This window comes from Halosimplex carlsbadense 2-9-1 (assembly GCF_000337455.1).
Lineage (GTDB): Archaea > Halobacteriota > Halobacteria > Halobacteriales > Haloarculaceae > Halosimplex > Halosimplex carlsbadense.
Map to the genome: position 1 here is coordinate 57,672 of NZ_AOIU01000011.1, position 54,920 is coordinate 112,591.

Annotated in this window: 57 protein-coding genes and 2 pseudogenes (2 of these 59 cut by a window edge); 27 read left to right on the forward strand and 32 right to left on the reverse strand. The window is 70.9% G+C overall.

The features are described 5' to 3' along the window. The 3 genes in view from C475_RS05005 to C475_RS05015 are tightly spaced (at most 43 nt apart) and all read left to right on the forward strand, a layout consistent with a single transcriptional unit that may run on beyond the window. Nucleotides 1–412, forward strand: partial view of an Hvo_1808 family surface protein gene (locus C475_RS05005; RefSeq protein ID WP_152436333.1) — the end only. Its footprint begins 1,274 nt before the window's first position; only the last 412 of its 1,686 coding nucleotides appear in the window; the start codon falls outside the window, past its left edge; its stop codon occupies nt 410–412. 43 nt (nt 413–455) lie between these two features. Further along, on the forward strand, nt 456–680 hold the full coding sequence (locus C475_RS05010) for an antitoxin VapB family protein (RefSeq protein WP_006882692.1): 225 nt from the start codon (nt 456–458) through the stop codon (nt 678–680). Beyond that, complete coding sequence (locus tag C475_RS05015; protein WP_006882693.1) at nt 677–1,060, forward strand: PIN domain-containing protein; 384 nt, start codon at nt 677–679, stop codon at nt 1,058–1,060. The genes C475_RS05010 and C475_RS05015 overlap by 4 nt, the downstream gene beginning before the upstream one ends. Nucleotides 1,061–1,076: 16 nt before the next feature. Here the strand turns inward: C475_RS05015 and C475_RS05020 are convergent, their stop codons facing one another. The 6 genes and pseudogenes from C475_RS05020 to deoC all read right to left on the reverse strand — a co-directional run bounded on the left by C475_RS05020 (nt 1,077) and on the right by deoC (nt 6,956). Beyond that, nucleotides 1,077–1,946: a universal stress protein gene (locus tag C475_RS05020; protein WP_006882694.1), complete on the reverse strand. Its 870-nt coding sequence runs from the start codon at nt 1,944–1,946 to the stop codon at nt 1,077–1,079. A gap of 4 nt (nt 1,947–1,950) precedes the next feature. Next, nucleotides 1,951–2,721 (reverse strand): annotated as a pseudogene (locus C475_RS25415) (SLC13 family permease); the annotation flags it as partial. Nucleotides 2,722–2,830: 109 nt separating this feature from the next. Beyond that, nucleotides 2,831–3,922: pseudogene (locus C475_RS25420) on the reverse strand (SLC13 family permease); the annotation flags it as partial. Nucleotides 3,923–4,070: 148 nt separating this feature from the next. Continuing rightward, nucleotides 4,071–4,862: an alpha/beta hydrolase gene (locus C475_RS05030; RefSeq protein ID WP_006882697.1), complete on the reverse strand. Its 792-nt coding sequence runs from the start codon at nt 4,860–4,862 to the stop codon at nt 4,071–4,073. 47 nt (nt 4,863–4,909) lie between these two features. After that, a complete protein-coding gene (locus tag C475_RS05035; protein WP_006882698.1) occupies nt 4,910–6,166 on the reverse strand; it encodes a tRNA (N(6)-L-threonylcarbamoyladenosine(37)-C(2))-methylthiotransferase in 1,257 nt (418 codons plus the stop codon). A gap of 106 nt (nt 6,167–6,272) precedes the next feature. After that, complete coding sequence (gene deoC, locus C475_RS05040) at nt 6,273–6,956, reverse strand: deoxyribose-phosphate aldolase (RefSeq protein WP_006882699.1); 684 nt, start codon at nt 6,954–6,956, stop codon at nt 6,273–6,275. Nucleotides 6,957–7,097: 141 nt separating this feature from the next. Between deoC and C475_RS05045 the strand changes: the two genes are divergently transcribed. The 4 genes from C475_RS05045 to C475_RS05060 all read left to right on the forward strand — a co-directional run bounded on the left by C475_RS05045 (nt 7,098) and on the right by C475_RS05060 (nt 11,188). Next, complete coding sequence (locus C475_RS05045; RefSeq protein ID WP_006882700.1) at nt 7,098–7,940, forward strand: DUF63 family protein; 843 nt, start codon at nt 7,098–7,100, stop codon at nt 7,938–7,940. Nucleotides 7,941–8,244: 304 nt separating this feature from the next. Next, entirely contained in the window at nt 8,245–8,970 is a 726-nt protein-coding gene (locus C475_RS05050) for a nucleoside phosphorylase (protein ID WP_006882701.1), read from the forward strand. Nucleotides 8,971–9,043: 73 nt separating this feature from the next. After that, on the forward strand, nt 9,044–10,564 hold the full coding sequence (locus C475_RS05055) for an HPP family protein (RefSeq protein WP_006882702.1): 1,521 nt from the start codon (nt 9,044–9,046) through the stop codon (nt 10,562–10,564). 51 nt (nt 10,565–10,615) lie between these two features. Then, the gene (locus C475_RS05060) at nt 10,616–11,188 is read left to right on the forward strand and encodes a hypothetical protein (RefSeq protein ID WP_006882703.1); all 573 of its coding nucleotides are present in this window, start codon (nt 10,616–10,618) and stop codon (nt 11,186–11,188) included. Between the two features lie 3 nt (nt 11,189–11,191). Here the strand turns inward: C475_RS05060 and C475_RS05065 are convergent, their stop codons facing one another. Continuing rightward, nucleotides 11,192–12,394, reverse strand: a complete 1,203-nt coding sequence (locus tag C475_RS05065) for an NAD-binding protein (RefSeq protein WP_006882704.1) — start codon at nt 12,392–12,394, stop codon at nt 11,192–11,194. A gap of 122 nt (nt 12,395–12,516) precedes the next feature. Here C475_RS05065 and C475_RS05070 point away from each other — a divergent pair, with 122 nt between their 5' ends. The 3 genes from C475_RS05070 (at nt 12,517) to C475_RS05080 (ending at nt 15,971) form a co-directional block, all read left to right on the forward strand. Beyond that, on the forward strand, nt 12,517–13,764 hold the full coding sequence (locus C475_RS05070) for a potassium channel family protein (RefSeq protein ID WP_006882705.1): 1,248 nt from the start codon (nt 12,517–12,519) through the stop codon (nt 13,762–13,764). Beyond that, nucleotides 13,761–15,626, forward strand: a complete 1,866-nt coding sequence (locus C475_RS05075) for a TrkA-C domain-containing protein (protein WP_006882706.1) — start codon at nt 13,761–13,763, stop codon at nt 15,624–15,626. The genes C475_RS05070 and C475_RS05075 overlap by 4 nt, the downstream gene beginning before the upstream one ends. Before the next feature lie 69 nt (nt 15,627–15,695). Beyond that, entirely contained in the window at nt 15,696–15,971 is a 276-nt protein-coding gene (locus C475_RS05080; RefSeq protein ID WP_006882707.1) for a ubiquitin-like small modifier protein 1, read from the forward strand. 62 nt (nt 15,972–16,033) lie between these two features. Here the strand turns inward: C475_RS05080 and C475_RS05085 are convergent, their stop codons facing one another. Next, on the reverse strand, nt 16,034–16,729 hold the full coding sequence (locus C475_RS05085; RefSeq protein WP_006882708.1) for a hypothetical protein: 696 nt from the start codon (nt 16,727–16,729) through the stop codon (nt 16,034–16,036). Between the two features lie 103 nt (nt 16,730–16,832). Beyond that, the gene (gene alaS, locus C475_RS05090) at nt 16,833–19,607 is read right to left on the reverse strand and encodes an alanine--tRNA ligase (RefSeq protein WP_006882709.1); all 2,775 of its coding nucleotides are present in this window, start codon (nt 19,605–19,607) and stop codon (nt 16,833–16,835) included. Nucleotides 19,608–19,745: 138 nt separating this feature from the next. Between alaS and C475_RS05095 the strand changes: the two genes are divergently transcribed. Further along, nucleotides 19,746–20,267, forward strand: coding sequence for a hypothetical protein (locus tag C475_RS05095; protein WP_006882710.1), 522 nt, complete (start codon nt 19,746–19,748; stop codon nt 20,265–20,267). A 31-nt stretch (nt 20,268–20,298) separates the two neighbouring features. On the opposite strand, the gene C475_RS05100 is transcribed toward C475_RS05095, so the two are convergent. Further along, a complete protein-coding gene (locus tag C475_RS05100) occupies nt 20,299–21,462 on the reverse strand; it encodes a DUF4382 domain-containing protein (RefSeq protein WP_006882711.1) in 1,164 nt (387 codons plus the stop codon). 293 nt (nt 21,463–21,755) lie between these two features. Between C475_RS05100 and C475_RS05105 the strand changes: the two genes are divergently transcribed. Continuing rightward, entirely contained in the window at nt 21,756–22,256 is a 501-nt protein-coding gene (locus tag C475_RS05105) for a phosphate-starvation-inducible PsiE family protein (RefSeq protein ID WP_006882712.1), read from the forward strand. A 55-nt stretch (nt 22,257–22,311) separates the two neighbouring features. After that, a complete protein-coding gene (rnz, locus tag C475_RS05110) occupies nt 22,312–23,262 on the forward strand; it encodes a ribonuclease Z (RefSeq protein WP_006882713.1) in 951 nt (316 codons plus the stop codon). Nucleotides 23,263–23,744: 482 nt separating this feature from the next. Here the strand turns inward: rnz and C475_RS05115 are convergent, their stop codons facing one another. From C475_RS05115 to C475_RS05130, 4 genes are all read right to left on the reverse strand, one after another. Beyond that, complete coding sequence (locus C475_RS05115; protein WP_006882714.1) at nt 23,745–24,893, reverse strand: DUF373 family protein; 1,149 nt, start codon at nt 24,891–24,893, stop codon at nt 23,745–23,747. A gap of 165 nt (nt 24,894–25,058) precedes the next feature. Beyond that, complete coding sequence (gene sppA, locus C475_RS05120; RefSeq protein WP_006882715.1) at nt 25,059–26,087, reverse strand: signal peptide peptidase SppA; 1,029 nt, start codon at nt 26,085–26,087, stop codon at nt 25,059–25,061. Between the two features lie 114 nt (nt 26,088–26,201). After that, a complete protein-coding gene (locus tag C475_RS05125; RefSeq protein WP_006882716.1) occupies nt 26,202–26,984 on the reverse strand; it encodes an MBL fold metallo-hydrolase in 783 nt (260 codons plus the stop codon). A 120-nt stretch (nt 26,985–27,104) separates the two neighbouring features. Beyond that, nucleotides 27,105–28,511, reverse strand: a complete 1,407-nt coding sequence (locus C475_RS05130) for a signal recognition particle protein Srp54 (protein ID WP_006882717.1) — start codon at nt 28,509–28,511, stop codon at nt 27,105–27,107. Between the two features lie 143 nt (nt 28,512–28,654). Between C475_RS05130 and C475_RS05135 the strand changes: the two genes are divergently transcribed. From C475_RS05135 to C475_RS05150, 4 genes are all read left to right on the forward strand, one after another. Further along, the gene (locus C475_RS05135) at nt 28,655–29,929 is read left to right on the forward strand and encodes a potassium channel family protein (RefSeq protein ID WP_006882718.1); all 1,275 of its coding nucleotides are present in this window, start codon (nt 28,655–28,657) and stop codon (nt 29,927–29,929) included. A 2-nt stretch (nt 29,930–29,931) separates the two neighbouring features. Next, nucleotides 29,932–30,492 (forward strand): magnesium transporter, encoded by a 561-nt coding sequence (locus tag C475_RS05140; protein WP_049930135.1) that lies wholly within the window; start codon nt 29,932–29,934, stop codon nt 30,490–30,492. Nucleotides 30,493–30,547: 55 nt separating this feature from the next. Further along, nucleotides 30,548–31,117, forward strand: coding sequence for a magnesium transporter (locus tag C475_RS05145; RefSeq protein WP_006882720.1), 570 nt, complete (start codon nt 30,548–30,550; stop codon nt 31,115–31,117). A gap of 558 nt (nt 31,118–31,675) precedes the next feature. Further along, entirely contained in the window at nt 31,676–31,897 is a 222-nt protein-coding gene (locus tag C475_RS05150) for a hypothetical protein (protein ID WP_006882721.1), read from the forward strand. A gap of 27 nt (nt 31,898–31,924) precedes the next feature. Here C475_RS05150 and C475_RS05155 read toward each other — a convergent pair whose 3' ends face one another. Beyond that, nucleotides 31,925–32,887 (reverse strand): 5,10-methylenetetrahydromethanopterin reductase, encoded by a 963-nt coding sequence (locus tag C475_RS05155; protein WP_006882722.1) that lies wholly within the window; start codon nt 32,885–32,887, stop codon nt 31,925–31,927. Then, entirely contained in the window at nt 32,884–33,726 is an 843-nt protein-coding gene (locus C475_RS05160; RefSeq protein WP_006882723.1) for a coenzyme F420-0:L-glutamate ligase, read from the reverse strand. Before C475_RS05160 ends, C475_RS05155 begins: the two co-directional genes overlap by 4 nt. 114 nt (nt 33,727–33,840) lie before the next feature. On the opposite strand from C475_RS05160, the gene C475_RS05165 reads away from it, so the two are divergent. Continuing rightward, on the forward strand, nt 33,841–34,683 hold the full coding sequence (locus tag C475_RS05165; protein ID WP_006882724.1) for an inositol monophosphatase family protein: 843 nt from the start codon (nt 33,841–33,843) through the stop codon (nt 34,681–34,683). Between the two features lie 22 nt (nt 34,684–34,705). On the opposite strand, the gene C475_RS05170 is transcribed toward C475_RS05165, so the two are convergent. Then, the gene (locus C475_RS05170) at nt 34,706–35,194 is read right to left on the reverse strand and encodes a metallophosphoesterase family protein (RefSeq protein WP_006882725.1); all 489 of its coding nucleotides are present in this window, start codon (nt 35,192–35,194) and stop codon (nt 34,706–34,708) included. 135 nt (nt 35,195–35,329) lie between these two features. Here C475_RS05170 and C475_RS05175 point away from each other — a divergent pair, with 135 nt between their 5' ends. Further along, complete coding sequence (locus tag C475_RS05175; protein ID WP_006882726.1) at nt 35,330–36,688, forward strand: NUDIX domain-containing protein; 1,359 nt, start codon at nt 35,330–35,332, stop codon at nt 36,686–36,688. A gap of 19 nt (nt 36,689–36,707) precedes the next feature. Here the strand turns inward: C475_RS05175 and C475_RS05180 are convergent, their stop codons facing one another. Then, nucleotides 36,708–37,079: a hypothetical protein gene (locus tag C475_RS05180; protein WP_082223254.1), complete on the reverse strand. Its 372-nt coding sequence runs from the start codon at nt 37,077–37,079 to the stop codon at nt 36,708–36,710. Nucleotides 37,080–37,198: 119 nt separating this feature from the next. Between C475_RS05180 and C475_RS05185 the strand changes: the two genes are divergently transcribed. Continuing rightward, nucleotides 37,199–37,513, forward strand: coding sequence for a hypothetical protein (locus C475_RS05185; RefSeq protein ID WP_006882728.1), 315 nt, complete (start codon nt 37,199–37,201; stop codon nt 37,511–37,513). Between the two features lie 12 nt (nt 37,514–37,525). Here C475_RS05185 and C475_RS05190 read toward each other — a convergent pair whose 3' ends face one another. The 7 genes from C475_RS05190 to C475_RS05220 form a co-directional block, all read right to left on the reverse strand. Then, nucleotides 37,526–38,272 carry an MBL fold metallo-hydrolase gene (locus C475_RS05190; protein WP_006882729.1) on the reverse strand — a complete coding sequence of 249 codons (747 nt, stop codon included), beginning with the start codon at nt 38,270–38,272 and terminating at the stop codon, nt 37,526–37,528. Between the two features lie 248 nt (nt 38,273–38,520). Beyond that, nucleotides 38,521–38,892 carry a rhodanese-like domain-containing protein gene (locus C475_RS05195; protein WP_006882730.1) on the reverse strand — a complete coding sequence of 124 codons (372 nt, stop codon included), beginning with the start codon at nt 38,890–38,892 and terminating at the stop codon, nt 38,521–38,523. Nucleotides 38,893–38,963: 71 nt separating this feature from the next. Continuing rightward, nucleotides 38,964–39,566: an NUDIX hydrolase gene (locus tag C475_RS05200; protein ID WP_006882731.1), complete on the reverse strand. Its 603-nt coding sequence runs from the start codon at nt 39,564–39,566 to the stop codon at nt 38,964–38,966. Further along, complete coding sequence (locus C475_RS05205) at nt 39,563–40,192, reverse strand: NUDIX hydrolase (RefSeq protein ID WP_006882732.1); 630 nt, start codon at nt 40,190–40,192, stop codon at nt 39,563–39,565. The genes C475_RS05200 and C475_RS05205 overlap by 4 nt, the downstream gene beginning before the upstream one ends. Then, nucleotides 40,189–40,605 carry a hypothetical protein gene (locus tag C475_RS05210; RefSeq protein WP_006882733.1) on the reverse strand — a complete coding sequence of 139 codons (417 nt, stop codon included), beginning with the start codon at nt 40,603–40,605 and terminating at the stop codon, nt 40,189–40,191. The genes C475_RS05205 and C475_RS05210 overlap by 4 nt, the downstream gene beginning before the upstream one ends. A gap of 70 nt (nt 40,606–40,675) precedes the next feature. Then, nucleotides 40,676–41,173 (reverse strand): DUF5809 family protein, encoded by a 498-nt coding sequence (locus tag C475_RS05215; RefSeq protein WP_006882734.1) that lies wholly within the window; start codon nt 41,171–41,173, stop codon nt 40,676–40,678. Nucleotides 41,174–41,197: 24 nt separating this feature from the next. Further along, entirely contained in the window at nt 41,198–41,710 is a 513-nt protein-coding gene (locus C475_RS05220; RefSeq protein WP_049930137.1) for a DUF5810 domain-containing protein, read from the reverse strand. A gap of 118 nt (nt 41,711–41,828) precedes the next feature. Here C475_RS05220 and C475_RS05225 point away from each other — a divergent pair, with 118 nt between their 5' ends. The 3 genes from C475_RS05225 (at nt 41,829) to C475_RS05235 (ending at nt 43,656) form a co-directional block, all read left to right on the forward strand. Further along, nucleotides 41,829–42,398: a metal-dependent hydrolase gene (locus C475_RS05225; protein ID WP_006882736.1), complete on the forward strand. Its 570-nt coding sequence runs from the start codon at nt 41,829–41,831 to the stop codon at nt 42,396–42,398. Between the two features lie 26 nt (nt 42,399–42,424). Then, nucleotides 42,425–43,060: a uracil-DNA glycosylase gene (locus tag C475_RS05230; protein WP_006882737.1), complete on the forward strand. Its 636-nt coding sequence runs from the start codon at nt 42,425–42,427 to the stop codon at nt 43,058–43,060. A 74-nt stretch (nt 43,061–43,134) separates the two neighbouring features. Next, on the forward strand, nt 43,135–43,656 hold the full coding sequence (locus tag C475_RS05235; RefSeq protein WP_006882738.1) for a DUF5817 domain-containing protein: 522 nt from the start codon (nt 43,135–43,137) through the stop codon (nt 43,654–43,656). On the opposite strand, the gene C475_RS05240 is transcribed toward C475_RS05235, so the two are convergent. The 3 genes from C475_RS05240 to hmgA all read right to left on the reverse strand — a co-directional run bounded on the left by C475_RS05240 (nt 43,653) and on the right by hmgA (nt 45,735). Then, the gene (locus C475_RS05240; protein ID WP_006882739.1) at nt 43,653–44,036 is read right to left on the reverse strand and encodes a hypothetical protein; all 384 of its coding nucleotides are present in this window, start codon (nt 44,034–44,036) and stop codon (nt 43,653–43,655) included. The genes C475_RS05235 and C475_RS05240 overlap by 4 nt on opposite strands. 49 nt (nt 44,037–44,085) lie before the next feature. Next, nucleotides 44,086–44,304, reverse strand: coding sequence for a hypothetical protein (locus C475_RS05245; RefSeq protein ID WP_006882740.1), 219 nt, complete (start codon nt 44,302–44,304; stop codon nt 44,086–44,088). A gap of 171 nt (nt 44,305–44,475) precedes the next feature. Continuing rightward, nucleotides 44,476–45,735 (reverse strand): hydroxymethylglutaryl-CoA reductase (NADPH), encoded by a 1,260-nt coding sequence (gene hmgA, locus C475_RS05250; RefSeq protein WP_006882741.1) that lies wholly within the window; start codon nt 45,733–45,735, stop codon nt 44,476–44,478. Between the two features lie 88 nt (nt 45,736–45,823). Between hmgA and C475_RS05255 the strand changes: the two genes are divergently transcribed. After that, nucleotides 45,824–47,413, forward strand: coding sequence for an amidohydrolase (locus tag C475_RS05255; protein WP_006882742.1), 1,590 nt, complete (start codon nt 45,824–45,826; stop codon nt 47,411–47,413). An 83-nt stretch (nt 47,414–47,496) separates the two neighbouring features. Next, on the forward strand, nt 47,497–48,963 hold the full coding sequence (locus C475_RS05260; RefSeq protein ID WP_006882743.1) for an MATE family efflux transporter: 1,467 nt from the start codon (nt 47,497–47,499) through the stop codon (nt 48,961–48,963). A gap of 45 nt (nt 48,964–49,008) precedes the next feature. Here C475_RS05260 and C475_RS23755 read toward each other — a convergent pair whose 3' ends face one another. Further along, entirely contained in the window at nt 49,009–50,532 is a 1,524-nt protein-coding gene (locus C475_RS23755) for a hypothetical protein (protein ID WP_049930139.1), read from the reverse strand. Between the two features lie 65 nt (nt 50,533–50,597). Here C475_RS23755 and C475_RS23760 point away from each other — a divergent pair, with 65 nt between their 5' ends. Continuing rightward, entirely contained in the window at nt 50,598–50,768 is a 171-nt protein-coding gene (locus C475_RS23760) for a hypothetical protein (RefSeq protein ID WP_161625168.1), read from the forward strand. A gap of 22 nt (nt 50,769–50,790) precedes the next feature. Here C475_RS23760 and C475_RS05270 read toward each other — a convergent pair whose 3' ends face one another. Beyond that, on the reverse strand, nt 50,791–52,326 hold the full coding sequence (locus C475_RS05270; protein ID WP_006882745.1) for a hypothetical protein: 1,536 nt from the start codon (nt 52,324–52,326) through the stop codon (nt 50,791–50,793). Nucleotides 52,327–52,531: 205 nt separating this feature from the next. Between C475_RS05270 and C475_RS05275 the strand changes: the two genes are divergently transcribed. Then, entirely contained in the window at nt 52,532–53,317 is a 786-nt protein-coding gene (locus tag C475_RS05275; RefSeq protein WP_006882746.1) for a DUF7089 family protein, read from the forward strand. Nucleotides 53,318–53,573: 256 nt separating this feature from the next. On the opposite strand, the gene C475_RS05280 is transcribed toward C475_RS05275, so the two are convergent. Further along, the gene (locus C475_RS05280; RefSeq protein WP_006882747.1) at nt 53,574–54,638 is read right to left on the reverse strand and encodes an aldo/keto reductase; all 1,065 of its coding nucleotides are present in this window, start codon (nt 54,636–54,638) and stop codon (nt 53,574–53,576) included. Between the two features lie 81 nt (nt 54,639–54,719). Then, nucleotides 54,720–54,920: the 3' portion of a hypothetical protein gene (locus C475_RS05285; protein WP_006882748.1), read on the reverse strand. Its footprint extends 54 nt past the window's final position; 201 of the gene's 255 nt are visible here — the last part of the coding sequence; the start codon falls outside the window, past its right edge; the stop codon is at nt 54,720–54,722.

Here is a 54,920-nt window from a genome sequence, read left to right on the forward strand (position 1 = left end):
CACGCAGGGGCAGGTGTCGGTCGTCCCCGCGAGCGACTTCTTCGCCCGGAACGACAGCCTCGATCCGTACAACTACAGCACACCCTACTCGGCCGGCTGGGACGGCGACCGGCTGGTCGTCTATCGGAACCCGTCGACGCCGGCCACCGAGTTCGGCTACGTCTTCCGGACCGCCTGGGACTCGCCCGCCGAGGCCCGCGAGTTCGCCGACGGCTACCGGCAACTGCTCGACATCGAGGGCGCCGAGCCGGTCGACGGCCGGAATCGGACCTGGCGCATCGAGGAGGGCACCGGCTTCGGCGACGCCTTCCGGCTCCGGGTGACCGACGAGACGGTCACGGTCGTCAACGCGCCCTCGGTCGAAGGGCTGTCGGACGTGCATCGCGAGGCCGGGAACCGGAGCGACCGGTAGCTGAACCGACAGTTTATATACGTCTACGTCCAGACGTACACGTATGGGCACGAAGAGTCTCACGATCACGGAGGACGCCTACGAGCGGTTGAAAGAACACAAGCGGGAGGGCGAGAGCTTCACGGAGACGATCCTGCGGCTGACGGGTGAGGACCGCGACCTGATGAAGGGGTTCGGTGCGATGAGCGACGTCGAGGGGTTCCGCGACGCCGTCGATGACGCACGCGGCGACCTCGACGGCGACCTCCGAGAGCGCACACAGCGATGATCGCCCTCGATACCTGCTTTCTGCTCGACTACCTCGACGGGGTCGACGCCGCGGCCGCGTACCTCCAAGCCAACGAGGACAAGCCCTTCTTCGCCCCGTCGCTGGCGCTGTTCGAACTGTACCGAGGGGCGGCTCGCACCGACGGACGGGAGGGGATCGAACGGGTCGCCGCCGGTCTCGACTGGGTCGAACCGCTGGGACTCTCCGAGCCCGCGGCGAGGGAGGCGGCGCTCGCAGAGGCGGAACTGCTCGAAACCGGTGACCGGGTCAACCTCGGCGACGCGCTCATCGCCGGGATCTGTCGTCACCACGGCGCGCGGATCGTCACCCGCGACAGCCACTTCGATCGAGTCGACGGGCTCGACGCCGAGACCTACTGAGCGCGCCCGGGGTGCGCTATTCCCGCGGGGTCGGCCGCACCGTCAGCACCGGCCGGTCGGCGCCGCGGACGACGCTCGACGCGACGCTGCCCATCACGAGTCGGTCCAGCCCCATCCGACCGTGGGTCCCGAGGACGACCAGGTCGACGCCGTGGTCGGCCGCGAACGCGGTGATCTCGCGGGCGGGGTCCCCCTCGCGCGTCGCGGTGTCGACCTCGACGCCGGTGCGGGCGCCCTGGACGCGGATCTCGCGGGCGACCGCTTCGCCGCGGCGTTCGAGCAGGTCCCGCAGGACCCCCGAACTCCCGAGGCGCGTCTCGACGACGTACAGCCCCGAGACGGTCGCGTCGAACGCCCGGGCGAGCCCGAACGCCCACGAGCGGGCCTGACGCCCGCTCTCGCTCCCGTCGACCGCCAGCAGGATCCGGTCGAACGCCGGCGGCGGGGCGGTCGGCGGGCCCGCGACCGTGAGCACCGGAACCGGCGCGTATCGCGCGACCGCTTCGGCGAGCGAGCGGTGCAGGAACCGGGCGAGCCGCCCGCGGGCGTGAGCCGCCAGGACGACGAGGCCGGCTCCGCTCGCCTCGACGGCGTCGAGGACCGCCTCGGTCGGGTGGCCGACGACCACCGATTCGGTCGCCGGGATACCGGCGGCGGCGGCGCGTCGGCGGACCGCGTCGAGGGCGTCCAGGGCGTCGGCGCGGACGGCCGACTCGACTCGCTGGCCCGTCGGCCCCTCGTCGAACACGTCGGGGACCTCGCTGCTGTCGAGGACGGCCAGCGCGTCGACCGTCGCGTCGAAGGCGTCGGCGAGCACGAGCGCGTATCCGACGGCCCGGCGGCTCTCCGGGCTGCCGTCGACGGGGACCAGGACACGGTCGAACACGGGCTCAGATCCCCCTGAACAGCGTTATTCCGGCGACGGTCACCGTCGACAGCAGCAGTTGCAGCGGCGCGCCGATCCGGAGGTAGTCGACGAACTTGTAGCCGCCGGGGCCGTACACGAACAGGTTGGTCTGGTAGCCGATCGGACCGAGAAAGGCGGTCGAGGCGGCGAAGGTCACCGCGAGGACGAACGAGAAGGCGTTCGCACCGATCGCTGTCGCCGCGGCCGCCGCGACCGGTACCATCAACACGACGCTGGCGTTGTTGCTGATGACCTCCGTGAGCAGGCCGGTGAGGATGTAAAACAGCCACAGGACGACCACGACCGGGAGGTGGGTCGCCGCCGCGGCCACGGCCTCCCCGAGCAGCGCCGCCATCCCCGTCCCTTCGAGCGCGATCCCCAGCGGGATGACGCCCGCGAGCAGGAAGATCACGTCCCAGTCGACCGCGTCGTACAGCTCGGCCGCGTCGAGGACGCCGGCGACGACCATCGCTACCACGCCCGCCAGCGCCGTCACGAGGATGTCCTGCTGGAGCCCGCCCACCAGCGCGAACGCTCCGACCCCGGTGAGCGCGACCAGCCCCTCCCCGAGCGCCGCCCACGGGAGCGCGACGAACCCGATGACCCCGAGCATGATCGCGACCGCGTGGGGGATCCGATCGGTCCGGTACTCGGGGGTCGCCGCCTCCCCGACGAGGACGAACTCCCGGGAGCGACCGAGTCGGTCGAGCGTCCGCGACGGCGCCCGGACGAGCAGCGTGTCCCCGGCCTGGACGGTCANGGGTCGCCGCCTCCCCGACGAGGACGAACTCCCGGGAGCGACCGAGTCGGTCGAGCGTCCGCGACGGCGCCCGGACGAGCAGCGTGTCCCCGGCCTGGACGGTCAGGTCACGCAGGCGCTCGCGGACGATGTCGCCCCGGGTGCGCAGCGCCAGGACGGTCGCGTCGTAGCGCCGCGCGAACGACGCGCTCCGGAGCGTCTCGCCGACGAGGAAGGAGTTCGCCGGGACGACCATCTCGACGAGCCGCCAGTCGTCGGAGAGGGTCGCCGTCAGCGCCGCGTCGCTGTCGATCGACCGGTCGACGGCGAGTTCGTCGGCCGCCGCGAGCGACCGGAGCGCCTCGTCCCCGGTCCGGACGAGCAGCGTGTCGCCGGCGTCGAGCCGCTCGGCCGACGGGTTCGCGAGCCGTTCTCCGTCGCGGACGACTCGCAGCACCTCGACCGCGCCGCCCGCCCGCTCGGACAGCGCCCGCGGCCGACGCCCCACGAGCGGCGACCCCGCTCTCACGTCCACCGCCGCGAGGTACTCGGTCATGCCGTAGGCCTCGACGTAGTCGTCGGTCGGCGGCACCCGCTCGGGCAGCAGCCGGTGACCGACCGTCAGGATGTACGCCGAGCCGGCGAGAAAGACGACGGCGCCAAGCGCCGTGAACTCGAAGAAGCCGAACGCGCGGAGACCGGGGTACTCCCCGGCCAGGCTCGCGGCGGTGGCGCTCGCGAGGAGGTTCGTCGAGGTGCCGATGAGCGTGAGCATCCCCCCCATCTGCGAGGCGTACGACAGCGGGATCAGCAGCTTCGACGGCGAGGTGTTCCCCTCGTTGGCCACCTCGGTCACGACCGGGACCAGCACCGCGACCACCGGCGTGTTGTTGACGAACCCCGAGACGGGCCCCGCCACGCCGACCGTCGCCAGCAGTTGCCGGTCCAGGCTGTCTCCCGCGAACGCCGCGATCCGCCGCCCGAGGATCTGGACCAGCCCCGTCCGACTGATCCCGGCGCTCAAGATTAGCATCGCGAGCACGGTGATCGTCGCCGGACTGGAGAATCCGGAAATCCCCTCGCTCGGCGAGATCCCCGTCCACGGCCGGAGGACGACCAGTGTCACCATGATCGCGATCGCGGTCACGTCGATCGGGAGCCACTCCGTCACGAACAGCGCGATGGCGCCGAGGACCACCAGCCCCACCACGACCATGTCGACCGTCACACCCGCCGGTGCCGACGGCTGCAGGAGTGTCACCGAAACCGAGCGTCTCACGCGGTGACGTTCGAATGACCGGTCAAAAAGCGTAGTCCGCAGGTACGTGACCGGTCCGTGCGGGATAGTTACACCGGACCGCCGGTCAGAGGCGGCGGTCGAGGAAGTCGGCGACCGTCTCGACCCCTCGCTCGCGCCAGTCTTCGGGGTCGACGACGATGCCGTGGCCACCGCCGGGAAGGATACCGAGTTCGACCGGCCGGTCCGCCGCGGCGAGCGTCCGCGCGTACTCGCGGGCGCCGTCGGCGGGCAGCAGGTCGTCGTCGTCGCCGTGGAGGAGGAGTGTCGGCGGCGTCGCGTCGTCGACGTGGGCGGCCGGCGACGCGCGCTCGTAGCGCTCGGGCACCTCGTCGGGACCGCCGCCGAGGAACTGTCGTTCGACGTCGTTGGCCGTCGCCTGTTCGCGGTCGCGCAGGTCGTAGACCCCACTGATCGGCGCGGCCGCCGCCACCGTCGAGGAGACGGGCGCGTCCGTGGAGTCGAATCCGCCGTCGGCGGCGGCGATCAGCGCCGCGAGGTGCGCGCCCGCCGAGTGGCCGGTCGTCGCGATCCGGTCGGAGTCGACTCCGTACTCGTCGGCGTTCGCCTTCGCGTAGCGGACGGCCGCGGCCGCGTCCTCGACGGGCGTCGGAAAGGTCGCCTCGCCGCTCAGGCGGTAGTTCGCGTCGAAGCAGACGTACCCCTGCTCGGCGAGGGCGCGTTCGAGCGCTTCGAGCTGTCCCTTCTCGCCCTCGATCCAGGCGCCGCCGTGGTAGACGACCACGGCTGGGCGGTCCGCGCCGCCGTTCGCAGGCTCGTACACGTCGAGTTCCAGCGGCGACTCCCGGTCGGGCGGACGGTGGAAGACCACGTCGCGGTGGACGGTCACGTCGGCCATGCCCGCTCGTCGGTCGGTCGCGGAAAACGGCTTTCGGTCGCGGCGACTCAGACCAGTTCGCCCAGCGCGTAGACGGTGTTGTGCCCAGTGACTTCGGCGTCGACGGTGTCGCCCAGTTCGACGCCCTGGTTCTGTGCGTCGGGGATCGCCACCTGGCGATACGCGCGGTCGTAGCCCACCAGCGAGTCGTCGGTGCCGTCCTCGGTGAGCAACACCGACCGCACGTCGCCGACCATCGACTCGTACACCTCGTCCATCACGTCCATCTTCAGCTCCGACATCGCCTTCGACCGCTCCTTCTTGACGGTGCCACCGAGGCCCTTCATGTCGGCGGCGTCGGTGCCCGGCCGCTTGGAAAAGCGCGTCACGTTGATCTTCTCCGGGCGGGTCTCCCGGAGCAAGGCCATCGACTGCTCGAAGTCCCGATCCGTTTCGGTCGGGAACCCGACGATGAAGTCCGTCGAGAGGGTCCACTCGTCGAGATAGTCGTCGAAGGTCTCGACGACCTCGACGTATTCGGAGACCTGATGCTGGCGGCGCATGTCGCCGAGCACGTCGTCGCTGCCCGACTGGACGGGGGCGTGCAGGAAGTTGTACAGCTCGTCGTGTGCGGCGAAGACCTCGGCCAGTTCCTCCCGGATGCCGTGGACGCCCTTCGGGTTGGCCATCCCGACCCGGACCCGGAACTCGCCCTCGATCTCTGTGCAGATGCGGTCGAGCAGGACGTGCAGCTTGCGTTCGCCCTCGTCCCAGCCGTAGACGCCGGTGTCCTGGCCGGTGATGCGGATCTCGCGTGCCCCCGCGTGGACCAGCGCGCGGGCCTTCTCCAGGTTCTCCTCGACCGAGGGGGAGTCTATCTTCCCGGTCGCGTGCTTGGTGATGCAGTACGAACAGTCGCTCATGCAGCCCCGGGCGATGGGGAGGATCCCCACGACTCCGTCGAGGACGGGTTCGGTGTCGGGCGTCGTCGTCGGGCACTCGCCGTTGCGGACGTACTCGGGCACCTCGTCCCAGTGGAGTACCTCGGCGTCCAGGTCCGCGGCCGCGAACTCCTCGCCCTGGGCCAGCGCCATGCAGCCCGTCACCACGAGGTCGGCGGGGGTCTCGGCGTCGAGTTCTTCGGCCCGCCGGAGCATGTTGCGCTCCGTTTTCTCGACCACGGTGCAGGTGTTGAGGATCGCCACGTCCGCCTCCTCGGGGCCGTCGGCGGGGTGGTGGCCGCCGTCGCGCAGCGACCGTTCGATCTGGCGGCTCTCACCCCGGTTGGCCGTGCAACCGTAGGTCTCGATGTGATAGCGGGCCATCTGCTTGTTCCCCACTTGGCGCTCGCGGCCAAAAGCGCGACGGATCGGGGCGGGCCCCGCGGCCGCCCGTCCGTCCCGACCGGAGTTCGGGCCGCGGGCGCGAACGCTACTCCCAGCCGCTCACGTCCGAGCGCTCGGCGGTCTCGTGCTGGTCGAGGAACTCCCGGGCGATGGTGTCGCCGCTGGAGGCACCGATCCGCTCCGCACCGGCGTCGAGCATCGCCTCCATCTCGGCCCACGAGCCGATCCCGCCCGAGGCCTTGACGGGGAGGTACTCGGCGAGCAGTTCCACGTCGGGGACGGTCGCGCCGCCGTCGGAGAAGCCCGTCGCGGTCTTCAGGTAGTCGGCGTCGGCCGCCAGCGCGCACTCGGCCGCCCGCCGTTTCTCCGCGTCGGACAGCAGCGGCGTCTCGACGATCACCTTCACCGGGACCGGGACGGCGGCGACGACCTCCTCGATCTCGTTCGTCACGGTTCCGTCCTCGTCGGCGCGCAGGCGACCGACGTTGATCACCATATCGAGTTCGTCGGCGCCGGCTTCCCAGGCGTCCTCGGCTTCCTCGACTTTCGTCGCGGTGGTGTGCTGGCCGTGGGGGAAGCCGACGACGGTCGACAGCGGCACCGTCGGCGCGTAGCCGTCCGCCAGTTCGAGATAGCAGGGCGGGATGCAGGCGCGCAGGCCGTACTCGATGGCGGCGTCGAGCACGCCGATCACGTCGTCCGGCGTCGTCTCCGGCCCGAGGACCGTGTGTTCGATACGGCCCGTCAGATCCGCCGCGTCCGTCGTCATAGCTCACTCCTCGCACTCCCTACACTAAAGGACGACCGGATCGACCGCGTCGGCGGTCGCGCCGCCGTCGGTTCGTCCGCTTCGTCCGAGGAAACCTCGCGGACCGCAACCCTTTCGTCAGTCGCCGCCGCGCCACAGGGTATGCAGATCCTCCCGAGCGGGCTGGCGATCCCGCCGCTGCCGTACGTGATCACGCTGGTCGTGTTGACGGCGGCGGCGGTCGCGGGCCTCTACCTGCTCGACCCGCCGGTCACGTCCCGGCAGGTGGTCGCGCTCGCGCCGTGGATGATCGCCGGCGGCGCGTTCCACGCGTTCGAGCAAGCCGGGCTCTTCCCCGCGGTACTCACGCCCTTCTTCGCCGCGCCGGCGGTGTACGTGACGACGTTCCTCCTCGCCGCCGCCGTCTGGCTCCCCTCGGTCATCCGCGCCCAGATGGTCGACGACGTGGGCCGGATCGCCCGCAACCTCGGGGTCGTCGGCACCGTGCTGGTCCTCGCGCTGACGGTCGTCGCGTACGCCTTCGCGGCCGGCCGCGTGGACTCGACGACGGCACTGGTCTGGCTCCCCGTCGGGTTCCTCGGCGCGGGCGTCCTCACCGCGCCGGTGTACTACCTGCTCGCGCTCAAGTGGACGGGCGCGGTCGACCGCGCGGGCGCCGCCGGCCCGCTGGTCGTCTACGCCCACGCGCTCGACGGGTTCTCGACCGCCGTCGGCGTCGACGTGATCGGCACCGGCGAGCGCACACCCATCCCCCGCCGGATCATGGACTTCGCCGAGACGCTCCCCACGTACCCCTACATCGGCAAGGGGTGGCTGTTCGCCGTCGTCAAACTCGTCGTCGTCGCCGGCATCGTCGTCCTCCTCGCCGACCTCGTCGAGGACGAGCCCACCCAGGGGAACCTCCTGTTCGCCTTCGTCGCCGCCGTCGGCATGGGCCCCGCCGCCAACAACCTCTTTCTGTTCCTGATCGGCCCCGCGCTCTGACCGGTCGGCACTCTGTTACTCCCCGGCCCAGCTCGGTCGCTCGACCGCCGTCCCGTGCCTCCCACCTCCGTTTCGGGTCGAACCGCCTCTCGGCAGCGAACCCCCTCGTTTCGGGTCGAACCCGTCCGGTATCGTGCGGTTTCCGGGGTTCGAATCGCTACCGAAACGCTCCCCAGTTCGGCTCCGGAGCGCTCCCTACCGGTCGGGAGGGCTGGGGGCGGGAACGGTCCTGGGCGGTCGCCGGGCCGCGCGGTCGGCCGACCGAACGGGTACCGTTTTGCCGCCCCCGGACGCAGAGTCGTCCATGGCGAAACAGCCCCATCTGCTGGTCGAACCGGGCGACGTACACGACATCGCGCTGATCCCCGGTGACCCCGGCCGGGTCGAGCGCATCGCCGGCCACTGCGAGAACGTCGAGCACGTGGCCGAGAACCGCGAGTACACGCTCGTCAACGCGACCTACGAGGGTCGTGACCTGACGATCTGTTCGACTGGGATCGGCTGCCCCTCCGCGACCATCGCCGTGGAGGAACTGGCGAACGTCGGCGTCGAGACGTTCGTCCGCGTCGGCACGACGGGCGCGCTGCAGTCCGGCATCGAGATCGGCGACATGGTCGTCGCCACCGGCGCCGCCAAGGACGAGGGAACCACCAAGCGCTACGAGAACGCCGAGTACCCCGCGGTCGCCGATTACGAGACCCTCTCGGCGCTGGTCGACGGCGCGGAGGAGCGGGGCGAAGACGTACACGTCGGTCCGATCGCGACGGACGACGCCTTCTACGCCGAGACCGAGGAGTACGTCGAGGACTGGGAGCGCGCGGGCATGCTCGCCGTCGAGATGGAGGCCGCGGCCGTCTTCACGCTCGCCCGCCGCAAGGGACTGGCCGCCGGCGCCATCTGCACCGTCGACGGCAACCTCGTCGAGGGCACCCAGAAGGGCGAGACCGACGACGAGGAGCTCCCGGAGAAGGCGAAGAACAACGTCGAGCGGGCGATTCGCATCTCGCTCGAGGCGGCGACGCGGCTCTGAGTCGGGTGGAGACGGCACCGACCGCGCGGGCGTCGAACGACCATTTTTGTACCACGGTGGGATAGTGGCGTCCATGCGCGGCCCGCTCGGCGACCGGATCTACGCGACGGTCGCGCGGCTCCGGCGACTCGAACGCCGCGAGGCGCGGGCCTTGCGCCGCTGGATCGAGCGAACGAGCAACCTCGTTCACCTGTCGGTCCTCGTGTTCGTCCCGCTGTTGATCGCCGTCGTGACGCTGCTGTTCAACAGCATCGAGGAGCTCTCCTTTCTCCTGTTCCCGCCGCTGGCGTCGGGCACCTACACGCTGTTCGCGAACCCGGAGGGGAAGTACGCCTCGCCGACGCGCTTCGTCGCGGGTCTCACCGCCGGATCGCTGTGTGGCTGGGCAGCGCTCGTCCTCGGGTCGACCCTGGGCGTCGGCGGCGTCACCGCGAGCGTCGGCGGCGGGGAGCTGACCGTCGGCGCCTTCGCGGCCGCCGTCGCCGTCTTCCTCGCCGGGGTGAGCACGTGGGCGCTCGACATCGAGGAACCGTCGGCCTACTCGACGGCGCTGCTGGGGCTGCTCGTCGGTCCGGCCGACCAGCTCGTGTTCGCGCTGTCGGTCCTGGTGGCGAGCAGCGTCGTCGCGTCGGTGTTCGTCGTCTGGCGCGAGCAGTTCTACGACCGGCGCGCGCAGTTCCTCTACGAGTCGACGGACAGCGACGACCACGTCCTCGTCCCGATGCGCGGGGACGACCCCGACGCCACTGCGATGCTCGGCGCGCGCCTCGCGTCCGCTCACGACGCCGGGAAAGTCGTCCTGCTGGACGTGGTCGACGACGAGGCCGCCGCCAGCGCCGAGCGGGACTTGCTCGACGACCGACGCCGAGCCGACCGCTCCGTCGGCGCCGACGAGGGCCGCGACGACCCGGGCGAGTCTCCCGGTGACCCGTTCGACGACCGAAACGAGGACCGCGCCGAGGAGCGGGCGGTCGCCCAGGCGGCGGCGCACCTCGAAGACCGCGCGAGCGAGATCGAGACCCGGGTCGGCGTCCCCTGCGAGGTCGTCGTCGCCGTCGGCGGGCGCTCGCCGGCGGCCACCGTCCTGAAGACCGCCCGCGAGACCAACTGCGACCTGATCGCCGCGGCCTACGAGCAACGCCACGGTGCGCTCACGCCGTACATCCACGACCTGTTCCGCGGCGAGGTCGACGTGGTCGTCCACCGCTCGGCCGCGGGGCGAACCCGCTGGAAGCGCGTGTTAGTGCCGGTCCGCCGGGCCAGCGACGTGGCCCACAGCATGCTCGACTTCGCCCGCCGGCTCGTCGGTCGGTCGGGGCGGATCAGCGTCTGCTCCTGTGTCTCGAACGAGCGCGAGCGCCGCCGGGCCGAGGGGATGCTCGCCGATCTGGTCGAGCCGTTCGAGGGCAACTTCGAGACCCGCGTCGCCGTCGAGACCATCGAGCGCTACCTCGCCGACAACGCCGACGACTTCGACCTCCTGTTCATGGGCGCCAGCACCGACCGGTCGACGGCCTCGCGGCTGATCTCGCCGCCGACGTTCGAACGCATCCAGGACATCGACGCCGACGTGGTCATCGTCGACCGGTCGTGAGCGGTTCGGCGGTCCACAAGACAGATAACCGAGACGACAGTCCGCCCGGACGTGATAGATTTCCGAACGTTCGCGGCCGGGTCGAGCGCGCTCGGTGGGCTGATCTGGCTGGCAACACCGTTGTTCCCGGTCCTGTATCGCCTCTCGCCCTCGTTTCGTCCCAGACTGCTGTTCGTCGTCGCGCCGCTGCTGGTCGCCGTCGGGCTGGTCGGGTTCGACGACGCCTACCGCGGGACCTACGGCACCATCGGGCGGGTCGGGACGGGACTCGTGGCGGTCGGCGTCCCGCTTATCGGGCTCGGTCCGCTCGTGCAACTGCTGGGATTCGGGCTATCGCCCGGCGTACTGTTCATGCTCGGGGCCTACGCGGGGGCCGCCGTCGCCGGAGCGGGGGCGATCGCCGTCGCGGTCGATGTCTGGCGGACGGGAGCGCCGTCGCGGCGGCTGGTTGTCTGGCTCCCGCTCGGGGTCACGGCGACGGCGCTCGCGACCTTTCCCGCCGCGATCGTCGTACCCCGGTCGCTCGCCAGGTTCGACGTCTTCGCAGTGGTCGCCGGCCTCGCGTGGCTCGCAGTCGGGTACTACACGCTGGCGTCCGGCGATGACACGGCCGCGCCGGCCTGACGGTCAGCCCCTGTCGGGGGCGTCGTCCGTTCCCTCGGCCTCCAGCAGCCGGTCGGCGAGCCCCTCCATGTCGCCGCTGCCCAGCGCGGACTCGACGAGGAGGTGGCCGCCGATGACGGCGGGGCTGATGACGGCGTCGGCGCCGGCGCGGCGGAGCTTCTCGACGTTCTCGCGGTCGGTCGCGGCGGCGACGATCCGGGCGTCGGGGTGGAACTGCCGGGCGGTGAGGATCGCCAGCGCGTCCTGTGCGTCGTCGTTGGTGGCGGCGATGACGGCGCGGGCGTGTTCGATCCCGGCCAGTTTCTGCGGGTCCTCGTCGCTGGGGTCGCCGACGACGACGTGGAGGTCACGCGTCCGCAGGGTGGCCGCCAGCTCGCTGTCGGGGGTGATGACGACGAACTCGGCGGCCGCCGAGAGTTCTTCGAGGAGCGGTTCGGTCAGGTCGCCGTAGCCCAGGACGACGACGTGGTCGTCCAGGAGTTCGAGATCGGATTCGTTCATGGTACCGAGTGCTTGCGAGAAGCGGGCCTCGATGGCGGGGCCGAGCAGCGACCCCAGCGCGACGGTGAAGCTAGCGACGCCGAGCACGAGGACGCTCATCCCGAACAGCTTCGCCTGCTGGCTCGCGGGCGTCACGTCGCCGTAGCCGACGGTGCTGGCGGTGACGATGGTGTAGTACAGCGCGTCGGTCAGCGTCGAGAGGTTGGTGAACTCCTCTCGCAGCTGGTAGGCGCCGACGGTGCCGTAGACGAGCGTCCCGGAGAGCGCGGCGGCCGCCGCCAGCTGCGTCGTCGACAGGTCGGCCTGGCGGTCGAACCGCCGGTAGTTCACCAGCACGGTCGGCAGCGACAGCAGCGACAGGGCGATCAGCGGCAGCGAGTACTGGCTCGACTGGGCGAGTCCCTGAATGGCCGTCATCGGCAGGAGCACGACCGTCGAGAACCACGCCGCGCGCAACCGGCGGCGCATCCCCCAGGCGCTCAGCAGCATCAGGAAGCCCGTCAGCGCGCCGGTGAACCCGGCCGCTCGCTGGACGGCCCGGGGGATCTCGACGTACATCTCGATGAGGGGGTTGACCGACGTGGCGCTGATGTTGGCCACGCCCGTCCCGAACGAGATGATCGCGACGATAGTCGGCAGCCAGATGGCTGCGCGGGTCCCGACGAACACCGTCCGCGGATGCTGCAGCACCCGCTTCGCGTCCATACCCCCTTCGAAGTCATCGAACGGCTAAAGTTCCACCGACCGGGGACGAGTCGTGTCACCGCTACCGGGGGTCCGGGGTCTGACCCCGAAGCTATTCACGAGTGGATTCCGTCACACCCCCCATGGCTTCGTTCCCGGTCGAGCTACTCTTCGGCATCTATCTCGGTATCCTGACTGGGATCATCCCGGGTCTGGTCGCGTGGTCGCTGGGGTTCGTCTTCAAGTACTTCACCGGCGTCACCATCCCCGGGTTCGGTGTGGTCGTCCTCGCGGTCGCGCTCGCGGGCGTCAACGGCGGCCTGCTCGCGCTCGCGGACCCGACGATCACCCAGTCGGCCAACGCCGTGACGGTCACGACCGCCATCCTCGTCGTCCTGATGATCTCGCTGTACGCCCACAGCCGCGGCGACCAGATGGGCGCGACGTTCCCGAAGCGGCTCTCGCTGAAGCAACTGCGCGAGCGGACGCTCGCCGCCGACGTGCGCGGGGCGCTGGCCGGCCGCGACGAGGCGCGGGTCCGCGTCGTCGGGGAGGTCGCCGACATGGAGGGGTATCCGCCGCTGTCGGACGACCTGCGCGCGGAGATCCGGGCGAGCGAGTGGACCTTCCCCGCGGACCTGCGGATCTCCGAGCTCGAATCGCGGCTGGCCGAGCGGCTGAAGACCGAGTACGACCTGGGCGACGCCGCCGTCACCGTCGACGAGCGCGGCCGCGCCTCCGTGGTCGCCGCGCCGCCGTTCTCGGGGCTCTCCAAGCGCGTTCCCGACGACAAGCGGGCGGTCTCGGTGAACGCGCTTGTCCCGACGGGCGTCGCCCGCAGCGACGAGGTAACGGTGATCACGCCCGACGCGCAGGTCCGCGGGACGGTCGTCAGCGCGAAGACGCAGAAGGCGGCCGCCGACGCCGGGCCGGACCCGGAGGCGAGCAGTGTCGGTGACGAGGACGACGCCGACGAAGACGACGAGGAGAGGGTCCCCCAGCCGGTGCGGGCGCCGACGACGACCGGCGGCGAGGGGCGGATCACCGTCGCCGTCACGCGGACCGACGCCGAGCCGCTGTTGAAGGCCGACCGCGCCCGCGTGGTCGTCGAATCGCGGGGCGTGCGCCGGGAGTACGAACTGCTCTCGCTGTTGCGGCGGGCGGGGCGGCGCTTCGGGCGGGTGACCGTCGGGGCCGACGGCCCGCTCGACGGCGCGACCGTCGGCGAGGCGAACGTCCGCGGCGCCTACGGCGTCGCCGTGATGGCGGTACGGGGCGCCAGCGGCTGGGCCGTCGCGCCGAGGGGGTCGACGACGCTCGCGGCGGGCGACGAGGTGTTCGCCGTCGGGACCCGCGCGGAACTCGACGCGTTCCGGGAGGTGGTGGCGTGACCGCGCTCGCGACGGGCGCGAGCGGCACGCTCGGCCTCGATGCCGGCGCTGTCGCCGACCTGGCGGCCGCGGCCGTCGCCCAGAGCGGGTCGCTCACCGAGCGGGCGCTCGTCGGCGCCGCGCAGATCCTCGGGCTCTCGCTGATCGCAGCCGGGGTGGCCGCGGTGGTCGCGCTCCTCTATCGCTGGTACGTCCGCGAGCGCGTCCCCGGCAGCCTGCCCGCGCTGTTCGGCCTCAGCGCCGTCGTTCCCCTCCTGGGTACCAACCGCCTGCTCCGGGACGTGATGAGCCCCGGAGCGGGCGCGTCCGCGTCCGCGTTCGACGAGGCGACGGCGCTGTTCAACATCGCCGCTGTCCTCGTCGCGCTCGTCGCTACCCGACTCGGCACCGACGTGGGCGACCGCCTCGGCAGCGACGTGGCCGTCGCGACCGGCGAGCGCGCCGTCGAGACGGAGGTCAGCCGCGTCGTCCAGGCCGTCGGCCGGGTCATCACCGTCGAGATCACCGAAGAGGTCGAGGACATCGTCGGCTACGACCCCGTCCCCGCCGAGACCAAGGAGAAGCTCGCGGGCAAGACCTTCGTCTTCCCCCGCCGGCTGACCGTCGAGGAGCTTCGCGACCGGCTCGTGACACGGCTGAAGACCGACTACGGCGTCGGCCACGTCGACCTGGAACTCGGCGACGACGGGAGCGTCGAGTACCTCGCCGTCGGCTCCCGCGCCGCGGGTATCGGCCCGACGCTGCCCCCCGAGACCTCGGCGGTCGCGGTGAAAGCCGACCCCGCCTTCGCCGCCAGCGCCGGCGACCTCGTCCAGGTGTGGCGCACGGATCCCTTCGAGCGGGTCGTCACCGCGGAACTGCGCGGCGTCGTCGACGACGTGGCGACGCTGGCCATCGACGCCGCCGACACGCGCAAGCTCGACGCCGAGGGCGGCTACAAGCTGGTCACGCTGCCCGTCGAGACTCGACCGGACCGGGAGTTCGCCTCGGTCCTCCGGGCCGCCGAGGAGACGATGGCCGCGGTCACCGTCGGCGCCGGGAGCGCCCTCGCCGGCCAGCCCGTCGGCGCGCTGGACGTGACCGTCGTCGCCGTCCGCCCCGAGTCGGGCCCGGTCGAACCGCTGCCCGACCGCGACCGCACGTTCGCGCCCGGCGACGCCGTCTACGTGGTCGCCGCCCCGGAGGCCATCCGCAAGATCGAAGCGGCCGCGTCGCCGCGAGCGGCGACCGCGGCCGCCGGCGCGACCGGCGCGGCGCTCACCCCTGACGAGCAGATCGACCCCGGTCGAGCGGTCGGTGAGGGCTCGGACGACGGCGAGGCGCCGCCGAATACGTCGGAGTCGAGCGGGAACGGGACGCCGCCGGCGGAGTCGGCGGCCGACCCCCTCGCCGACGCGGACGCGCCCGGCATCGAGGCGCTCGAAACGGACGACTCGGACCCGCTGGCGAACGGCGATCCCGCGGCGAACGAACCGACGGAGCAGGACGATAGCGATACGGACTCCCACCGCGAGGGTACCGAAGCCGACGACGCTGACTCCGAAGTCGATGGCGCACCGGACGACGAGCCCGCGGAACCGACGCGCACCGAACCGGCCGCCACTCCCGGTATCGACGCCGACGAGCCGACCGGTACGGACGACGAGCCGACTGGTACGGACGACGCCGGCGACGACGACGCCGTCGGCGACGACTGGGAGACCATCACCGAGCCGGACGCGTCCGAGGACGTGGCGGACGGTGTCGATCCGGACGGCCGCGCGGAGGAAGTCGAGCCAGACGACGACGGGGACGAGACCGACGACTCGGGGGGAAGCGACTGGACGGTCGCGGTCGACCAGCGCCGCGAGGACGACGAGTAGCGAACTCGTTCGGGTCGGCCGCCGCCCGAGTGCGGAACGCTCTTTGGGTATCGGTGCCGTTGCTCGGGTATGCACTGGCGACTGTTCGCCACCCTCGCCGAGACGGCCGGCGACACCGAGATCGAAGTCGAGTCCGGCGCCGACACCGTCGGCGACGCCTTCGACGCGCTGCTGGCGGCCCATCCGGGACTCGAATCCGAAGTACTGGACGACGACGGCGACCTCTACGGCCACGTCCGCCTGCTCCACGAGGGCCGCGATCCGTTCGCCGAGGCGGAGGGCTTCGAGACAGCCGTCGACGACGGCGACGAACTGGCGCTGTTCCCGCCCGTCAGCGGCGGGTAGCTGGCAGTCCCACTTCGAGCGCCGAACCGGGTCCCCGTGAGCCGTTCGCTCGGGACCGTGTATCAGGCGTCCAGCAGCTCCAGCACGCGCAGGACGAGCTGGAGGATATGGATGAACACGCCCATGACGGCGATGTAGATGCCGATGGCGCTGCGCAGGTCGCCGTACTTGCTCTCGCGGACCGCCCAGATCTCGTAGGTCAGGTCGACGACGAACCCGAGCAGGAACAGCGCGCCCGCGGCGAGCATGATCGTCGGGTTCACGAAGAAGCCGATCGCGCCGACGAGGAAGCCGGCGCCGAAGCACACCCACGAGTACAGCTGCCAGCGCTCGAAGGAGTGGTCGGTCTTGAAGACGGCGACGGCGACGACGGCCGTGATGAGGCCTGTGATCACCGCCGTGATGCCCAGCGCGGTGACGCGTGTCGACGGCGGGACGCCGGCCAGGAGCGCCGACCCGATCAGTGCGTAGCCGAACTGCGACAGCGCGACGCCGACGCCGGCCAGTCCCATACTGCCCTTCTCGATGCCCGTGTTCGCCAACCAGTAGCCGCCCCCGACCGTCACGGCGAAGGTCGCGATCCCGAGGAAGAAGTTCGAGAACAGCAGCGCGCCGATCCCCGCGACCGCCGTCTCGCTCAGCACCAGCATCAACACGATGTTCAGCGCGACCAGTCCCGCCCCGATCCCCGCGATCTTCGAGACGCTCCGCGAGGCCGCCGTCTCGACCCCCGGCGCGTCGTACTCGATCCCGCTCATGTTCGATACCGGGTTGACGGCTGGGATACATGAACCTTGCCAGTCACGACAGTCATCGATCACGTTCGCGAGAAGCCGAACGGTCGGATACCGAAACCGTGTCTCAGGCGTTCGCGACCTGCTGGAGCACGTCGGGCGCCTCGTCCAGCGCGTCGTCGAGACTGTCGGCATCCGGGCCGCCGCCCTGGGCGAAGTCGGGCGGGCCGCCGCCGCCGCCGCCGACCTTCCCCGCCAGTTGGCTCACGACCTCGCCGGCGTTGACCGCCGAGCCGTCGGGGACGGCGACGACGAAGGTCGCGCCGTCGCGGCCCGAGCCGAGTACCGCGATCTTCCCCTCTTCGACGAGGGCATTGGCCGTGGCACGGAGTTCGTCCATGTCGCCGTCGAGGCGCTGGACGACCGCGGTCTCGTCGCCGACCTCGACCTCCTCGCCGCCGCCCGAGCCAGCGGCGCGGACCTCGGCGAGTTCCTCCTTCAACCCCTCGATGGTCTTGCCGCGCTCCTTCCACTCGGTGAAGAAGCGCTCGGCCGTCTCGGGCACCTCCTCGGGAGCCACGTCGAGGGTGTCGGCCGCTTCGTAGAGCGCGTTTTCGGTGTCCTGGGTGGACTGGATCGCCGCGTCGCCCGCGGCGAACTCGATGCGGATGACGCCGTCCTGGACGCGCTCGGTGCCCAGAATCTTGATCGCGCCGATGTCGCCGGTGCGGGCGACGTGGGTGCCGCCACAGGCCTGCACGTCCTCGGCGACGTGGATCAGTCGGATGTTCTCGCCGGCGGGGATACCTCCTTGATAGAGGTCGAAGCCGTGTTCGTCCTCTGCCTCGTGGCGGTCGGGCCACTCCTGTGTGACCGGGCCGTTGGCGCGGACGATGTCGTTGGCGCGGTGTTCGATCTCCTCGACCGCCGCGCGCGAAACCGACTCGTAGTGGCTCACGTCGATCCGGGAGGACTCGACGCCCTTCTGGGCGCCGGCCTGACGGACGTGCTCGCCCAGGACCTGCCGGGCGGCGTGGATGACGATGTGGGTCGCAGTGTGGTGGGCCATCAGCCGGCGACGGCGGGCGCCGTCGATCTGGCCGCGGACGAACTCGCCCTTGCCGGGGTCCGCGTCGGCCGTGTGGAGGATGACGCCGTCGACGATCTGAGTGTCGGTGACTTCTGCGGTCACGTCGTCGGTCGAGAGCGTCCCGTGGTCGGGTGGCTGGCCACCGCCCTCGGGGTAGAACATCGTCTGGTCTAACACCACGTCGTAGCGGTCGTCGTCGCGCTCGAACACCTCCAGCACGACGGCCTCGAACTCCGTGCGCTGCTGGTCCTCGTAGTACAGCCGGTCGGTGTCGGGCAGTTCCTCCAGTCGATCCTCGTAGGGCCGGCCGCCCTCCTCCTCGAAGGCCTGGCCGCCGCCGTGGCGCTCGGCGACCAGCGAGTAGAAGTCGTCCGGTGCATCGACGGCGACGCGCTTCTCGGCGGCGATCTCCTCGACCATGTCCGGCTGGATGCCGTGGGAGTCGTACAGCTCGATGAGTTCGCCGACCGGGATCGGCTCGCCCTGCTGGGCGTAGTCGTCGGCCAGACGACGGACGCGCCGACCGCCCTGGTCGAGCGTCTCGCGGTACTTCTCGACCTCGGTGCGGACGATGTCTCTGATGGTGTCGCGGTTCTCGTAGGCCAGCCGGTCGGCCTGCATGTCGACCAGTTCGTCCAGCGGCGCGTCGACGCCGACGTTGTCGACGAGACGCTTGGTGCGCCGGAGGACCATCCGCGCGAGATAGCCCGTGCCGACGTTCGAGGGGACGATGTTGTCGCCGAGCATGTACGCGAGCGTCCGACAGTGGTCGGCGATGGCGTAGATGTCCTCCAGCGGTTCGAGGAGATCCGTCAGCTCGCCCGTGCTCACGTCGAGCTGGTCGGCGATGTTGTCGCGGGCCGACTCCATGTCCTCGGCCTCGTCGATGTCCATGTGGCCCGCCAGTTTCGCGGCGCGGTGGACGATCTCCGCCTCGCGCTCGGAGTGGTCGAGCCCGGCGTTCTCTTTCAGGAACTCGATCGTGTCGGGGTAGACGGCCTCGTAGACGGTGGGGGTGCCCTGGGACATCCACGTCCAGCGCTCGATGCCGTAGCCGGTGTCGATGACCCGGCGGTCCATCTGGCTGTACGTGTTGCCGTCCTTCATCTCGACGTCGCCGTCGGGGTCCTGCTCGAACTGCATGAAGACGAGCGTCGCGAGTTCGAGCCCGCGGTAGATGACCTCGAAGGCGGGGCCGGCGTTACCGCCACCGACCCACGGGTCCTCGATGAGCGTCAGGTCTTCCACGTCGGCGCCGACCTCGTCGAGCAGGTCGACGCAGTGCTCGACGCACTGGTCCTTCCAGTAGACCTCGCCCTCGTAGGCGTAGTCGGTGCCCTCGTCGGCGTTGAAGGCGTGGTGGCCGCCCATCTCGAAGGCCATGGTGTGGCGGCCGGTCTTGCCGACGTTGTCGATGTCCTGCATGCGGATACAGGGCTGGGAGACGACGAGCGGGTTGGCCGGCGGCGGGGACTCGCCGCTGGTGACGTGCGGCTGGAAGTCGTAGATAGAGGCCTGCGTGAGCAACACGTCGTCGCGCCAGCGGTTGGCTGCGACCGGGTAGGGGTCGATGCGCTCGTGGCCCCGCTCCTCGAAGAACGAAAGGAAGGTCTCGCGGGTCTCTTCGAGCGACATGGACTCGTCGAAGCCGGGGTCGTCGATGAAGCCGTACTCTTCGCATGGCGGCTCGCCGCAGGTCGCCCGGTCCCCGTCGAGCGTCCAGAAGTGGGCCCCACACTCGGAACACTGCTTCCGGTGGAAGTCGTGCTCCTCGAAGTAGTCGAGTCGATACTCCTGTTCGAGGTCGCTCATTCGTTGCTAGGTCTTGGCCCAGCGGCGCCTAAAACAGTTCCGAAGGTGCGACCCCCGCTCTCACGGACACTCGCGTCCGATCCCGGTCGTTCGAGGCCAGTGACAAGACACATATCAGTTCCGTGCCACGGCCGACGTATGCGCCGCTTCGCCGTCGCCGGGTTCGTCCTCCTGTTCGCCCTCGTCGGGGGCGCCGCGGTGGGGCTCTCCGCGCTCACGACCGAGGACAGTCCCGCGAACGCCACCGTCTCTACCTTCGAGCCGCAGGTCGCGGTCGGCAATCAGTCCGAGGACCCCTACCCCGACTCCGACGGGGTCGTCACCTGCAACGACCGGGGGCCGATGCCGGGCAACGCCGGGCTGAGCGGGTCGCTCGTCGTCGAACGTCCGCTCCGCGACGACGGGCCACCCGAGCCGTCGTTCCGCGTGACCGTGTCCGTCGACGACGGGGCGCTCGTCGAGACACACACCGTCTCGCTCTCGACGGGCGGCTCCGAACGGCTGGTGCTGTTCGGGACCGCCGACCGGCCGCCGTCGCTGGACGGCGGCGACACCGTCCCCGTCCGCGCGACCGTCACGACGGAGAACACCACAGTCGCCACGGCGTCGCGCACGGTGGAAGTCGCCGAGCGCGACCGCCCGTGCGCGGACGAGAACTGACCGCAGTCGCCTTGCGTCGCTTCTCGCGGCGTCAGTCGCCCTGGCCGCTCACGGCGCCCTGACCAGATCCGCCGTCATCCGGACCGCCGTCTCCGGGTTCGCCGTCATCGTCCTCGTCCGCGTCGGACTCGAACTCGACCGCCAGTTCGCTCTCGGCGTCGCCGTCCTCGACTTCGATTTCGAGTTCCTCGGCGGCGTCGGGGACGCTCACGACGTACTCGCCGTCGGCGTCGGTGGTACCGGCCGGTCCGTCATCGACGCTCACCGTCGCGTTCGCGACCGCTGAGCCGTTCTCGGTCACGCGGACGGTGACGTTCTCGCCGGCGGTGACGTTCCCGACGAACGACGCATCGATGGAGCGGTCATCGTCTTCGGGGTTCTCGCGGTCTTCGCGTTCGTCGTCGACCCGTTCGATGGGCACCTCGGTGCCGGACTGGCTGACGACCGGCTTGAGGATGTACTTCCCGCTGTTGCCCGCCTCGTGGACGGACACGTCGTAGACAAAGTCGACCGTCGAGCCGTTCTCGACGGCGAACTCCGTGTTCAACTGCAGTTTCCCGCTCGGGAGCTTCACTCGCTGGTCGTCGCCGTTGGTCAGCGTTCCGTTCACCTCGCCGACCTCCATGTGGACCTTGTCGTACTCGCCCGCGGGGAGGTCGAACTGCTCCAGCAGCGTCGCGTTCGCGCCGCGAAGCCCCGAGAGGTCGACGCTCGTGGCGTTCACGTCGCGAGTGACCCAGCGACCGTCACCGTCGCCGGCCTCGTCACCGTCCATCTCCTCGCCTTCGCGCTCGTCTTCGGTGTCCGCTCCGCCCTCGTCGCCGGCTTCGGTCTCGTTGCCGTCGTCCGCGACGGTCGCGTTCGCAGGGGTGGCCGTCGCGTTAGCTGTCACCGTCGCGTCCGCCGGCGTTGCGGTCGACGCGTTCGCGTCCCCGACGGCCGAGCCGTTCGCGGCCTCGACCAGGTGGAACCTGACCGACGTGATCGTGACGTTCAGATGCGCGAAGTCGTCCATGTCGTTCGGTTCGTCGCTCACGTAGAAGTTGACCGTCCCGGCGTCTCCGCCGTCGGTCGCGCTCGCGCCGTCACCACCCGCCCCGCCGTCGGCCCCGGGCGTCGCCGTGGCGGCCATCCCGGCACACCCGGCGGTCACGACCAGCAGCGCGGTCGCGACCGCGAGGACGGCGCGCTTCATATCGATCCCTCCCGTCGGCGATGCTCGTCCGCTCGTCGCTCGAGTTCGGGTCGTCTTCGTGACATCGTAGCTCCGACTACCACCGCCACGTCCGTATAAATACCAGACGCCGAAGCCGGATTTCGACGGATCAAATCGATTTTATACGGGTCTACAGACTCTCTCGCCCAAAATCTGTTCCCACGCTTGTGAACTAGCGACAGGTATAAATATTGGTTTTCTGGAGTACTCGCCTCGACGAGCGCCGGCAGGATCTCTTTGTGGTGCGAGACCACAGATCGGGGTAGCCATCGATGAGCGCCGACGAGGAGGGCACGGAGCCCGACGCGGAGACGGGCGCGGAGCCGCCGCCGCTCGCCGAGCGGTACGCGGAGCTGACGGGACGGTTCGTCCACGGGGTCGAACTGGCGGCGGCGTCACTGTTCGCGGTGCTGTTCGCGGTGGGCGTCGTCGATCTGCTGATCCAGATCGTCGGAACGGTCCGTTCGGGCGCGATCACGGACCCGCTCGTGGTGATTGGGTTCATCGATACAGGGCTGCTCCTGCTCATCATCGTCGAGGTGTATCAGACCGTGATCGCGTACACGCGGGAGGACGACACCCGGCGGATCGTCCGGCTGGTCATCTACACCGGGGTCATCGCGATGGTGCGCAAGGCGATCATCTTCCGGACGAGCGAGTACCCGACGGCGACGGACGCCCTGACGGCCGCGGTCGCGTACACCGTCATCATCGCCGGACTCGTCGCCTTGCTGTTCGCCGAGCGCGGGACAGAAGGGGTACTCGACCAGTGAACTGCCCCTACCGCGATTCGACACCCGTTTACCGGGCCACCTCGGATGAGCGGACATGCGCGTGACGTTTCTCGGTACGAGCGGCGCGGTCCCGACCACCCAGCGCAACACGAGCGCGCTGCTGGTCAACCGCGACGGCGACCGCCTGCTGTTCGACTGCGGCGAGGGCACCCAGCGCCAGATGATGCGCTTTTCCACCGGCTTCGCCGTCGACCACCTCTTCGTCACGCACTGCCACGGCGACCACGTCCTCGGCATCCCCGGTCTCGTCCAGACCTTCGACTTCAACGATCGCGAGGCGCCGCTCGCCATCCACGCCCCTCACGGCACCCGCGGCCAAATCGAGGACCTCGTCCACGCCGCCGGCAACGACCCGTCCTTTCCCGTCCGAATCAACCAGGTCGGCCCCGACGAGGTCGTCCTCGACCGCTCGGAGTACGAGGTACGGGCCGTTCGCACCGACCACCGCACCGACGCCGTCGGCTACGTGATCGTCGAGGACGACCGCAAGGGCCGCTTCGACCGCGAGAAAGCCGAGGAGGAACTCGGCCTCCCGCCCGGCCCCGAGTACTCGAAGCTCCACCGCGGCGAGTCCGTCGAACACCAGGGACGGACCATCGAGCCCGAGGAGGTCGTCGGCCCGCCCCGACCCGGTCGCCGGATGGTCTACACCGGCGACACTCGCCCCACGGACGCCATCGCCGCCGCCGCCGAGGACGCCGACCTGCTCGTCCACGACGCCACCTTCGCGAGCGACTGGGCCGACCGCGCCAGGGCGACCGCCCACTCCACCGCTCGCGAGGCCGCCGCCATCGCCGACCGCGCCGGCGCGAAGCGGCTCGCGCTCACCCACATCTCGACGCGCTACGCCGGCGACCCCTCCCCCATCGAGCGCGAGGCGCGCGAGCACTTCGACGGCGACGCCTGGATCCCCGACGACGGCGACCGGTTCGAGGTGCCGTTCCCCGACGACGGCGGCGAGCGTCCCGACAGCGACGACGCCTGACCTACCGAACCGGCGCGCGCTGTCGCGCGCTCTCGTGCGCGCGACGTAGCCGTGCGAGGGATGAGGGAACGAGCGAAGCGAGTGAGCGAATCGGTTGGGGTGGCTCGTGGCCGTTGCGGTTGCTGTCGCGGTGCGGTGTGGGGCAGTTGCTGTCCTGGTGGACTGAAAGGGCGAGACGCGCGTGGCGGCGCAGCCGCCACGGCTTGCGGCGGTCGGCGGAGCCGACCGCCCTGCTCGCGTTTACGTGGTCGCCTGAGCGGGCACTATCCGCGCGGTGCGAGGCGCGAGCGAAGTGAGCGCCTCGACATGCGAACGGGGAGTGCAACGACCCGTGAGCGAGCGGGTCGAGGGCTTTCAGCGCGTGCCGTCGATTGCGGTCGAAACGGCTGCTAGCGAGCGGGTCGAGAGCGTTCGGCGCGTGCTGTCTCCTACGGTCGTGTTCGCTCGGCCTCCGTCCGCACCAACTCGACCGGAAACGACGTTCAATCGCCGCCCTCGCGGCCGTGGGCGAACTCCTGTTCGACGGTGGTGCCGCTGAAGTAGGCGGCGAACCGGACGCCCGCCAGGCTCACGAAGACGCCGGCGAGGATGAAAAGGGCGAGGCGGGTGCCGGGGGGTTCGAGGGTGGCGCCCTCGAAGGCGACGGGGCCGACGTCGATGGGCCGGATCCGGTAGGGCCTGAACACGTCGGCGAGTTCGAGGAAGTACGCGGAGAACCCGCGGACGACGAGGCCGACGGCGACGGCGCCGAACGGGAGGTTGAGGTAGGCGCTGCGGACGCCCTCGTGGCGGATGAGCTCGTCGAGTAGCCGTCCCGTGCTGGCGGCGAGGGCGGCGCCGGTCAGCCAGGGGATGGCGTCGAAGGCGAAGCGACTGGCGAGGATGAACAGGCTCTGCGAGCCGAGTTCGGAGACGCTGATAGCGCCGGCGAATATCCCGACGAGCGAGAGCCCGGCGGCGACGACGTAGGTGACCAGCGCGACCTGGCCCGAGTACAGCGCCTCCTGGACCTGGCCGGGCAGAGAAGCGAGGTAGGCATCGACGCCGAGGCCCTTGTAGAGGAAAAAGAGGCCGACGACGGCGACGATGGCGCCGGTGGCGACGCCGGGGCTGGCGAGCCACCAGAGGACGGGGTAGGCGATGAGGGCAACGCCGATGGGGACGAGGACGGTCTTGCGCAGTTCCTCGTCGGCGAGGAACTGCTTGAGCAGGTAGTAGGTCGACTCGATGTCCCGAGCCTGGCGAACGACGACGCGGTCGACGGCGTCGACGGTGAGTCGCGACTCGACGATAGGGACCAGTCGCTCGTCCTCGGCGCTGTCGACGACGACCACGGCCGAGTCGGGGTCGTGGTCGTCGATGAGGTCCTCGACCTGGCGGGCGATGGCGCGGTCGGCGCTGATGGTGTCGTCGGTCCCCGCGAGGACCGCGACGACGGTCTCGTCGCCGCCGTCGGCGAGGTCCCGCGAGACGCGGAGGGCTTCGAGCAGGCAGTTGACCTGGCTGTCTTCGGGGTCTTCGACGCCGACATCGACGACGAGCGACTCGACGGCCTCCCGCCCCACCACCGGCGGGTCCGTCCCAGCCACGAGGTCGCCCGCGCGGTCGATACAGACGACCAGCGTTGTCACGGATCGACGGAGGCGGTCACGGAATAAAAATCCTCGCGACCGTTTCCGCCCGCGATATCGTCGAATCGCCCGAATGCGACGCCCCGAGGGAGCCATTCGGAGCGGCGCTGGCTCGGGGTGACAGGTCGCGGACTCGGTGCGGCGCGGCCGAGCGGGCTCCGAGTCCTACCGGCGAAAGCGCAGTCCCGCTACGTCGCCATCGAGGGCGCCGGCCAGCCCGGCACCGAAGGCGTAGGTGATCCGCTGGGCGCCGAAGCTGACCCGCTCGCGCAGCGAGTGGGCGGGCTCGAACTCGCGGATAGCGATGGGTTCGCCGAGGCGGTCTTCGAGGGCGTCGGTCACCGCCCGGCGGGTGCCGAGTTCGTCGACGAGGCCGCGCTCGCGGGCCTCGCCCCCGAGGAACACGCGGGCTTCGGTGTCCTCGATAGCGTCGGGCTCCATGTCGCGGCCCTCGGCGACGGTCTCGACGAACTGGTCGTAGTAGTCGTCGACGATGCCCTGGAGGTACGCCCGCTCGTCGGGGCGCAACTCCTTCAGGGGGGTCCCGGCGTCCTTGTACTCGCCGGCGGTGAACCCCTCGTAGGACAGCCCCAGCCGCTCGGCGAGGTCGTTGGCGTTGACCCGCGACCCAATGACGCCGATAGAGCCGACCAGCGACCCCTCGCGGGCCCAGATCTCGTCGCAGCCGCTGGCGATGTCGTAGCCGCCACTGGCGCAGACGTCGGTGGCGTAGGCGACGGTCGGCCCGTCGAAGCGCTCGGCGGCGATTCGGATGTCCTCGCTGGGGACGATCTCCCCGCCGGGCGTGTTGAGCGTCACCAGCAGCGCCTCCGCGGCGGGGTCGGCGTCGGCGAGTTCGATCTGTTCGACCACGTCGTCGGCACCGGCGCCGGTCGGCGAGCCGGGGACACCCCCCGTCTGGTCGCGTGCGATCGGTCCCTCGACCGCCACCTCGGCGACGTTGTACGGCGAGACGAGCGAACTCGCGATACGGCTCCCGACCCACAGCGCGAGGAGTCCGACCGCGGCGACCACCAGGAAGCCGAGCAGATCGACCAGCGAGTCGGTGCTGCGAACGAACACGTACCAGGCGGCGACGACGCCGACCAGGGCGACGAGGGCGGTGACGAGGAGCGGGACGACGGTCCCCCTGACGGTCCCGACCGGGTCGTCGTCGGATGACGAACTGCTCATAGCTCCCTAGAAGTCGCGGTCGGCGGGAAAAACTGTCGGCGCGGGTGGACGCGCACGCGGCGCGGGCCGGACGAGCGGGTCGAGCGCGTCGGTGGCGCCGGTCGAAGCGGACGGCTACAGCGCGACCTGGTCGAAGTCGCTCCAGACCTCGAACTCGGAACGGCCGTCGAGGTCGTCGGTGTGGCGTTCGAGCATGTGCTCGGAGACGTTCGTCGCGACGACGCGGTCGGCGTCGAACCGTCGGGCGCCGGCGCGCAGGTCGTCGGCGTCGCCGTGGAACTCGGCACCGAGGACGGAGCCGTCGAAGAAGAGCAGGTCGGCGCCGGTGCAGAAGTCGGGAACGGCGTCGACGCTGTCCACGTCGGGCGCGTAGACGACGGTCGACCCCCCGGCGGAGACGGCGTACCCCTGGGTCGGAAAGGCGTTGGTGCCGTGGTCGAGGTCGAACGCTCGCACGGCGAACTCGTCGGTGCCGACCTCCTCGTCGGGTTCGATGGGGACGTACTCGACGTGGTCGAGGATATGCGGGAAGGTGTCCTCGGTGAAGGTGCGGACCGGGCGGCTCCCGTAGACGGTCACCTCCTTGCCGAAGGTGGAGTGGTCGAAGTCGGCCTCGTTCCGGACGTGAGTGTCCATCGCCGCCTGGTTCAGCTCGTTGATCCCCCAGTAGTTGTCGAAGTGCGCGTGCGTCGCGAAGAAGGCGTCCACGTCGTAGACCGCCATCTCGTGGAGCTGGCTGGCGATGTCCGGCCCGATGTCGAGGACGAGCGTCCGCCCGCCCGCCTCGACGAGTGCGGCCGGCCGGCGACGGCGCTCGCTGGCGGCGCAGTACTCGCAGTCACAGAGCGGCGCCGGCACGCCGACGGCGTCACCGGTGCCCATGAGCGTGACACGCATGTCACCGTTTGGGCCGACCCACCGTTACTCGTTTCGTGTATCAGATACCGAACCGGTTCGGGCCTGCGCGCCAAACCGGTGGTAGACGGTTCGAGACGGTCGGGCCGAGACTGGCGGAGATTAGCCGAACGGTCCGCCACCGCCGCCCATGCCGCCCATCCCACCCATGCCGCCGCCACCGCCGCCGCCCTGCATCTGCTTCATCATCCGCTCCATGTCGGCGTCGCCCATGCCCTGGAACTGGTCTAACATCTGGCGCATCGCGTTGTACTGTTCGAGCAGTTCGCGGATCCGTTCTTCCGGTTTGCCCGAGCCGCGGGCGATGCGCTCGATGCGGCTCTTGCCGACGGTGCGGGGGTTCTCGAGTTCCTCCTCGGTCATCGAGTCCATGACGACCTCGAAGTCCTGGAGGCGCTCCTGGGTCACGTCCATCGCGTCGTCGGGCAACTGGTCCATGAGCCCGCCGCCCATCCCGGGGATCATGTCCATCACCTGGTCGAGCGGTCCCATCTTGTTCATCGTCTCCATCTGCTTGCGCATGTCGTGGAGGGTGAACGTCCCCTCCATCATGTCCTCGGGGTCCCAGTCGTCTTCCTCCTCGCCCGTCTCCTCCATCGCCCGCTCGACGCGCTCGGTGAGCTGTTTCAGGTCGCCCATGCCGAGCAGCCGCGAGATGAACCCGGAGGGCTCGAAGCGCTCGATGTCGGAGACGGTCTCGCCGGTCCCGAGGAAGGCGATCGACGAGCCGGTCTCGTTGACGGCCGCCAGCGCACCGCCACCTTTCGCCGTCCCGTCGAGCTTCGTGATGACGACGCCGTCGATGCCGATCGAGTCCTCGAACTCCTGGGCCTGGTCCTTCGCCGACTGGCCCATCGCCGCGTCGAGGACGAGCAGGTCCCGATCCGGCTGGACCTCCGCCTCGATGTCCTCGATCTGGTCGATGAGTTCCTCGTTGAGGCCGTCGCGGCCGGCGGTGTCGACGATGCGGATGTCGGCGTCCTCGGTCGCTTCCAGCCCTTCCCGGGCGATCCGGACGGGGTCGTCGGCGTCGGGATCGCCGTAGAAGTCCACCTCGGCGCGCTCGGCCATCTCCTTGGACTGGTCGTAGGCGCCGGGACGGTCGGTGTCTGTCTGGATGATGGCCGGTCGCAGCCCCTTCTTGGAGAACCACCAGGCCATCTTGGCCGCCGTGGTGGTCTTCCCCGAGCCGTAGAGGCCAGCGAGCATGATCGTCTGCGATTCGAGCGGGAGGTCGGTGGAGTCGCCGACGAGGCCGACGAGTTCGTCGTAGACGACCCGGAGCACCCAGTCGTGGGCGGAGGTGCCGGCGGGCGGCTCCTCCTCCAGCGCGCGGGTCTTGATGGCGTTCGACAGCTCCATCACCAGGTCCACGTCCACGTCGGCCTGCAGCAGCGACCGCTGGATGTCCTTGACGACCTCCTCGACGTCCTCCTCGGAGATGCGGGACTGGCCCCGGAGGTCGTCGAGAGTGCTCCGGAGCGACGTTCCCAGATCGTCGAGTACCATTTGCCGCGGAGTACGCGGCCGGCCCGGTAAAGCCTTTGTACTCGGCCGGTGGGCGGCGGCCCCGGTCGGCGTGGAACTAAGGGTCCCCGCCGCGGACCGTCTCACATGAACCGGACAACGGGCGGCCGGCGGGGTGGGCGGCCGTGACCGACGACCGCGTCGAGTACGAGCCGGTCAGCGTCAAGGAACTCGTGGGCGAGATGAAAGACATCGCCGAGCTACTCGTCGACCTCTCGTACTCCTCGGTGCTGTTCGACGACCCGGCGCTGGCGGCGGAGGTGCTCGAACTGGAGTCGGAGATGGACGTGCTCCAGCTGCGCGCGCGGATGAGCCTCGTGATGGCCGGTCGCTCGCCGGAGGAGGCCGAGGAGCTGGCGCCTATCTTCGGTATCGTCGGCGCCGCCGAGAAGATCAGCGACGCCGCCGGGGACGTGGCGAAGGTCGTCCTCGACGACGTGGGACTGCCGGCGTCGCTGCGCGCCGGGCTGCCCGACCCCGTCGAGACGCTCGCCCGGGCGGAAATCGTCGAGGAATCGCCGTACGTGGGGCGGACGCTCGGCGACGTCAACCTGGAGACGGAGACGGGCGTGCGCGTCCTCGCGGTCCGCCGCGGGAACGAGTGGCTGCTCGACCCCGGTCGCGAGACGACGCTGCGACCCGGCGACGTGTCGCTCTGTCGGGGCCCCGACGACGGTATCCAGGGGGTCTTCGAGACGATGACCGGCGAGCCCTACGAGCGGCCGGCGGTCCCCGAATCGGAGATCGCGGACCTGGACCGCGCGGTCGAGACGGTCGTGTTGATGCGCAACGTGAGCGAACTCGCGGTCGACCTGGCCTACGGGAGCGTGCTGTTCGACGACCCCGAACTCGCCCGGGAGGTGAGCGAACTGGAGGTCGAGGTCGACGCGCTGAAGGAACGCTTCGAGGCGTGGGCGCTTCGGGCGGCCGCCGAAGTCGCCGAGCCGGTGACCATCCGCGGGCTGCTCCACATCGCGGCGAGCACCGAGGTGATCAGCGACGCCGCCCTGGAGATCAGCGAGGGCGTCCTCCGCGGACTGGGGAGCCACCCGGTCGTCCAGGCGGCGGTCGCGGAGTCGGACGAGATCATCGTCAGCGTCCCGGTCGCGGCCGGCAGCGACCTCGACGGCACGACTATCGGCGAGCAGGCGCTCCGGACGACGACCGGGACCCTCGTCATCGCCGTCCGCCGGGAGGGCGGCGACGACGGCTCGACCGAGCGGTCGACCGGCGGGCACGAGCCGGCGCGCGACACCGACTGGGTCCTGACCCCGTCGCCCGAGACGCGCTTGCGCGCCGGCGACGTCCTCATCGCGAAGGGCACCAGAGCGGGCGCCGAGCGCCTGCGGGCGCTGGCCGGCGCCGGGGACGCGAGCGGTGCCGAGCCCGGGTCGGAGTGACGATGGCCGGCGACTGGTCGGTCCGCGGGATCACCCGCCGACTCTTTCCGCTGTTGGTCGCGCTCACGCTGCTTGAGCTGCTCGGCGGGCTCACCCTCGACGGCTTCGAGGCGACGCTGACCCGATACCCCTCCCTGCTCGTGCTCGTGCCGGTCACCATCGGAACCGCCGGGAACCTCGGGAGCGTCCTCTCGGCGCGGCTCTCGACGGCCTTCCACCTCGGGTTGCTCGCCTTCGAACCGACCGACGAGCGCCTCGGCGGCAACGCCATCGCGACGCTACTGCTCGCGGTGACGGTGTTCCCCCTGGTCGGCGCCGGCGCCTGGGCGATCACCTGGGCGACCGGCACGGCGACGCTGCCGGCCCGGACCGTCGTCGCGGTCGCGCTCCTGAGCGGCGTGGTGCTCTCGGTCCTGGCCGTCGTCGTGACTGTCGTCACCGCCTACGGGGCCTACCGCCTCGAAGCCGACCCCGACGACGTGGTCATCCCTGTCGTCACGAACGTCTGCGACGTGCTCGGCGTGCTCGTCCTCTTCGGCGCCGTCCGGGTGGTGGTCGGGTGACCGGTCGCGGGGCTCGCGGCCGGGCGACCGGGCGCTCGCGCGGAGGTGTCGCCCGGTGACGCTCCGCTCGGTCGCCGTCGAGACCTACCGGAGCGCGCTCCCCCCGTTGCTGGTCAGCGCCCTCGGCGGCCTGCTCGCCGGCGCCATCCTCGGTCGGATGGAGGGCGAACTCGCCGCGGTACCCGGACTGCTGGTCGTCGTTCCGGCGTTCCTGGCGATCCGCGGGAGCGTCTACGGCTCGCTGGGCTCGCGGCTATCGAGCGCGCTCCATCAGGGGCTCGTCGAGCCGCGGTTGGCCTACGACGACCGGCTCGCACGCGCCGTCGTCGCCGCCCTGCTCAACGGGCTGGCGGCGAGTCTCGTCGCGGCGACGCTGGCCGTCGGATTGCTCCGCGTACTCGGGCGGTCGGTCGCCCCGTGGCCGACGCTCGCGCTGATCGCGCTCGCCGGGGCAGCGATGGCCGGCGTCGCCCTCGTCGGGACCATCCTGGTCGTCGTCTTCGTCGGCTACCGTCGCGGCGCCAACCCCGACGATCTGGTTGGCCCGGCAGTGACCACGGCCGGCGACGTGTTCGGCATGGCCGCGCTCTTTCTCGCCACCCGGCTCGCCCTCGCCGTGAGTTGATCGGTGGGTGTCCGTGCTCGGAGGGCGCCGAGCGTTCGAGCCACCACGGCTACAGCGACCGCGCCCATCCACTCGATCGCGACCGCAGACAGCGTGAAAGCCCCGACCGTCTCGACTCGCGCGGCTCGCTGCGCTCCTCGGGCTTCGCCCTGCGGTGCTTACTTCCCCGGGCTTCGTCGAGACGGTCGCCCCTTTCATTCCCGCCCGCACAGACTGGTCGATCAGCCGACGCGGGTGGGAATGAAAGGGGCGACGCGTTCGACCCGGCCCGGACGACGCAAGCACCGCAGCCCGGAGTCATCGTGAGCGGAGCGAGCGATGACTCCGGGCGAGGAGCGCAGCGAGGCCCGGACGGTCGAACGCGGCGGGGCTTTCACGCTGTTTGCGGTTCCTGCGGTTCCTGCGGTTCCTGCGGTTCCTGCGGTTCCTGCGGTTCCTGCGGTTCCTGCGGTCGAGATGGCTCCGAGGGCGGTGACGCAGACCACACACTACCCACATCCACACCATCTCCGACTCGCACACGAAACCTCGAAGTAGGACGGATGCAAAGCCCCGCGTATGGTAACTCTCGCAGAGTCGGCGACGGAGCTCGTCGACAGTATCGTCCAGATGCCGAGCGAGTTCGCGGAAGTGGCGGCGCACGACCCGCTGAACTACGTCCTGATCGCCTTCGGCGCCCTGTTCGTCGCCGGCGCCTCTGCGGTGTTCGGGTATCTCTCGCTGGGCGCCGTTCTCTCGCTGATCACCGTCGACAGCTCGCCGCCGCCGGAAGCGCGATAGCCAGCGCGGGTCTCCGGTTTTCTCGTCTCAGTCCATCTCGCCCAGTAGCTCGATAGCTCGCTCGACGTCGGGGCCGAGCGGCGACGCCGCGACGAAGCTGTCGGCGTACTCCAGCACCGCGTCGATCTCCGATTCGATGTCCTCGGGCGAGCCGGCGATGCAGAAGGCGTCGAGCATCGCGTCGGTGACCTTCCCGGCGGCCTCCCGGAACTCGCCGGCCGATACCGCCTCACCGACCTCGTTCGCGGCCGCGCGGTCGATGTCGTGGCGTTCGAGCACCGGCGGGGGCGCGCCGCCGGCGACGAACGCGACCGGGAACCGCGCTTCCTCGCGGGCGGCCTCGGCGTCTTCGGCCACACTGACCGAGGCGTAGGCAGCGAAGTCGAAGTCGCCGCGATGGTCGGGCCGCTCGTCGAGCCCCTCGGCGACACGGTCGCTGGCCCACGCGTAGTCGCGGGGGTGAGCGCCGTTGTAGAGGGCGCCGTCGGCGTGTTTGGCGGCCATGCGGGTCATGTGGGGTCCCTGGGCGCCGACGTACACCGGAATCTCGCCGGCGTCGTAGTTGAGGCCGGCGTCGTCGGCTGCGAAGGTGCCGTCGTGGTCGACGCGCTCGCCGTCCCACAGACGCTGGGCGACCTTGAACGTCTCCAGCACCCGTCGAAGGGGGCTGTCCGGGTCGATACCGAGGTTCGCGAGCGTCGAGGCGTCACCGGGGCCGACGCCGAAGACGCCGCGGCCGTCGCTGTACTCGTCGAGGGTGGCCATCCGCGAGGCGAGCGTGACCGGATGGGTCTCGTAGGGGTTAGCGACGCCCGGCCCCACGCCGATGTCGTCGGTCTCGCCGGCGATCGCCGTGAGCGCCGCGAACTGGTCGCGGTTGTTGTAGTGGTGGCTGACGAACGCGGTATCGAAGCCGACCGACTCCGCGGTCGCGCCCAGCTGTGCCATCGTCGAGACCGGATGCTCCGGCGTGAGTTCTATCGCTCTCATTCTGAATCACCGTCGGATGCGTCGTCGCCGTCACCGCCTTCCGCGCCGCCGTCGCCGTCCGCGCCGCTACCGCTGTCGCGCAGTCGCTGCTTGTCGTACTCCCACTCGCGCAGGGCGTCGCGGACGTAGTCGCCCTGGGGCGAGCGAAAGAGGCCGTCGTGGGGCTCGTGGCCGCCGAACTCGAACCCCCGGACGACGACGACGGGGAGGCCGTCGTCGCCCTCGCCGGTGAGGAGATTGGCGGCGGCGGCGAGTTCGTCGACGACCGCCTCGACCGTGACGCCGAGTTCGCGGCCGTCGCGGTCCGATTCGCCGCGCCAGTCGCGGGCCGCGGGCATGCCCGCCCAGCCGAGGGCGACGCCGCGCTGGCCCTGCCGGAACGGGCGTCCCGAGGTGTCGGTGACGACAACCGGTGCGTCGAGCGTCTCCGCGATGCGCTCGGCGCTCGCGGAGGGGTCCTCGGGGAGGAGGAGCAGATCCGAGTCGGGCACGTTCGAGCGGTCGATACCGGCGTTGACCGTGACGTGACCGAACCGCGTCACGGCGAGCATGAGCGGTTCCTCGGTGAGCAGCTCCTCGCTCTCCGAGAGGACGGCCTGGGCGAAGCGAGGGTCTTTCTCCTCGTCGGCGAGGTCGCCGATGCGCTCGGCGATGCGCTGCGCCCGCGGGCCGGGGTCGAACTCGGCCAGGTCGACCCCGCGGCCCTCGGCCTTCGAGACGATAGAGTGGGAGATACAGACCACGTCGCCCGCCCGGAGGTCGACGCGCTCGGCGACGAGTTCGCCCACGTCGTCGCCGGGGCGGACCTCGGGGAGGCCGTCGACCGCGAACAGTTCCATACCCGCTCTGGGGGGTGGCCCGGCAAAAGCGCCCCGCTACGAGCAGGCCTCGCCCGGGTCGGTGACGGGCGCCGATCCGAAACCCTGGTAGGTCGCCGCCGCACAGGCCAGTCCATGTCCGACGACTCCGCGGGCGCCGACGCCCTCGGCGACCCTGCAGCCGACGCCGCGACGCTCGCCGACACCGCCGTCCTGGCGGTCGAGGCCGGCGGCGACTACCTCCGCGAGGCCTTCGCGAACGGCGGGACGCCCGCCGACTACACCGCCACGGATGTCAAAGCCGAGGCCGACCGCGAGGCCGAGCGGCGCGTCCTCGACGCTATCGCCGACGTCCACCCCGACCACCGGATCTCCGCCGAGGAATCGGGCGACCACGACGGCGACGGGGGCTACCGCTGGGTGGTCGATGCCCTCGACGGCACGAACAATTTCGCCGCCGGTATCCCCACCTTCGGCGTCGCAGCGACGGCCTGCGAGCGGGCCGGGCCGGGCGGTCCGGAGAACGAACCGGTCGCCACCGCGGTCCACGTGCCGGTCCTCGACGACACCTACGTCGCGACTCGGGGCGGGGGTGTCCGGTACAACGGCGATCCGGCGGCGGTGACCGACGGGACGACGCTCCCCCCGGCGAAGGCGACCGTCGCGACGATCATCGGCCCCGAAGTCGTCTCGGGCGGCGCCGAGCGCCGCGAGTGGGACGCCGTCGTCGACGCCGTCGGCGAGGTCCCCAAACGGGTCGTCCAGACGTGGGCGCCCGTGGTCTACTGGGGGCTGCTCGCCCGCGGGAAGCTGGAGGGGTTCGTCTGTTACTACCCGGCCGAACGCGAGCAGGTCGCCGGCTCGCTGCTCGCGCTGGAGGCCGGCGCCGTGGCTCGCGCGGAGGGCCCGCTGACCGTCTTCGGTGCCGACCGGGAGATCCGCGACGCGCTGTTCGACGCCGCCACCGACGCGCTCTGATCTGCCGCCCCAACCGTCCAGCTCAGGTCTCGTGAACGGTCACGTCGATCTCGCCGTCGGCCGCCTCAACGGTCAGCATCGTCGCCCGGTCGGCGGGGGCGGCGCCGGTCGCGCTCCCGGGGTTCAGCACGCGTACGCCGTGAACCTCGCGGTCGAACACCCGATGCGTGTGGCCGGCGACGCCGACGCGGGGTTCGTCGGCCTCCTCTCGGACGGCCGTCGAAACCCGGTCTTCCCAGCCGCGCTTGGAGCCGGTGCCGTGGAGGACGACGAACGTGACGCCGCCGAACTCGACGGCGACCCGCTCGGGGAGGCCGATCGATGGGTCCGTGTTCCCCGCCACCGCGGTCAGTTCTGGAGCGAGGTCCTGCACGTCGGCGAACGTGCTCTCGGTGTCGAAGTCGCCGGCGTGGACCACGTGGTCGGCCGCGCGGATCCGCTCGCGGAACGAGTCGGGGATCCGCCGGGCGCGCGATGGGATGTGCGTGTCGCTGATGACGGCGAGTTCCATGGGATCGACTTCGACCGGGACGCCCAAGTCGGTTCCCTTCGCGGAGCCCCGTCGGTCGCGCCCGGCTTCCGCCCTCGCGCCGCCCGTCTCTCGCCACCCCGAGGCTGATACGACAGGCGGGCGAACGTCCGAGCGATGACCGAGAGCGACGAGAGCGACGATGCGGGAACCGACGACCCCATCGAAACCCACGTCGTGACCGTCTTCCTCCGCAACGAGACCGAAGTCTTGCTCCTCCGTCGGAGCGACGCCGTTGGGTCCTACAGCGGGCGGTGGGGCGGCGTGGCCGGACATGCGGAGGGACACCCCGACGCCGCCGCGCGCCAGGAGATCCGCGAGGAGACCGGGATCGACCCCGACGCCGAGACCGCGTTGGTCCGGCGGGGCGACCCCTTCGCGGTGGTCGACGACGACCTCGGCCAGCGATGGGTCGTCCACCCGTACCTCTTCGACTGCACGACCCGAACGGTCGACCCGAACGAGGAGACCGACGAGTTCGAGTGGGTCCCGCCGACGGCGATCCTCCGGCGGGAGACGGTTCCACGGTTGTGGACCTCTTACGACCGCGTGCGGCCGACCGTCGAGACCGTCGCCGGCGACGCCGAACACGGGTCGGCCTGGATATCGCTGCGCGCGCTGGAAGTCCTCCGCGACGAGGCGGCGCTCGCGGTCGAGCGGGCGCGCGGAGGCGACGGCGGCGCCGGTATCGGGGACGGCCCCGCGAACTGGGGCGACCTCACCGATCTCGCCCGCGAACTGCTCGACGCCCGCCCGTCGATGGCGGTAGTCGAGAACCGCGTCAACCGGGCGATGGACGTCGCCGCCGAGGCGGCCACGCCGGCGGCACTCGAATCTGCTGCCTTCGAAGGTACCGAACGATCAACGGCCGCAGACGGGGATGCAGCCGCTCTCGCGGCCGAACGACTCCCCGACCGGATCGCCACGCTGTCGCGGTCGGGGACGGTCGCGGCGGCTGTCGAGCGGGCGGACCCGGAGGAGGTGTTAGTCGCCGAGTCCCGACCGGGCGGCGAGGGCGTCGGAACCGCCGAGCGTTTCGCCGCGACCACGGACGCGACGGTGACGCTGACGACCGACGCGGCGCTGGCCGACCGGCTGGCTGCCACGGGCACCGAGGCGGTCGTGGTCGGTGCGGACACGGTACTCCCCGACGGACGCGTGGTGAACAAGGTCGGGACGCGAGCGGGGGCGGCCGCCGCGGCGAGCGAGGGTCTCGACTGCTACGTCGTCGCCGCGAGCGACAAGATCGCGGCCGCTGGGACCGGGGAGGGAGCGGGACCGATCGAAGTCGACCGCGAGGAGCGCGACCCGGCGGAGCTGTACGACGGCGAGGTCCGTTTGCGAGTCGACAATCCGACCTTCGATGTGACGCCGACCCGACTGGTCGACGCCGTCGTAACCGAGAACGGGACGCTCGATACCGACGGGGTCGCCGAAATCGCCGCCGAACACGCCCGGACAGCCGACTGGGGCTGAGCGGGAGGCCCCTGTGGGGTCAGTCGTCCTCGAACACGGCGTCGGGGAGCGCCTCTCGGACCGGCTCTGGCGTGCGATAGTCGCGGTACTCGACAGTCGCGGTCACGAGGAGAAACACCGCGAGGAGTGCGACACCGGTCGCCTGCGAGTCGCCCACGTCGGCGCGGTCGAGGGCGTTGTGGAACCAGAAGACGTTCGCCAGCGGTGTCGCGTGGAACTCGTGGGCGTACCGGGCGCCGGAGGTCGGCAGGAATCGCCAGGCGTCGGGGAGCATCGCCCAGATCCCGCCGCAGACGACCAGCGTCCGCTGGAAGGGGACCCGCGGGACCAGCATCAGGACGACCGCGGTGCATGCAGCCCCGACCGCGAAGTGGGTGATAGCCAGCGACATCGTAGACTGTGCCGTCGGTTCGATGTCCCGGTACAACACTCTGTCGGGGGCGTAGCCGCGTCGGTCCGCGAGGCCGTTCCGCGAAACCGTTTTCACCGGGACCGTCCTCGGATCGACCGATGACGGCCGACGCCACCGCCGACGGAGTCGCCCAGCGTGTCGTCGTCCGGTACGCGCCGGTCACCGGCCGGATCACCGAGGAACTGGAGACCCCGCGGTACGGGGCCTATCTCCGGCGGGCGGAAGCGGGACCGGTCGCCACCGGCGACGAGTGGGGACACTTCGTCAGCCGCGGCTGCGGTGCCACCGCGGACGTGACGCTCACCGTCGAAGCCGTCGAAGGCGGCGACCGGGTAGGCGAGACGACCGAGTTCGAATTCGCGCCCGCGACGGAGGCCGACGAGGACGCGTCCGCGACCGGGGACGGCGGCTGACCGACTCGGCGCTCAGCGTTCGTCGAGCGCGACCGGGACGCCAGCTTCGGCCACGTCGGCGGCGAACCCCCGGGAGTCCGTTTCCAGCGTGGAAAAGGTGTTGTAGTGGACCGGGACGACGAGTTCGGGTTCCATCGCGGCGGCGAGCGCCGCGGCCTCGTGGCGGTCCATCGTAAACCGCGGACCGATCGGCGGGCAGAACACCGACACCTCGACGTTCTGGTGCGGGCCGAGCGCGTCCGTGTCGCCGGGGTAGAGGACACGCTTGCCCTCCACGTCGACGACGAAGCCACAGCCGAACCCCTCGGGGTGAAACGGCGTGCCGTCCGGTCTGGTGTGGGGGCCGTTCTCCTCGTTGTACGCTGGCACCGTCCAGATCGGCACGTCGTCGACGGTCAGCGAGTCCTTGTCGCCCACCGTCACCACCTCGTAGGGAAGCGAATCCAGCGGCGGGAGTTCGCGGTCCTCGACGCCCTCCTCGATGGCCTCGAAGGCGACGAGCGTCGTGTCCTCGTTGGCGACGCGTTCGACGCCGTCGGGGTCGTAGTGGTGGACGTGGGTGAGACAGACCACGTCGGCGTCCTCGGGGCGATAGTCCCGTGCGGGTGGGTGGCCGACCCCGTCGGTGTCCGGCTCCCACTCGCCGGTGAGTACGCCGTATCGCCCCGGGTCGGTGTAGACGACGGTGTCCTCGCCGGCGAACCGCAGCGTGGCATAGCCCAGCCACTCGACGGTGATCCCGTCGTGACGCACGGTCATTGCTCTCCCTACGCCACCGAGTGCACATAAGTCGGGTGCTTGTCGACCGAACGTGTGCGTATACGTTCGATCCACACGAATACGCGCCGAACACGTGGACTTTTCACGGGCGACCGCGAACCCGCGGGTGGTGGCGATGACGAGCAGTTACCCCCACTGAGCCCCTTGTGACGAGGACTTTCACCGAGCCACCGTCTCACGCCCGCGAGCGGTGGCGCTGGAAAACCAGTGTGAGACGCTGACGACGGTCAGAACGGCGCCGGGGACCCGTCGCCCGAGCCGCCTTCGGCGTCGGCAGATTCCAGCGCGCCGTCCCAGTCGTTCAGCCCGCCGTGGAGGCTCTCGACCGGACCGTCGACGCCCTCGTAGGAACCGACCAGGCGGGCGGCCTGGACGCTGGATTTGCCCATCGGGCAGACCGTCACGACGCGCTCGGCGCCGTCGAGTTCCTCGACGCGGTCGGTCAGCTGGTTCGCCGGGATGTTCTCGCTGCCGGGGATGTGCCCGCGCTCGAACGACCCGGGGTTCCGGATATCGACGATCCGGAGATCCTCGGGCGGTTGCTCCCCGTTCTCGTCCAGCAGTTCCTGCAGTTCCTCGCCGGAGATCTCGCCGTCCATCGTTGGCGGCGATCGGTGGTCGGCCGGCATATGCCCGTCGGAGTCCACTGGACGCACGCGGCGACGCCGGACTACAGCAGCCCCTCGTCGCGGGCGACCAGCAACGACACGAGCGAAGCGGCGAACGGGACCTCGCGCGACCGGACGGCAGCGACGGCCTCCTCGGCGGGAACGGCGTACATCTCGATGTCCTCGCCGCCCTCGCGGTCGGGCGCACCCGGTTCGAGGTCCGTCGCGTAGACCACTCCCTGACGCATCCGCGTCCACGCCGTGGGCTCGAACACCTCCAACAGCTCGGCCTCGTCGGCGCGGAAGCCGGTCTCCTCTCGCAACTCGCGGACACCGGCCTCGACGAACGACTCGCCGTCGTCGACGGCGCCGCCGGGGACCGTGAGCAGCGACCGGTCCAGCCGGGCGTCGTACTGGTCCAGCAAGACGACATCGCCGTCGGCCGTCTCGGCGACGACCGCCACGAAGTCGCCGGGGTCGATCCAGTAGTAGCGGCTCACCGCGCCGTCGGGCTGGCGGTACTCGTCGTAGCCGGCACTGAAGTAGGGGTTCTCCCAGACGACCTCGGTGTCCAGACGAGTCCAGTCGGCGCCGGCGTCGGCGGGCGGGTCGGCGAGGTCGGCGGCAGCCACGGACCGAGGGTCGCCGTCCGCCTCGCCCGTCACAGCAGCCCGTCCTCCTTCGCGAGCAGTATCCCCTCGATGGTGGCGTCGTTGGCGGGTTGGCGCCGGGCCACCGCCAGCGCGTCGTCGATCGGGACCGTCGTCACCGAGAGGAACTCGTTACCGTCGAGTTTCCGCTCGACCGGTTCGAGGCCCTCGGCGAAGACGATGCCCCGACGGTGGCGGAGGACGCCGGTCGAACACCAGAAGTCTTCGATCAGCGAGATGCCGGCGGGGTCGAAGCCGGTCTCCTCGCGCAACTCGCGGGCGCCGGCGGTCGTGAACGACTCGCCGTCCTCGACGATGCCGGCGGGGAGTTCGAGACACTGCTCGCCGATGACGGGGCGGTACTGGTCGACGAGGACGAGGTCGTCGCCCGACCGCGCGACGACGACGACGGCGTCGGGGAGTTCGGCCCAGTAGTAGGACTTCTCGGTGCCGTCCGGTTGCTCGACGCGGTCGTAGCCGCCGGTGTACCAGCCGGTCTCGTACTCGGTCGCGCGGTCGGTGACCGGCCAGTCGTGGTCGGGTTCGCGGACCGGTCCGTCCGCGGCCGCGTCGGTCGTCGAGCCGTCGTCGCTCCTCTCGCGGTTGGCGTCGCGTCCGTCGCCGTCCTCGGGATCGCTCATGGTCGCTGTGAGACCGCGACCCGGTAAAACGTGCCGTTGTACGAGACGAGCACGCCCGACTCGGAGACGGCGGTCGCGTTGCGCGCCGACAGCGTCGAGCGCTCGTCGAACGGCGAGTGGGTGAACGACTCCTTGAACCCCCACGGTCCCTTCCGGTAGGGGTCGGAACTGCCGTTCCGGAGCGCTTGCGTGGTGTAGGGGTACTGTCGCTCCGAGAGCGCGGAGCCGTTGACGGCGGCGCTCTCGTTGACCGCCACCGTTCCGTTCGCCGACGCGTTCCCCGCGTCGACGGGCTCGGCGGTGACGTAGTAGGGGTCGCCGCTCGCGAGCAGCGACGGGAGGGCACCGAGCGCGAGCAGCGCGACCATCACTCCGAGGATCAACAGGACGGCGTTGCGGGTGACCCGACGCATACCCCTCGCTACGGCCGAGCGAGTGAAAACGACACGGATACGCGGTCGCCCGACGAACTTCCCGCCCGCCTCACTCTGTGTCGGACTCGGTGGCGTCCCCGTCGGCCTCGTCGGGTCCCTCGCCCGCCCCGTCCGCGCTCTCGTCGCCGTCGGTCACAAGCTCGCGGTAGATCCGGCCGAACGCCTGCCGGCGGAGCGTGCCGACGGCGGCCTCGCGTTCCTCGTGGAACGTGGCTGCGACGACGGTGTCCGCCGCGGGCGCGGCGTGCCAGACGACGCTGTCGACGTTCTCGCTGCCGACCTCGCGGACTTCGTAGTCGTCGTGTTCGGCGACCCACTCGTCGAACGCCTCGCGCGAGCCCACGCGGACCTCCAGCAGGGAGGCGAACAGGGCGTCGCGGGCGGTCTCGACGACCTCGCTCGTCACGCGGTCGCGGTACTCCTCGGCGTTCATCTCCATGGCCTTCGCGGTCTCCTTGACGACGACCTGGGCCGTCGACCCGAGCGCCTCGTAGCGCTCGCGGGCCGCGGCGGCGGTCGCCGGCGCGAGCGTCCCTTCGGTGTCCATGTCAGCCCGTTCGGCGGCCGCGACTTAGGAGTCCCCGGTTTCGTCACCGTCGGCGCCGGCCGCGTCCGGGGCGTCGCCGTCGTCGGTGTCACCGTCCGCGGCGTCGTCGTCGCCGGCGTTCTCTCGTCGTCGCCGCGTCAGCTCCTTCGCTTCGGCGAGCACGTCGTCGGTCTCGCCCTCGAAGTGGTCGAGGTCGGCGACGCCGCCCGGTGCCGCGCTCTCGACGGCGTCGGAGGGGCCGGTGGCTTGGCCGTCGCCGTGCTGGTGCCCGCCGTGGCCGTGGTCGTGCTGGTAGCCGCCGCCGTGGTCGTGGCCGTCGGTGGTGTCCTCGAAGACCTGCGGGAACTCCGCCTCGTCGGCGTGGTCGACGACGCGCTCGGCGAGTTCCGGCGGGTCGAGCGCGGCCCAGCCGTCGACGCGGTCGTCGAGCCACGCCTCGTGGTCGCCGCCGCGGAGCATGGCCGTGAACGCGAGGTGGTTGGCGAGGTGCTCGGCGTCGGTCTGGGGGTCGCCGCAGACGGGACACGCGTAGCCCATATTCGCCCCGACGGCCGCGAGGCGCATATGCCTTTCAGAACCGAGCGAGCGGTGGCGCCCGACCGGGGCGGTCGAGGAGCCGACACACGTAAGGACCGGACGGCCGTCGGATCCGGTGATGTGGCCCTGGGGACACCTGGCGATGGCGTACCTCGTCTACAGCTGCTACTCGCGACTCACGCGGGGTCACCGCCCGACCGCCGCGACCGCGCTGGTCGTCGCCGTCGCCTCGCAGTTCCCCGACCTGGTCGACAAACCGCTGGCGTGGACGCTGGCGGTCCTGCCGTCCGGACGGTCGCTCGCCCACTCGCTGCTCGTGTTAATGCCGCTGATCGCGGTGCTCTACACCGCTGCTCGGGTCCGCGACGAGGGCGAGGCACCGCTCGCGGTCGCGTTCGGGATCGGCGCGCTCGTCCACACCTTCGGGGACGCGTTCTACTCGCTGGTCGCGCTGGAGTTCCGCGAGGCCGGGTTCATGCTGTGGCCGGCGGTCCCGCCCCTGGAGTACGAGATCGAACAGAGCTTCGCGGCCCACTTCGCGCTGATCGACGCCTCGCCCGAGCTGTACTTCGAGTTCCTGCTCGTCGGGGTCGCCCTCGTCGTCTGGCGGGCGGACGGCTACCCCGGCCTCGCGACGGTCCTCGCGCTGCCCGCCCGCGCCTGGCGCGGCGTCACCGGGGCGGAGTGAGTCGCGGCCTTCGCCACTAGCCATCGATGCCCGAGTTCCCCGACCCCGAGACCCGGAACGCGTTGGCCGAGGACTGCCGGCGCTGTCCCGCGCTCGCGGACTGCCGCGAGCGCATCACCTGGGGCAACGGTCCCGAAGACGCCTCGGTACTGGTCGTCGGCGAGGCACCGGCCGCGGGCGACCCCGACGCCGAGCGCTGGCGCGGCGGCAACCTGACCGGGTTGGCCTACACCTCGCGGCGCTCAGGACGGAAGATCCGCCAGATCGTCGCCGACGCGGGCTACGCCGGCGACGCCTACTACACGAACGCGGTCAAGTGCTTCCCCGCGGACCCCGACGACCCGACCGACAACCGCGAGCCGACCGCCGAGGAGCTGGCGAACTGTCGGCCGTACCTCGTCGAGGAGATCCGAGCGGTCGACCCGGTCGCCGTGCTCGCGACCGGGAAGCACGCCACGAAGTCGGTGCTGGCGGTCGAGGGGCGAGAGCTGGACGGATTCCTCGAATCAGTGCTGGAGCCGGTCGACTGCGAGCAGTTGGGAACGACGCTCGTTCCGCTCGTCCACCCCTCGTACCAGGAGGTCTGGATCGGGCGACTCGGATACTCGCGCGAGGAGTACGTCGCGGCGATCCGGGAGACACTGTCGGAGTTGCGAACGTGATCGCTTCTGCGGCCGGACCACTTCCGCCGCGCTTGCCGAACGTTGATATCGGGGGGCGCGCTACCCCGGGATAGATGTACGCCGTCGTGGGCTGTAGCGACTGTTCGATGCTCTGGGTCGTCGAGGGGCGCCCGGAGACGAGTCAGTGCCCCCGCTGCGGGACGACTCGCCAGTACGCCAAACGCAAGAAGTTCGTCTCCACCGAGCAGGAGGACCACGCCCGCGAGGTGCGCGCGTCGATGCTCGCCAACCGACAGGGCCACGGCGACGCCTTCGCCGAACTCGACTCGTTCACCGAGATGGAGCGCCAGATCGACGAGGTCGGACCCTCCGACACCGAGTACCTCGAAGGATCGGGGCTGGACGCCGACGCGGTCGCCGAGGCGGGCGAGCGGGCGATGGAGGCCAGCGGGTCCAAGAGCCGGAAAGAGCGGGTTCGCGAGGCCGTCCGCGAAGTCGACGAGGCGACCGAGGCGGCGGTCGTCGACTACGCCGCCGAACGGGGGGTCGACGCCGAGTACACGCGGAAGACCCTCGAAAAGCTCGTTCGAGCGGGTGAGGCAACCGAGAACCGGGGTACCTATCGACTACTTTAGAGGATGAACACGACCGCGAATATCGGGACGCCGACGCAGTAGACGAGGCCGTAGACGAACAGGTTCGTCGGAACTTTCCCCTCGTGTTTGGGCTCGTCCAGCGTCTCGTGGCTCATGGTGTCGTGGAACTGCGCGGGGATGTCCTCGCGGACGGTGGCCCGCGAGCGGAACCGATCGAGCGGGTCCCAACCGGTCAGGCCGAGCTTCCAGGCCGCCGAGACGACCCAGACGATCCCGAGGACCGGCCCGAGAAAGAGGAAGACGAGGCCGACGATCGGGTTGAGGACGCCGGCGTCGACAGCGCCACCGACGAGGCGGACGGTCGCCACTGGCGCGATGACTCCCGCGGCGGCCGCGTAGATCGGAGCCTTCTCGTCCATCGTCGGATGGGAGGGTAGCGACCGCAATAGGCGTTTCTCCGGCGCCCCCTCAGACAAGGCCGAGCGCCTTCGCGGCGCCGGCGAGGGCGGCCAGCGTCGTCGCCGCGAGCTTCAGGAGTCGCATGATCCGGGTCGCCCGGCGCACCGGCAGGTCGTCGTCACCGCCCTCGCCGCCGTCGTCGCGACATTCGTCACCGTCTCCCTCGACGGACGGCTCGTCGATCGCTGTCGTGCGGACGCTGCGGTCCGCGGTACTGTTCGAAGGCATGGGTGTGGGCGCGCCCGCCGGGGGTCCCGGTCGGACGCACTCGAACTACCGGGCCTCGGTAGGTAAACGCCAGCCGTCACCGGAGCGAAAGTGAACGTCGAGCCGATACTCCGGACTGAAAAGATCTCCGCCGATCAGGTACCGTCTCCCGACAGAGGCCGTCGGGGCCGGTTACCGACCGAGTTCCTCGTGGGCGCTGGAGAGATGTCTGGAGGCGAGCGCCGAGACGAGCGAGAGCTCGCCTGCGAGCGCGCCGGCCGCGATGACCTCCGCGAGCCCGTCGGCGTTCGAGCCGACCGGGTCGCCGCCGCCGGCGAACCCGATCACGTCGAGCAGCTCCGACTGGGTGGCGAGATCCGTGCCGCCGCCGACGGTGCCGACCTGGAGACTGGCGAGGTTGACGCTGGCGTACAGTTCCTCCTCGCGGGCCTCGACAGTGGTGATGCAGTTGCTCCCCTCGACGACGTGGGCCTCGTCCTGGCCGGTGGCGATGAAGACACCGGCGACGACGTTAGCGGCCTGGGCGTTGAACCCGAGGCTCCCCGCTTTGGCGCTGCCGATCAGGTTCTTGCGCGTGTTGGCCTCCTCGATGGCCTCGGGAGTGGTCCCGAACCGCTCCTCGACGACCGCGCGCGGGATGGTCACGTCCGCGGTGACGGTGTGGCCCCGCCCCTCGACGGCGTTGATGGCGGCGGGCTTCTTGTCCGTACAGAGGTTGCCCGACAGCGCGACCAGCGAGGCCGGTGTCTCGTCCTCGACCACCTCGGCGGCGGCGCGGGTGGCGATGGTCGCCATGTTCATCCCGTTGGCGTCGCCGGTGTCGTAAGAAAAGCGCAGGAAGACGGAGTCGCCGACGACGTACGGCGTCACCGACTGGAGGCGGCCGTGACTGGTCGTCCCCTCGGCGGCCTCGGCGAGTCGGTCCTCGTTGTCCTCGACCCACTCGGCGACCTCGGCGCCCTCGGCCACGCCGTCGACGCGGAAGACGGGCGCACGGGTCATCCCGCGCTTTGTCACTCGAACCGTCGCGCCGCCGGCCGCCGAGATGGCCGAACAGCCGCGGTTGACGCTGGCGACCAGGGCTCCCTCGGTGGTCGCGATGGGGAGGTAAAAGTCGCCGTCGGCGGCCTCGCCGTGGACTTCGACGGGGCCGGCGACGCCGACGGGGAGTTGCGCCCCGCCGACGAGGTTCTCGATGTTCGAGTCGGCCGACTCGGCGGCGAAAGCGTAGTCGCCGGTCGCCGAGAGGTCGACGCCGGTGTCGCGCTCGACGACCAGCCGGCGGGCGGTCGCCGCGGTTTCGGCGTCGGCGTGGTCGTCGAGCTCGTAGAGCCGCAGGTCGCCGTCGGCGACGCGGTCGGCGAGGGCCTGGGGGTCGGCCCCTCCATCGACACTCGCGTCGGCGGCGTCGTCCTCAGAGTCGTCGGTCATGCCCGGAGCCTCGCGGTCGACGTTCCTAAGGGTTGCTGTCCGGTCCTCGCCCGAACGTTTAGGGGCGCGCCGGCCACCAGTTTCCACCATGACAGCGGCCGCGGATCTCGTGTTCACGAACGCGGAGATTCACACCCTCGCCGACCCGGACGAGCGGGCTGAGGCCCTCGCCGTTCGAGACGGGCGGATCGTCGCGGTCGGGTCGGCCTTCGACGTGGAACATCTCGCGGGCGTCGAGACGACGGTTCGGGACTGCGAGGGGCGGGTCGTCCTCCCCGGGTTTATCGACGCTCACACCCACCTGCCGATGGTCGGCCGACGACTGGTCAACGCGGACCTCTCGGCGGCCGGCTCACCCGCCGAGGCGGTCGACCTGCTCGCGGCCCGCGCGGCCGAACTCGAGGCCGAGGACGGGCCGGATCGCGAGTGGGTGCTGGGCTTTGGCTACGACGAGAGCGCGTGGGCCGACGACCGGTATCTCACCGCTGCGGACCTCGACGAGGTGAGTACGGACCGCCCCGTCGCCGCCGTCCGCGAGGACATGCACCTCGGGTCGCTCGATTCGGTCGCACTCGACCGCCTGCGCGGCCGGATGCCCGACGCGGACGTGCGCACCCGGGCGGACGAGCCGACGGGCGTCGTCGTCGAGGACGCGCTCGACGCGCTGTGGGAGGCCATCGAACCCGACCGCGCGGCGATGCGGCGGGCGGTCGACGCCGCCGCGGAGCGGGCCGCGGAACTCGGCGTCGTCGGCGTCCACGACATGGTCCGTCGCTCGGAGGTTCCCGCCGTCTATCGCGAACTCGACCGCGTGGGCGCGCTCGGCCTCCGGGTCCGGCTGAACTACTGGAGCGACCACCTCGACGCGGTCGCGGAACTCGGCCTCCGGACGAACCACGGGAGCGACCGCGTCCGCGTCGGCGCGATCAAGACCTACACCGATGGCTCTATCGGCGGCCGCACCGCGAAGCTCTCGGAGCCGTACGCCGACGCCGAGCGCGCGGAGGCGGACTCGGGAGGCTCCGACCGGGACCCCCGGGGCCAGTGGGTCGTCGACCCCGAGGAACTCGGAGAGCTCGTCACCCGCGCCGACGCGGCGGACCTGCAGGTCGCTGTCCACGCCATCGGCGACGAGGCGATCCGCGAGACGCTGGACGCCCTCGAATCAGCCGACGGCGTCCGCCACCGGATCGAACACGCCGAGGTGCTGACCGACGAGCTGGTCGAACGCATCGCCGGGAGCGACGTGGTCGCGTCGATGCAGCCGAACTTCCTGAAGTGGGCGCGGGCGGACGGGCTCTACGCCGCCCGACTCGGCGAGGGGCGACGGCTGGCCTCGAACCGCTTTTCCGACTTGCTCGACGCGGGCGCGGACCTGGCGTTCGGGAGCGACTGCATGCCGCTGGACCCCCTGTACGGGATCCAGCAAGCGGTGACTGCCCCCGACGAGCGCCAGCGACTCTCGGTCACCGAGGCGTTGCGGGCGTACACGAGCGGCGCCGCGTACGCGGGCTTCGACGAGGACCGCCTCGGCACCGTCGAGCCGGGGAAACTCGCCGATCTGGTCGTCCTCGACCGGTCGCCGTGGGACGCCGATCTCGGCGAGATCGCCGACATCGACGTGCGGGCGACGGTCGTCGGTGGCGAGGTCGTCTTCGACAGAGACGGCGCGCGGTGAGTCACCGTTCGATCCGCGTCGGCGGCCGGTCCCGCGGTTCCGGTACCCGAAGGTAGACGGGCGGCCGGCCTCTGAACGGCCACATGGCCGTCCGACGACGGATCCGGGACGCCCTCTTTCTCTTTCCGGCGCTACTGGACAGACTCGGGATCGCCGACCGCGAGAAGGCGGGCGAGGCGTTCGACCTTGCGCTGCCGGTGATGGTCACGGGAGCGCTGCGCGTGCTCCTGCGCGTCGCCGACTTCCTGATGGTCGGGATCGCGCTGGGCGACGCCGCCATCGCCGGCCTCGAACTCGGCTTCCAGTACTACTTCATCGGCTTCGGCCTCTCGCTCGCGGTCTCCTCGGGGACGATCAGCGTCGTCTCCCGACTGCAAGGCGCCGACCGGCCCGACCGGGCGGACCTGGCGGTCAAGCAGTCGCTGTGGCTGGCGCTCGCGATATCGCTCCCGTTGACGGCGGTCGCGTGGGTGTACGCCGAGCCGCTGGTCGGGCTGTTGACGGGCGACGAGGCGGCGATCCGGTACGGCGCGACCTACCTCTCGATCGTCATGCTGTCGATGGCGCCGCGGTTCTGGTCGATGGTCGCCTCGCGGGCGCTGGCGGGCAGCGCCGACACCCGGACGCCGATGTACGTCCGGCTGACGACGCTGCCGACGAACGTCGCCCTCAACGCCGCGCTCATCTTCGGGCTCGGCGCCGCGCCGGAACTGGGCATCGCGGGCGCGGCCATCGGCACCGCCGCCGCCAACACGCTCGCCGCCGCGGTCTTCTTCGTGCTGTTGGTCTCGGGGCGCTACGCCGTGACGCTCGAGTTCTCCGGGCGCCAGCTCGACCTGGGGCTCGTCCGCGAGATCCTGCGCGTCGGCGTCCCGCTGTCGGGGATGCGCCTGCTGCAGACGTTCGGCCGGTTCCCGTTCCTGTTCATCCTCGGCCAGCTCGGCGTCGGCGCGGTCGCCGCCTACGCCATCGGGCGCCGCGTCATCCTCCTGGCGCTGATGCCCGCGTGGGGCTACTCGACGGCGGCGTCGACGCTCGTCGGCCAGTACGTCGGGTCGGGCGACGACGAGAACGCCGCCGCCTACGGCTGGCAGACGCTCCGGATCGCCCTCGCCACGCAACTGATCATCGCCGTGGCGCTCGTCGTCGCGGCCCGACCGGTCGCCGCCGCCTTCGGCACCGACGAGATCGACCTGACGGTCCAGTTCATCCGGGTGTTCGGTCTCGCGGTCGCCGGCTTCTCGATATCGCGGACGATGCGCGGCAGCCTCCGGGGCGCCGGCGACACGCGCTGGCCGCTGTACGGGACGATCCTCGGAACCTACGTCGTCCGGCTCCCCATCGCGTCGCTGGCGCTCCCCGCGGGGTTCGCCGTCACCGTCCTCGGCGTGTCGGTCCCGTTCGGGGCGGGCATGGGCTACACGGCGGTGTTCGTCGCTATCGTCGCCGACTTCTACGTGAAGGCGGCGGTCAACACCGGTCGCTTCCGGTCGGGCAAGTGGCGCGAGGTCGCCCGCGCCTCGGGCGTCGGCGCCGGAGCCGACGACTGACTACACGCGGCCCGGACTTCACCGCGGATCAGTCCTCGCTGTGAGTCAGTCTCCGTCGCGAACCCGTTCGTACAGCGCTGTCCCGCCGATCGCGGCCAGCGCCGCGCCGACGCCGAAGCCCGCACCGTCGCCGGCGGTCGTCTCCTCTGGCTCCGTCCTCGTCGGCATCGCCTCGTCGGTGGGGGCAGGTGTCGCGGTCGCAGTCGCGGTCGCCGTCGGCGACGGGGTGGGCGAGGGCGTCGGCGTCCGGGACGGTGTCGCGGTCGCCGTCGACGACGGGGCGTCCGTCGACGGCGCCGTCGCCGTGACCTGCGGGGCGTCGTCGCCGCCGAGTTTGACGAGCCACGCCTCGCTCCGCGGGTCCGCGCCCTCGGACTGGTACTGCGTGATGCCCGCGAGGGCGACCCCGCCGTCGGCGGTCCCGGTCACGTCGCGGACGTTGTTCGTCGCGCCGACCGAGACCGTTCTGCTCCAGTTCGCTTCGAGCCCGTCGCCGAGTTCGCCGACCACGCCGACCCCTGTCTGTGCGCCCGCCGACTCGCCGCCCTGGCCCGCGACGACGGTCCCGTCCGCGGTGTCCGCGACGGCCGAAAACCGCGTCGCGGGCTCGGGGGACAGCCGCCGGGTCGCTCGCTGACTCCCCGAGCCGTCGACCGAGAGGACCCACCCGTCGAACGTGTCCAGGGAGCGACTGGCCGCGAACCCCGCCGCGACGTACCCGTCGCCGGCGGGGGCGATATCGACTAGCTGGTTCTGCGCGAGCGCGGCGTCCTCCGTCGGCGCCGTGAACGCTTCGCGCCACTGCACCTCGTCGTTCGCGCCCGCGCGGAAGACGACCGACCGGATCGTCGCCTGGCCGCCCGAGGAGTCCTGAATCGCGGCGGTCCCCACGTAGCCGTCGCCGTCGGGCACGACGCTCAGAATCTCCGACTGGCGGTCGGTGAACAGCCGCGTCCGCGAGCGCTCCTCGCCCTCCGGCCCGACCCTGACGACGAGCCCGCTCGCGGACCCGCTCCGCACGTCGGTTCCGGCGATCACGTAGCCGTCGGCCGACGCGATCACGTCGCGAGCGAGTAGCCCCCCGTCCCCGCCGCTGTCGCTCTCGTAGGTTCGCCACCACTGGACGTCCCCGTCGGGGCCCGTTCGGACGAACGCCACCGTCCCCGACCGCGTGGCCATCCCCAGCAGCGCGTACCCGTCGCCGTCGACGGCGGGGACGTGCTCCTGAAAGGTGGGGCGACGCTGGCTCTCCGCGTTCGCGATCGTCGCCATCCACTCCCCATCCCCGCTCGTCGCGTCGGCGCCGAACAACCAGCCTGGGATCCCCGTCGGCTGGGCCCCGGACTGGCCCAGAACCACGAGCCCGTCGTCGCCCTCGACGACCGACGTCGCGCCGTTGTACGTGGCGTTCGAGTAGGTCCGGTTCCAGCGGAGCGGCAACTCCCCGACCGCGTCGGCGCCGCTCACACCGTCACCTCGGGAGGCCCCCGCGACCCCACCGAGGACCGCGCCGGACGCCACCGTCCCGGCACCGGCCAACAACCGCCGTCTCGAGAGACCGTCTGTCATACGGCCGTCAGTAACCGCGGCGTCCTGATAAACCGCCCACATTCGGACGCGGCGGCCGTACGTTCGTGGCAGTCCGGAGCGGCCCCCAGCGGACGGTTCGCTCGGGCGGGAACGGGGCCTTTAGGTCGCTGGCTGCGGAACCGCCGAGTATGAGCTACGGGACGAAGTTCACGCTCGGAACGATCGGCATCGCTGCACTGCTCGCGCTCGCGCTCGTCGTCGTCTTCCTGTCGTAGGTGGCACTCGGCCGCGACGGGGTCACCCCTCGTCGCTCGACCCACCTCGAAACCGGGCCAGCAGCGCGCTCCCGCCCAGCGCCGCTAGCGTCCCGGCGATGCCGAATCCGGGACCGTCGGCGGAGGCGGTGGCTGACCGGCTCTCCGGCGCCGGTCCGGTCGTGGCGGCCGGTGGTGCGGTCCCGGTCGGTTCGGACGTCGCGGTTTCGGTCGCCGTCTCCCGAGGAGTCGCCGTGGGCGTCGGGGTCAGTGTCGGCCAGGGCGTCGAGGCCTCCGTCTCTGTAGGCGTCGGCGTCGCGGTTTCGGCCGGGTCGCCGCCGAGTTTCGCCGCGATCGGATACGACCAGCCGTTGGCGTCGAGATGGTTGCCGACGACTGCGAGCCCGCCGTCGGTTGTCGCCGCGGCGTCGGTGACCACGGACGGCTGACCGAACGGGTCTATCAGCTCCCACTCCGACGAGAGCGACGCGTCGACGCCGCGGAGCCAGGCGTATCCGACCTCCGCGTCACCGGTCGGGAAGGTCGAACCCGCGAGGACGTACCCGTCGCCGTGGGGGACGACCGCGACGAACTCGCCGGCACCGTCACCACCGGGTCGGCGAAGCGCGCTGTACAGTCGGTCGCCCCCAGCGTCGGTCGAGAATGCCCACGCCCGCCCCGTCGCGTCCTCGTCGGCGGGCGAAACGAACCCTGCAAACAGGTATCCGTTCGCCGTCTCGGCCACGTCCTCGATGAAGTGGAAGTCGCTCGCGTCGCCGGCCGACCGCTGCCGGTAGAGCCGGGACCACTGCGGTTCGCCGTCGGCGCCGACCTTCGCCACCCAGCCGTCCTGTCGGCTGGCGTCCCGCTCCGACCCCCGGCGCGCGCCGCCGTAGACGAGATACGCGCCGTCGCCGGTCCGCTGGACGCCGTACGCGTAGGTCGCGAAGTGTTCGTCGAGTCGCCGTTCCCAGCGGATCGTCCCCTCGGCGTCGACGGCCACCACCCAGGTGTTCGGGTTGTCGATGTCGACCGAGAACCCGACGAGGACCGCACCGCCGTCGGCCCCCGGCGCGAGGTCCCGCGCTTCGAACATGTCGAACGGGGGCTCGTACGCCCGGCGCCACTCGATGTCGCCCTCGGCGGTCATCCTGAGAGCCGTCGGCTCGGCCGTTGCGTCGTCGGCGTCCGGGTCCGCCGTGTACCGACCGAGGAACAGCCGACCGCCGTCCCCCGCTGGTACGGACGCCTGCGTCAGGAACTGCCCCTCGACGTAGGCGGTCGCCCCGCCGCGGTCCGTCCCGCGGACCGCGTCGGTCCCGAACTGCCAGGGGTCCGTGTCGTCGTAGTCGTCCCCGGAAAACCCCCCGATTCGAACGCGGCCCTCGGCCGCTTGCACCGACACCGGCCTGGTCACCCCGTCGTCGTTCTCCACGAGCGCCTGCCACCGAACCGGCGGGGCTCCCGCCTGGTCTCCCCGGTCGACCGCCGACTGAGCGCCAGCTTTCGTCGCGATTCCCCCCGACAGCGCGGCGCCCCCTGCCAGCAGGACGCCCCGTCGCGAAACGTCGTCGACCATACGGTCGGGCTTGGCCCCGTCATCCGATTTAAACGTTCGCGGCGCGGGACGGTGCGGTCGCGTCGTTCGACCGGGCGACCGGGTCGCCGGGAACCGATGGGGTTTAGCCCGGACGGGCCCTGTCGACAGGTATGATCACTTCGCCGAGCGCCGTGGCGGTCCGCTCCGGTCCGGCCGCCACGTCGCACGAGGGAGCGCGCCGGTGATGTTCACCGAACGCGACCTCTCGCCGGACATCGCCGCCGTCCGCGACGAGCACGCGCCCGACGCGCTCGTACTCGACTGCGCACGTGACTTCGAGACGCTCCCCGCCGCCCAGGCGGAGGACCTGGCGCTGGTCACCGACGCGCTCGACCTCCAGTCGTTCCCCGACGAGTGGCTGCCGACCGACGCGCCCGAGTTGCTCCGACGGTACGCGAGCGACGAGTTGACCGTCGGCGCGCCCGGCGACGGCGGCGTCGCCTGGACCCGCCAGACCGACCCACCGGTCGTCCTCGTCAAGCCTCGCCTGGAGGGGTCGCCCGACGCGTTCGTCGACTTCCTGGTCGCCGAGGCGCTCGTCCAGGTCGGCCTCGACCGGCCGGAGCATTTCCTCGGTTTCTTCGGCGAGCGCTACCCCGACCTCGCCGCGGCCGGCGAACGGCGACTCGACCCGACGGCCACCTACCAGCTCGCCGCGGCGCTGTACGACGCCTATCTGGGTCTCCACACGCGCGCGGTGTTCGCTGACTGGGACGGCGACCATCCCGACCTCTTCGACGCGTGGGCCGACGCCGGCGAACGGCTCGAACCGCGTCTGGCCGACCTCTCGACGGAACTGGCCCGCGGCGAGACCGGCTTCGGCGACGCCGCCGAGCTGGCCTGCGCCGCGATAAAACACGGCCAGGAGCCCCCGACTCCCTTCGGCGCGCTCGACACCGAGGCCTACCGCGAGTACGGCGCCGACTACGCCGTTCAGTGGGCCGAGAAGACGTTCGACCGGCTGGACTGACCGCCCGCGGTCCGCCGTCCTCGAACAGCCGCCGTTTCGTGTGGAACTACCGGTCGAGGGCCGACGAACCGAAACCGCAGGATGGCGCCCGTGTGACGAGCGTCTGACGGGGCGGAGTGAAAGTGAAATCCGTGCCAGCGAATCGCAAGACGTGAGCGGGGTTCGACTCGAAACGAGGGGGTTCGTCGAAAATCCCGGGATAGCGCCGGTTTGAGCTGAAACGAAGGGGTTGCCGATCTGGTGTCGAAAGGGAGGTTCAGTCGCCGGCCGACTTCTTGCCGGTGTCCTGCAGGTCGGCGCCGCCGACCGACGAGCGCAGGGCGTCCATCCCGTCGTCGCGGTCGACGCCGAAGTTGTCCTGATACAGCGCCTCGACGCGGTCCATCTCCTCGTCGGAGAGCGGCGGGACCTCGGCGGCGCCGGCCCACTCGTCGATGTCGTCGGTGGTGCGGAACGTGGGGGTGACCGTCGCCACCTCGTCGTGGCCGAGCAGCCAGCGGATCGACGCTTGGGCCATCGTCCGCGTGCCCTCGACGCCCTCGGGGTCTTCGAGGAACCGCAGCGCCTCGACCTTCTCCCAGCCCGCCTCGTACCACTCCTCGGGCCGGTGGGCGCGGTGGTCGCCCTCGCCGAGTTCCGTCTCGGGGGTGACCTGCTCGTTGAGCAGTCCCGAGGAGTGGGGCACCCGCGGGATGACGCTCGTCTCGGCGTCCAGTTCGCGGATGGTTTCGAGGGTGTGGCGGCCGGGCGTCTGCTCGAAGACGTTGAACACCAGTTGCACGGCGTCGAAGCCCTCCTCGACGGCGTTCTCCGCTTCGGCCAGCCAGCCGATCGAGGGGCCCAGCGCCCACCCCACGGAGTCGACGCGGCCCGACTCCTGCAGGGCGTCGAGGGTCTCCAGCACGTCCGCGTCGACCTCGTCGACGTTGGCGTTGTGGAGCATCAGGTGGTCGACGTACTCCATGTCGAGCCTGTCGAGCGAGCGGTCGAGCGCCGTCTCGACCCACTCGGGGTCGACGCGCTTGGGGAGTTCGCCGTGGCCGGCCTGGGGGTTGTTGTAGAAGTCGTAGCCGACCTTCGTGGAGATGGTGACCTCGTCGCGGTACTCGCCGAGCGCTTCGCCGACGAGTTCCTCGCTGTCGCCGTGGCCGTACACGTCGCCGGTGTCGAAGTAGGTGACGCCGCGGTCGACGGCGTGATGAAGCATGTCGACGGCCTGCTCGCGCGTGCGGTCGCCCCACCAGTCCGTCCCGACGACCCACGCACCGAAACCGACCTCGCTGACTTCGACGCCCGAATCGCCGAGTTCGCGCTGGTTCATACCCGCGGATTGGGCGTCGTTGCACTTAGCCGCCGCGGTTGCGTGCCGGGCGACCGGTCGCCCGGCGCCCCGGCCGCCGGGTCAGTCGCTCGCGGTCGGCGTCTGGACGGCCGCCGCGTCGGCTCGCCGGTAGTAGGTCGCGCCGGACCCGCCCGCGCTCACCGTCTCGATGTGGCCGGTCTCTTCGAGCTGGTCGAGGTGAGGCACCAGGGCGTCGTAGGTCACGCTCACGTCGGCGGTGTACGCGAGCTGTCGGCGGATCGCGGTCGTGTCCGCGCTGGC

Bases quoted from the DNA above. Each gene is read 5' to 3' on its own strand.
- C475_RS05010 (WP_006882692.1), top strand. From the start codon at position 456: ATGGGCACGAAGAGTCTCACGATCACGGAGGACGCCTACGAGCGGTTG.
- C475_RS05015 (WP_006882693.1), top strand. From the start codon at position 677: ATGATCGCCCTCGATACCTGCTTTCTGCTCGACTACCTCGACGGGGTC.
- C475_RS05030 (WP_006882697.1), bottom strand. From the start codon at position 4,862: ATGGCCGACGTGACCGTCCACCGCGACGTGGTCTTCCACCGTCCGCCC.
- C475_RS05035 (WP_006882698.1), bottom strand. From the start codon at position 6,166: ATGGCCCGCTATCACATCGAGACCTACGGTTGCACGGCCAACCGGGGT.
- deoC (WP_006882699.1), bottom strand. From the start codon at position 6,956: ATGACGACGGACGCGGCGGATCTGACGGGCCGTATCGAACACACGGTC.
- C475_RS05045 (WP_006882700.1), top strand. From the start codon at position 7,098: ATGCAGATCCTCCCGAGCGGGCTGGCGATCCCGCCGCTGCCGTACGTG.
- C475_RS05050 (WP_006882701.1), top strand. From the start codon at position 8,245: ATGGCGAAACAGCCCCATCTGCTGGTCGAACCGGGCGACGTACACGAC.
- C475_RS05055 (WP_006882702.1), top strand. From the start codon at position 9,044: ATGCGCGGCCCGCTCGGCGACCGGATCTACGCGACGGTCGCGCGGCTC.
- C475_RS05065 (WP_006882704.1), bottom strand. From the start codon at position 12,394: ATGGACGCGAAGCGGGTGCTGCAGCATCCGCGGACGGTGTTCGTCGGG.
- C475_RS05070 (WP_006882705.1), top strand. From the start codon at position 12,517: ATGGCTTCGTTCCCGGTCGAGCTACTCTTCGGCATCTATCTCGGTATC.
- C475_RS05080 (WP_006882707.1), top strand. From the start codon at position 15,696: ATGCACTGGCGACTGTTCGCCACCCTCGCCGAGACGGCCGGCGACACC.
- C475_RS05085 (WP_006882708.1), bottom strand. From the start codon at position 16,729: ATGAGCGGGATCGAGTACGACGCGCCGGGGGTCGAGACGGCGGCCTCG.
- alaS (WP_006882709.1), bottom strand. From the start codon at position 19,607: ATGAGCGACCTCGAACAGGAGTATCGACTCGACTACTTCGAGGAGCAC.
- C475_RS05095 (WP_006882710.1), top strand. From the start codon at position 19,746: ATGCGCCGCTTCGCCGTCGCCGGGTTCGTCCTCCTGTTCGCCCTCGTC.
- C475_RS05100 (WP_006882711.1), bottom strand. From the start codon at position 21,462: ATGAAGCGCGCCGTCCTCGCGGTCGCGACCGCGCTGCTGGTCGTGACC.
- C475_RS05105 (WP_006882712.1), top strand. From the start codon at position 21,756: ATGAGCGCCGACGAGGAGGGCACGGAGCCCGACGCGGAGACGGGCGCG.
- rnz (WP_006882713.1), top strand. From the start codon at position 22,312: ATGCGCGTGACGTTTCTCGGTACGAGCGGCGCGGTCCCGACCACCCAG.
- sppA (WP_006882715.1), bottom strand. From the start codon at position 26,087: ATGAGCAGTTCGTCATCCGACGACGACCCGGTCGGGACCGTCAGGGGG.
- C475_RS05125 (WP_006882716.1), bottom strand. From the start codon at position 26,984: ATGCGTGTCACGCTCATGGGCACCGGTGACGCCGTCGGCGTGCCGGCG.
- C475_RS05130 (WP_006882717.1), bottom strand. From the start codon at position 28,511: ATGGTACTCGACGATCTGGGAACGTCGCTCCGGAGCACTCTCGACGAC.
- C475_RS05140 (WP_049930135.1), top strand. From the start codon at position 29,932: ATGGCCGGCGACTGGTCGGTCCGCGGGATCACCCGCCGACTCTTTCCG.
- C475_RS05150 (WP_006882721.1), top strand. From the start codon at position 31,676: ATGGTAACTCTCGCAGAGTCGGCGACGGAGCTCGTCGACAGTATCGTC.
- C475_RS05155 (WP_006882722.1), bottom strand. From the start codon at position 32,887: ATGAGAGCGATAGAACTCACGCCGGAGCATCCGGTCTCGACGATGGCA.
- C475_RS05160 (WP_006882723.1), bottom strand. From the start codon at position 33,726: ATGGAACTGTTCGCGGTCGACGGCCTCCCCGAGGTCCGCCCCGGCGAC.
- C475_RS05165 (WP_006882724.1), top strand. From the start codon at position 33,841: ATGTCCGACGACTCCGCGGGCGCCGACGCCCTCGGCGACCCTGCAGCC.
- C475_RS05170 (WP_006882725.1), bottom strand. From the start codon at position 35,194: ATGGAACTCGCCGTCATCAGCGACACGCACATCCCATCGCGCGCCCGG.
- C475_RS05175 (WP_006882726.1), top strand. From the start codon at position 35,330: ATGACCGAGAGCGACGAGAGCGACGATGCGGGAACCGACGACCCCATC.
- C475_RS05180 (WP_082223254.1), bottom strand. From the start codon at position 37,079: ATGTCGCTGGCTATCACCCACTTCGCGGTCGGGGCTGCATGCACCGCG.
- C475_RS05185 (WP_006882728.1), top strand. From the start codon at position 37,199: ATGACGGCCGACGCCACCGCCGACGGAGTCGCCCAGCGTGTCGTCGTC.
- C475_RS05190 (WP_006882729.1), bottom strand. From the start codon at position 38,272: ATGACCGTGCGTCACGACGGGATCACCGTCGAGTGGCTGGGCTATGCC.
- C475_RS05195 (WP_006882730.1), bottom strand. From the start codon at position 38,892: ATGGACGGCGAGATCTCCGGCGAGGAACTGCAGGAACTGCTGGACGAG.
- C475_RS05205 (WP_006882732.1), bottom strand. From the start codon at position 40,192: ATGAGCGATCCCGAGGACGGCGACGGACGCGACGCCAACCGCGAGAGG.
- C475_RS05210 (WP_006882733.1), bottom strand. From the start codon at position 40,605: ATGCGTCGGGTCACCCGCAACGCCGTCCTGTTGATCCTCGGAGTGATG.
- C475_RS05215 (WP_006882734.1), bottom strand. From the start codon at position 41,173: ATGGACACCGAAGGGACGCTCGCGCCGGCGACCGCCGCCGCGGCCCGC.
- C475_RS05220 (WP_049930137.1), bottom strand. From the start codon at position 41,710: ATGGGCTACGCGTGTCCCGTCTGCGGCGACCCCCAGACCGACGCCGAG.
- C475_RS05225 (WP_006882736.1), top strand. From the start codon at position 41,829: ATGTGGCCCTGGGGACACCTGGCGATGGCGTACCTCGTCTACAGCTGC.
- C475_RS05230 (WP_006882737.1), top strand. From the start codon at position 42,425: ATGCCCGAGTTCCCCGACCCCGAGACCCGGAACGCGTTGGCCGAGGAC.
- C475_RS05235 (WP_006882738.1), top strand. From the start codon at position 43,135: ATGTACGCCGTCGTGGGCTGTAGCGACTGTTCGATGCTCTGGGTCGTC.
- C475_RS05240 (WP_006882739.1), bottom strand. From the start codon at position 44,036: ATGGACGAGAAGGCTCCGATCTACGCGGCCGCCGCGGGAGTCATCGCG.
- C475_RS05245 (WP_006882740.1), bottom strand. From the start codon at position 44,304: ATGCCTTCGAACAGTACCGCGGACCGCAGCGTCCGCACGACAGCGATC.
- hmgA (WP_006882741.1), bottom strand. From the start codon at position 45,735: ATGACCGACGACTCTGAGGACGACGCCGCCGACGCGAGTGTCGATGGA.
- C475_RS05255 (WP_006882742.1), top strand. From the start codon at position 45,824: ATGACAGCGGCCGCGGATCTCGTGTTCACGAACGCGGAGATTCACACC.
- C475_RS05260 (WP_006882743.1), top strand. From the start codon at position 47,497: ATGGCCGTCCGACGACGGATCCGGGACGCCCTCTTTCTCTTTCCGGCG.
- C475_RS23755 (WP_049930139.1), bottom strand. From the start codon at position 50,532: ATGACAGACGGTCTCTCGAGACGGCGGTTGTTGGCCGGTGCCGGGACG.
- C475_RS05270 (WP_006882745.1), bottom strand. From the start codon at position 52,326: ATGGTCGACGACGTTTCGCGACGGGGCGTCCTGCTGGCAGGGGGCGCC.
- C475_RS05275 (WP_006882746.1), top strand. From the start codon at position 52,532: ATGTTCACCGAACGCGACCTCTCGCCGGACATCGCCGCCGTCCGCGAC.
- C475_RS05280 (WP_006882747.1), bottom strand. From the start codon at position 54,638: ATGAACCAGCGCGAACTCGGCGATTCGGGCGTCGAAGTCAGCGAGGTC.